Annotated in this window: 34 protein-coding genes (1 of these 34 only partly in view); 6 read left to right on the top strand and 28 right to left on the bottom strand. The window is 33.2% G+C overall.

The window, feature by feature from the left end; all coding sequences use genetic code 11:
- Positions 1–323 precede the first annotated feature (323 nt).
- Entirely contained in the window at positions 324–1,340 is a 1,017-nt protein-coding gene (locus tag N456_RS00295) for a zinc-binding dehydrogenase (RefSeq protein WP_062052684.1), read from the top strand.
- 692 nt (positions 1,341–2,032) lie between these two features.
- Here the strand turns inward: N456_RS00295 and N456_RS00290 are convergent.
- From N456_RS00290 to N456_RS00225, 13 genes are all read right to left on the bottom strand, one after another.
- On the bottom strand, positions 2,033–2,476 hold the full coding sequence (locus N456_RS00290) for a hypothetical protein (RefSeq protein ID WP_062052682.1): 444 nt from the start codon (positions 2,474–2,476) through the stop codon (positions 2,033–2,035).
- A 568-nt stretch (positions 2,477–3,044) separates the two neighbouring features.
- Positions 3,045–3,458: a DUF1842 domain-containing protein gene (locus tag N456_RS00285; protein WP_062052680.1), complete on the bottom strand. Its 414-nt coding sequence runs from the start codon at positions 3,456–3,458 to the stop codon at positions 3,045–3,047.
- 252 nt (positions 3,459–3,710) lie between these two features.
- Positions 3,711–4,535 (bottom strand): lectin OAA family protein, encoded by an 825-nt coding sequence (locus N456_RS00280; protein ID WP_062052678.1) that lies wholly within the window; start codon positions 4,533–4,535, stop codon positions 3,711–3,713.
- A gap of 191 nt (positions 4,536–4,726) precedes the next feature.
- A complete protein-coding gene (locus N456_RS00275) occupies positions 4,727–6,034 on the bottom strand; it encodes a KamA family radical SAM protein (protein WP_062052676.1) in 1,308 nt (435 codons plus the stop codon).
- A gap of 18 nt (positions 6,035–6,052) precedes the next feature.
- Entirely contained in the window at positions 6,053–8,320 is a 2,268-nt protein-coding gene (locus tag N456_RS00270; RefSeq protein WP_062052674.1) for a TOMM precursor leader peptide-binding protein, read from the bottom strand.
- A gap of 135 nt (positions 8,321–8,455) precedes the next feature.
- Positions 8,456–9,373, bottom strand: a complete 918-nt coding sequence (locus tag N456_RS00265; protein WP_062052672.1) for a hypothetical protein — start codon at positions 9,371–9,373, stop codon at positions 8,456–8,458.
- A 116-nt stretch (positions 9,374–9,489) separates the two neighbouring features.
- Complete coding sequence (locus tag N456_RS00260) at positions 9,490–10,077, bottom strand: hypothetical protein (protein ID WP_062052670.1); 588 nt, start codon at positions 10,075–10,077, stop codon at positions 9,490–9,492.
- Between the two features lie 159 nt (positions 10,078–10,236).
- Positions 10,237–10,824, bottom strand: coding sequence for a hypothetical protein (locus tag N456_RS00255; RefSeq protein WP_062052668.1), 588 nt, complete (start codon positions 10,822–10,824; stop codon positions 10,237–10,239).
- A gap of 687 nt (positions 10,825–11,511) precedes the next feature.
- Entirely contained in the window at positions 11,512–12,087 is a 576-nt protein-coding gene (locus N456_RS00250) for a hypothetical protein (protein WP_062052666.1), read from the bottom strand.
- 24 nt (positions 12,088–12,111) lie between these two features.
- Positions 12,112–16,155 (bottom strand): TOMM system kinase/cyclase fusion protein, encoded by a 4,044-nt coding sequence (locus tag N456_RS00245; protein WP_082422380.1) that lies wholly within the window; start codon positions 16,153–16,155, stop codon positions 12,112–12,114.
- A gap of 40 nt (positions 16,156–16,195) precedes the next feature.
- The gene (locus N456_RS00240) at positions 16,196–17,155 is read right to left on the bottom strand and encodes an FHA domain-containing protein (RefSeq protein WP_062052663.1); all 960 of its coding nucleotides are present in this window, start codon (positions 17,153–17,155) and stop codon (positions 16,196–16,198) included.
- 1,789 nt (positions 17,156–18,944) lie between these two features.
- Positions 18,945–20,048 carry a tetratricopeptide repeat protein gene (locus N456_RS00230; protein ID WP_148639122.1) on the bottom strand — a complete coding sequence of 368 codons (1,104 nt, stop codon included), beginning with the start codon at positions 20,046–20,048 and terminating at the stop codon, positions 18,945–18,947.
- Positions 20,048–21,628, bottom strand: coding sequence for a polymorphic toxin-type HINT domain-containing protein (locus N456_RS00225; RefSeq protein WP_062052660.1), 1,581 nt, complete (start codon positions 21,626–21,628; stop codon positions 20,048–20,050). Before N456_RS00225 ends, N456_RS00230 begins: the two co-directional genes overlap by 1 nt.
- Positions 21,629–21,968: 340 nt before the next feature.
- On the opposite strand from N456_RS00225, the gene N456_RS00220 reads away from it, so the two are divergent.
- Positions 21,969–22,199, top strand: a complete 231-nt coding sequence (locus N456_RS00220) for a helix-turn-helix domain-containing protein (RefSeq protein ID WP_062052659.1) — start codon at positions 21,969–21,971, stop codon at positions 22,197–22,199.
- Between the two features lie 301 nt (positions 22,200–22,500).
- Here the strand turns inward: N456_RS00220 and N456_RS00215 are convergent, their stop codons facing one another.
- The 6 genes from N456_RS00215 to N456_RS00190 form a co-directional block, all read right to left on the bottom strand.
- The gene (locus tag N456_RS00215; protein WP_062052658.1) at positions 22,501–23,448 is read right to left on the bottom strand and encodes a PorP/SprF family type IX secretion system membrane protein; all 948 of its coding nucleotides are present in this window, start codon (positions 23,446–23,448) and stop codon (positions 22,501–22,503) included.
- A gap of 58 nt (positions 23,449–23,506) precedes the next feature.
- The gene (locus tag N456_RS00210) at positions 23,507–36,922 is read right to left on the bottom strand and encodes a PKD-like domain-containing protein (RefSeq protein WP_062052657.1); all 13,416 of its coding nucleotides are present in this window, start codon (positions 36,920–36,922) and stop codon (positions 23,507–23,509) included.
- A gap of 468 nt (positions 36,923–37,390) precedes the next feature.
- Entirely contained in the window at positions 37,391–38,425 is a 1,035-nt protein-coding gene (locus tag N456_RS00205; RefSeq protein ID WP_240315456.1) for an alkaline phosphatase family protein, read from the bottom strand.
- Between the two features lie 74 nt (positions 38,426–38,499).
- On the bottom strand, positions 38,500–39,954 hold the full coding sequence (locus N456_RS00200; protein ID WP_062052655.1) for a SusD/RagB family nutrient-binding outer membrane lipoprotein: 1,455 nt from the start codon (positions 39,952–39,954) through the stop codon (positions 38,500–38,502).
- A 10-nt stretch (positions 39,955–39,964) separates the two neighbouring features.
- Positions 39,965–43,174: a SusC/RagA family TonB-linked outer membrane protein gene (locus N456_RS00195; RefSeq protein WP_062052654.1), complete on the bottom strand. Its 3,210-nt coding sequence runs from the start codon at positions 43,172–43,174 to the stop codon at positions 39,965–39,967.
- Positions 43,175–43,990: 816 nt separating this feature from the next.
- Positions 43,991–44,212, bottom strand: coding sequence for a hypothetical protein (locus N456_RS00190; protein WP_062052653.1), 222 nt, complete (start codon positions 44,210–44,212; stop codon positions 43,991–43,993).
- A 570-nt stretch (positions 44,213–44,782) separates the two neighbouring features.
- On the opposite strand from N456_RS00190, the gene N456_RS00185 reads away from it, so the two are divergent.
- Both N456_RS00185 and N456_RS00180 read left to right on the top strand, forming a co-directional pair.
- Positions 44,783–45,340, top strand: coding sequence for a YeeE/YedE family protein (locus tag N456_RS00185; RefSeq protein ID WP_062052652.1), 558 nt, complete (start codon positions 44,783–44,785; stop codon positions 45,338–45,340).
- Position 45,341: 1 nt separating this feature from the next.
- Complete coding sequence (locus N456_RS00180) at positions 45,342–45,755, top strand: DUF6691 family protein (RefSeq protein WP_062052651.1); 414 nt, start codon at positions 45,342–45,344, stop codon at positions 45,753–45,755.
- Positions 45,756–45,782: 27 nt separating this feature from the next.
- On the opposite strand, the gene N456_RS00175 is transcribed toward N456_RS00180, so the two are convergent.
- From N456_RS00175 to N456_RS00165, 3 genes are all read right to left on the bottom strand, one after another.
- On the bottom strand, positions 45,783–46,439 hold the full coding sequence (locus N456_RS00175) for a class I SAM-dependent methyltransferase (protein ID WP_082422379.1): 657 nt from the start codon (positions 46,437–46,439) through the stop codon (positions 45,783–45,785).
- Positions 46,440–46,778: 339 nt separating this feature from the next.
- Positions 46,779–48,125: a DUF4374 domain-containing protein gene (locus tag N456_RS00170; RefSeq protein WP_062052649.1), complete on the bottom strand. Its 1,347-nt coding sequence runs from the start codon at positions 48,123–48,125 to the stop codon at positions 46,779–46,781.
- A 31-nt stretch (positions 48,126–48,156) separates the two neighbouring features.
- Positions 48,157–50,538 carry a TonB-dependent receptor gene (locus N456_RS00165; RefSeq protein WP_082422378.1) on the bottom strand — a complete coding sequence of 794 codons (2,382 nt, stop codon included), beginning with the start codon at positions 50,536–50,538 and terminating at the stop codon, positions 48,157–48,159.
- A 108-nt stretch (positions 50,539–50,646) separates the two neighbouring features.
- Between N456_RS00165 and N456_RS00160 the strand changes: the two genes are divergently transcribed.
- Positions 50,647–51,660, top strand: a complete 1,014-nt coding sequence (locus tag N456_RS00160) for a helix-turn-helix domain-containing protein (RefSeq protein ID WP_148639121.1) — start codon at positions 50,647–50,649, stop codon at positions 51,658–51,660.
- 37 nt (positions 51,661–51,697) lie between these two features.
- On the opposite strand, the gene N456_RS00155 is transcribed toward N456_RS00160, so the two are convergent.
- The gene (locus tag N456_RS00155; RefSeq protein WP_062052646.1) at positions 51,698–52,057 is read right to left on the bottom strand and encodes a hypothetical protein; all 360 of its coding nucleotides are present in this window, start codon (positions 52,055–52,057) and stop codon (positions 51,698–51,700) included.
- 96 nt (positions 52,058–52,153) lie between these two features.
- On the opposite strand from N456_RS00155, the gene N456_RS00150 reads away from it, so the two are divergent.
- Positions 52,154–52,699, top strand: a complete 546-nt coding sequence (locus N456_RS00150; protein ID WP_062052645.1) for a flavodoxin — start codon at positions 52,154–52,156, stop codon at positions 52,697–52,699.
- A 124-nt stretch (positions 52,700–52,823) separates the two neighbouring features.
- Here the strand turns inward: N456_RS00150 and N456_RS00145 are convergent, their stop codons facing one another.
- The 5 genes in view from N456_RS00145 to N456_RS00125 are tightly spaced (at most 11 nt apart) and all read right to left on the bottom strand, a layout consistent with a single transcriptional unit that may run on beyond the window.
- Complete coding sequence (locus N456_RS00145; protein WP_062052644.1) at positions 52,824–53,651, bottom strand: crotonase/enoyl-CoA hydratase family protein; 828 nt, start codon at positions 53,649–53,651, stop codon at positions 52,824–52,826.
- 4 nt (positions 53,652–53,655) lie between these two features.
- Complete coding sequence (locus N456_RS00140) at positions 53,656–54,765, bottom strand: heparan-alpha-glucosaminide N-acetyltransferase domain-containing protein (RefSeq protein WP_062052643.1); 1,110 nt, start codon at positions 54,763–54,765, stop codon at positions 53,656–53,658.
- A gap of 11 nt (positions 54,766–54,776) precedes the next feature.
- On the bottom strand, positions 54,777–55,712 hold the full coding sequence (locus tag N456_RS00135) for a sterol desaturase family protein (protein WP_062052642.1): 936 nt from the start codon (positions 55,710–55,712) through the stop codon (positions 54,777–54,779).
- A gap of 5 nt (positions 55,713–55,717) precedes the next feature.
- Positions 55,718–56,371, bottom strand: coding sequence for a nitroreductase family protein (locus tag N456_RS00130; protein WP_062052641.1), 654 nt, complete (start codon positions 56,369–56,371; stop codon positions 55,718–55,720).
- A 1-nt stretch (position 56,372) separates the two neighbouring features.
- A protein-coding gene (locus N456_RS00125; RefSeq protein ID WP_062052640.1) for an IucA/IucC family protein crosses the window boundary here: on the bottom strand, positions 56,373–57,671 show its 3' portion. It continues 543 nt past the right edge of the window; the window shows 1,299 of its 1,842 coding nt (coding positions 544–1,842); its start codon lies beyond the right edge, outside the window — the gene reads right to left on this strand; the stop codon is at positions 56,373–56,375.

The raw sequence follows: 57,671 nt of genomic DNA, 5'->3' as shown, positions 1-57,671 counted from the left end.
TTACATACTTACTGAAATCGGCCGAAAACAGAATATCATTTACAATATTTCAAAACAGGTATACCCCAACACCTATTTATCTATATCACTTTTGACAGTGCTAAAGTACAGAAGTAATCCATAAAAAAATATTTCACAATATTTCATTTCCTTAAAAATAACCTAAAACACACTAAAAAATTTCTTAAAATAACTAAATTTAGCCTTAAAGTTTCTCAACTTTAAATACTTATTTTTTAATCTTATGATTTATGATTTCTATTACATTATAGTAAACTTATATCACAACCATTATTATGTCCATTCTTAGATAAAAAAATCAGATGAAAGCAATTGTATTGAATCAAAAAACGTATAAGCTCGAAACAAAGCATGTTGACAAACCCACTTTATCTCATTCTGATGTTTTAATTAAACTAAAAGCTTCGGCTCTTAATCATCACGAACTTTGGTCCCTCAAAGAAAAAGACTTAAAGAGTGATTCTGGTATCATATTGGGATCAGATGGAGCAGGAATAATAATGGAAGTAGGTGTAGGCGTAAACTACTTAAAAAAAGGAGATGAAGTTATCATAAACCCATCTATAAATTGGGGTACAAACAGGAAGGTACATGGATCTAATTATGAGATTTTAGGATTTCCCAGACAAGGAACTTTTTCTGAATATATTAGTATAGATCAACAGTATGTATATCATAAACCTAAACACCTTTCATTTCAGGAATCGGCAGCACTTCCTTTATCAGGGTTAACCGCATATCGCGCATTGTTCACCAGAGGGGAATTTCAAAACAATAACAAGGTTTTAATTACTGGAATCGGTGGTGGAGTTGCTTTATTTGTATTAAGTTTTGCTATTGCATCAGGAGCAGAAGTATACGTAACATCGGGAAGCGAACATAAAATATCAAGAGCTATAGAATTAGGGGCTAAAGGAGGGGTTAATTATAAAGACAATGATTGGAGTAATCAATTATTAAATAAGGTTAATGGATTTGATGTAATTATAGATAGTGCTGCAGGAAAAGGGTTTGCAGAATTGACCAAATTAGCTAATCCAGGAGGTAGAATTGCATTATTTGGTAGAACTACTGGTTATATTCAAAATCTAGATCCTAAGCTAATCTTTTGGAAACAATTATCTATCCATGGTACAAGTATGGGAAACAATGAAGAGTTTAAAAAAATGATAGATTTAATCTCTTCTCAGAAGATACACCCAGTCATTGATTCTGTCTACTCTACTCAAGAGATTAACTTAGCTTTTAAAAAGATAGATAATAGTGAACAATTTGGTAAAATCATTATCGATATGGATACGTTTATTAACGATGCCTAACCTACTGTAAACACCTAACGTTAACATGTATATTGATTCTTTATATGGTTAAGACAGAATGATTTCCGTTTTCACTATTTAATGCACTTTTTTTTAGGATTCTGTCTGAATTAAAAATAGAGTGTGATCTTTATACAAATGCAATAACTAAGATTAATCCTTATTTACCCTAAAAGATGTTTCGATAAGTCAAAAAGACGTTACATTTAATTCTAAGAGTACAATTTTTAATCATGTTTCCTAAAACTTTAACCTCGGGAGTTAAAGTTTTAAGGTAAAGGGTTGAAATTTTAACTTCCTGTCTTAAAAATTGAACAGTCTCAGCTAAACACTTCGTCTAAAAGACCCGTCAGAAGATCTCTAATACACATCGTAAGATCAGTGTAGTTAAAATTTGCATCATAATACTTAAACGTTTAATTATAGAAGGCTACAATTAGAGGTTACTCCCATAAATTGTGTGTGTGTGTGTGTGAATTGAAATAAGAATTAAATCTTTGCCAAAAAATATTGGATCTTTTTCTTAGAATAGTACCAATTTTTATTCAAAAAAGACAATTGATATGATCAACCTAGTATAAACATAAAAAAAGGTTGGCTAATGATTAGCCAACCCTTATCATGGTAAGAAAATTAAATTTTATAAATAGCCCCCTATTTTTATAAACTTACCATTTATTATTTATTTCATATCAAAAAGCATTGGTAGTTTGCCTTTTTAAATTTTTTTCCTTTAAATAATTTTTCAAAATATGTGTAAGAGAGAACTCTTGGTTTTTTGATGGCATTCGATGATCCATTAAAGTTTGATTATAAATAGTTTGATTACCTAGTCCTGGAACTTCTACATTTATTTTTATATGTATAGCAACATAATTACGTAATGGACTACAATTAGATATCTCTACTTCTATTTCTGGATTACCGTTAATTCTTTTGGTAATACTACCTTTTTCTGGAATCTCTACGTTATCAATCTTTCCGATTTTAATTCCAATAAATTGACTTGAATAATGAATATCAAAGTTTCCATTTCCTAGACGTACTAATGTAAGCGTCGTCTTTATCCGATCTTGGAATGGCCAATAACCAAATCTGGCCGTTTGTGCTTTTTTATCGATTAAGGAATGTTTCATATGCTTATATTCTATCTATGGACTTAAATCAACTTTTTTTAAAAATCAATCAGTTATCTTTTAACGACAGTGTAAAATTAAGTAGAAACTGAGCGTCAAAATATTTCATCATATTTCACAATGTACCTATCACACATAAAAAATAAAATAAAACACTAACAAACAATAACTTAACAATGATTTGTTGTTTTTTTTAAAACATAAAAAAATAAAACATATAAAAAACCTTATCCTAATTATATCATCTACACTATGAATTTATTATAATGAAATTCACAATATAACTAAGATGAATTATAGGCTATCATTTTATTTTGAAGATACGAAATACTAAAAATGTAATTTGAGATCCTTATTTCATTTAAGAATTGAAACATTTTAAGTACTACTTACATCAATTTTAAAACCCTGATCTTGTATTGTATTCTATATCATAAAAAAAACCTTTCAGATTAATGAAAGGTTTCCGTATTTCTTTTTTAGTTGAATACTTATTTTTTGGTTTAGAGTTCAACCTACATATAAATTGTAATCTATACCATTTTATATTATTTATTATTGTATTCGTTTAGTTCTCTGGTTTTACAGGTACATCTTCTATAGATGTATTACCATATGTAAATCCTCCTCTACCTTTCCACTCATCATCTAGTACTAGGTGTGCTGTAAATTTTTCTTGAATTACTCCAATAGCTGGAGGGGTTAAATAATGATTATACTCTCCTTCTAAACTTACTACTTTTGTAACTGAACCATATCCTGTTGCATAGATTTTTCCGTGAACATTTTTTACGATAATATTACTATTAGGACCTAATATTGCTTGCGTTATCTCAACTGTTCCTGACACACTATTACTTCCTGGAGCAACAACTAATTTAAAATGTGCTATAGGAGCTCCTGGAAGACCTACGTTCCCTATTGTTCCTGAAGCAAGATATGCTCCTACCAAAGCTTGCTTTTCTTCTACTTGAGTACTCATTTTACTTTTTATTTTTATTCAATTCTTACTCTGTTTAAGGTTTTTCAGATTCCACCATTATAAACAAACAGAATTTCATGATTCTATTATATTTTAAAGTTAAATAGTAAACTACTAAAAAAATATTTCATCATATTTCATCAAAAAAATAACAAACCTGATATACCTCTTTATCGTAAAAAAAGCTGCCAAAATAGTATTGGCAGCTTAGTTTTGCAAAATATAGTAAATAATCTTAATTCCTTATTTTAATTATGCTTTAGCTAATACATTATCCGACAATACTCCTTTAAATCCGATAGGTCCTTCTCCTTGATAGGTCATTTCTCCTGTAAATGTTTTTCCTTCATCAGTAGAATTGATTTTTAAGTTCACCACATTTTGATTGGTTCTAGAACCAATGATTAGATTTCCACCTGGATGCCAAGGGGCAGAATCACCTCCCCATTGATTTTCGGCAGCGTAGTTATTTGCTCCTATTTTAGTAGCTCTAAATCCAATAGGTCCTTCTCCTTGATAGGTCATTGTTCCTGTAAATGTTTTTCCTCCATCAGTAGAGTTGATATCATACGCTACAGGGTTTTGATCTTTTCTCGCTCCGAGTACAAAAGTACCTCCATCATGCCAAGGTGCTGTATGACCGCCCCATTGGTTTTCTACAGAATAACTACTCCCATCTGTTTCTAATCCTCTAAACCCTATTGGACCTTCTCCTGCATATATCATGGTTCCTTCTAAATTGGCACTATCATCAACACTATTAACTTTTAGTGCTATTACATTCTGTCCTTCTCGTCCACCGATGATCCAATTCCCTGCTGGATGCCAAGGCGCAGAATCACCACCCCATTGGTTCTCTACAGTATAATTATTACCACTGATTTGTTTTGCTTTAAAGCCTATTGGCCCCTCTCCGGCATACGTCATTGTTCCTGTAAAAGTTCTACCTCCATCACCTGATTTGATGTCGATTTCTACTACATTCTGATTGTCTCTGGATCCTAGAACCCAAGTTCCTCCAGCATGCCAAGGTGCACTATTACCACCCCATTGATTTTGTACATTGAAAATTGCCATTTTTATATATTTAAGTTAATAATTTTTTGATTTCCAAAAGCGCTTTTATTTCGATCAAATATTATGATAATAAATATATAACCAGTTACTTACGAATACTATTTCATCTTATTTCACCTTTAAAACCGTAAAAAAAAAAGCGATAATCATAGATCATCGCTTTTAAAAACGTAATTTTTGTATTACGAATATTACGCTGTTTCATTTAGGTTTAGAACGGGAAGTGTTTCCTCTTTAGATTCTTTACTAAATAAGGCTATTAAGTCTCCTGCATCTTTAGTTGTTTCGCTATATGGAATTAGTTTTATAGTACCTTCACCAGCCATATTAGGAGGTGCTTGTAAGGATTTTAGAACAAAATACTGTTGTCCATCAATGGTAATAATACCATCTAATAGTGTTCTATGAAGGTCATTCATAAAAACAGGGCCTCTTACAGTTCTTGCCAGACCTGTGGTTTGCTTCTGAGCGGTTTGAAAAATCTGTAATGCTTTTGCTAATGGTATCCTAAAACAAGATTCGGAGTTATGATCTGCTTCTATAAACATATAATACGGAACCATCCCATGTGCAATCTGAGCGTTCCATAATGCACTCCAATCTTCTGGGGTGTCATTAATCCCTTCTACAATCGGTCCTTGGCATCGTATTACAGTACCCGTTTCTCGGATTCGTTTTATAGCTTCTTTTACTACGGAATTTTCTAACTCTCTAACGTGTGTAAAATGTGCACAGAGATTTAGATGTTTTCCTTTAGACTGAATGTATCTAAACAGCTCTAATAATTCATCTGCATCTTGATCAGTAGTAAATCGATAAGGCCACCATCCTAATGATTTAGAGCTGATGCGTATTACTTTTACAGAATCTATATCTAGTACAGGATCTATATACTTTTGCAATGTTTTGGCTTTTAATACTAATGGGTCTGCCCCTGTAAATAATACATCCGAAATTTCGGGATGTGCCTTTAGAAATGCTACAGGTTCATTAGGATCTTTATAGGAAGAATTTTGCTGTGCTTCTTTATTGTTAAACATAATCCATCTAAAACAGTAAGAGCAATAGGAATGACAAGTTTTAGCCATAGGATCAGGGAATAGGCTAACAATGGTTTCGAAATTACTATACATTCCTTTTACACGTACTCCATTTATCTTAGGAATACTAGTCTCACAATGTTTAACTTCAGGATACATTTTTTTCTTCACTTTTTGTATAAATGGCATCAGTGTTTTATCATCTAGGCCACTTTGATATAAAAGACGTAATGCTTTATAATCTACAGGTTGCAGCATTTCTTTTCTCGGAAAAATGAGTTTGTAGATTGGATCATTAGGGATGGCATCCCAATTGATTAAATACTCTAATACATAGGCATTTACTTTAAAATGAAAAACACTAGATAGAATATCAAACACTTCTCGTTCCTGATCGGGTAGTTTTAAGTAGTATTTTGTTTTTTTAAACGACGTATTATTATAAGATATAAATTTCATGGCTTGTCTTACTTTTTTTTAAATAAAAATACTCAATGGGTTTAACTGAGATTCGGCATGGGGTTGTCGTAGTTTACCCATTTTTACAGGTACATCATATAGTCTCCCAGGTGCAGTACGCCTCCAGAAATGTCGTAATCCAGGAACAATTACTTTAGCGACGGACAATCCTACATCTGGCTGTGTTAGATCTACCACTAGTGTTTCTAACCCATGTTTTTTTACACTATCAATACAGTAATATACACTATCATATACTGTTGCCTCACATAGTTTAGGATAATCAATCTGCATATTTTTTTGTATCCCTTCTAGAGGTACTACATATCCATTATTATCTAAGGTAGCTGTATTTAACCAGTCTATAAATATAGTATCTGTGGTTAGGTAAGATCCTTTAGTATTGATTACTACAGGAAGTAATTGATTGAGTTCTACAATGGCTCTTTCTAAAGCAATATGTGCGTCTATATGAGCTCCAAAAGCATAGAGTATTTGATCTTTACCATTTGTATCTAGATTATGGCTAATGGCTACAAAGACAGGGATATTTAAATCTGTAGTAATATCCAAAACATATAAGCTTCTGTCGATACTCTTATAATAAGTAACCATCTCATCAATATAAGGGTTAGCTGCTGTGGATAGGTCTATGGCTTGATATTGTATGCGATTATACCACCATATTGCAGCAGCATCTCTTTCTATAAGTTCTAAAAAACCTTGTAATATGGCTTCCTCTAGTGTATTACCTGCCGCACAACCGTTAGAATCTGGATATGCATAGAGTCTCTTTTCATCAGTTGCAGGGTATTGTGCATAGCAATAACAGGACGGGAGGTACTTAAATTCTTGTTCGGTTAAGCTATATACAGGAGTCCAGTCCATTATTGTATCGGTATCAAAAGGTATTGGAATCAATGAATAAAACTTGGTGCTTTCTTCATTGATACGTTCTCGATCTAGATACTGAGCATCACTATATAACATACAATCATTAGGATGAATTGCGTTTTCTAGTGTTGCATATGTAGCAGAAATCGTATAGGTTTTTCCTTGATACATTAAACTGTATCGTTCTATCGCTTCACATAATGCTCCTGTTTTGGCTTGTATAGCTGTTCTACCTTTACCTCCATTAGCGCTTCTAAGATGTAGGTTTAGCCAAAATAGAGAAGAGCTCTGTAGTGCTAAGTTTTTTCCTGACCCAAAATTATAGATGGGTACATTCGCTACGGGGTGATATTCTCTTAGATATGGAACAACACCTGTGATAGCGCTAACATGATGCTGGTATCGTTTTAGAGTTTCTTCTGGTTGTACTGTACGATACCCCCCAGGGTTATCAGCTACTGTTGTCTGTGGATGTAGTGTAATGGGGGATGGATGTTGTTCTACGAGTATAGAATCTCCACAGGCGGTACACTGTGGTCGTTTTACAACTGTATGTAGGGTACGTTCGCTTTTTTTTGTATCTAGCGCTATTACTGTATTCTTCAATGTCTCATTTTGCCCGTGATATAGCCAAGAGACTAGTTCTGATACTGCTACGCTTGTTGCCCATTGTTGGGCTAGAGGGTGACTCACCAGAGGGCGAGCAATTGATTCATTTGTTTTGGCGAGTGCCTGATATAATTTATTTTCTTGATCGTGTAATACTAATCTATGCTGTAGGCATTTCCAACAAGCAGCATCTGATACACTAGGAGTCATTAGTGGACCTATGTATGGTGTAGTACCTTGTAGTTTTAATACTAACCAAGAGGTATTATTTTTAATTGCGCTTTGATTGATTTTGGATAATTCTGGATGTAGGTAATCCGAGGTCAATACAATTATTAGAGATGGAGTATCTGACCATCGTAAACCTGTATCGGTACATGCTTTTTTAAAAGTAGTAAGAGCCTCTGTTCCTATAGTTCCTACGGTTTGTACTCCAATAGTTTTAGTCGCAAAAACCTTTGCCAGTTTTTGAGTAGTATAGCCTAGTTCTTCCCAATACGCACTTTGCTCTGTAGTAAACAATGGTTTGTTTTCTGTAATATATCCTTCAGTTTCTAATTGATGTAGGGTAATGAGGATATCACTAAGTGTGCTATTATAATCTTGATGGTTGGCAACAAGTATTTCTTTAGTGACTTGGGTATTGCTAATGGTATCTAATAACTGAATCGCTAATGGAGATTGTAATACGACACTATCTCGCTCTGATGACATAATCGTATACTGAGCATCTATTTTTACTTTAGCATAGTTTTCTTTAATTCTATAAAATGTGTCTGACATTATTGTAGTGTCCTTTTTTTATGGAGTTTGTATTGGGTATCGCGCTATAAAAATAATCAATGCCGTTTATTTTCTTAGAAAAAAGTTTAATTCCTTAATTATTTTGATCAAACGGCATTGATTGTATATTCTAAATTATGTACATGTTGCTATAAATTCTTCTACAGTCTCATCACTGTTATAAATTTTTAGATGTGTTTGTATATCAAATCTAGGACTACTGTAGGGTACATACAAGGTATATTCATATGTTTCTCCTTTTTGTAATGTTAACCCAACCTCCTTAAAATCGTTCTTAGCATTGATCCCATTAAATGATGGCTCAGAGGTATTGATGGTAAAAAAACCTGGATCTAGTTTTTGATAATTTCCTGATTGTTTTTTATCGTATAAAAAATCATTCTCGCCTAGAAGAGATACTTCTAGTTGGTATGGTTTTTCTTCTAAAATGATTTGAGATAGTTCAGTATTGTTTGATCGCTGAACTTTTTTAGTAATTACAAATTTAGATTTTGATACCGAGGTATCTAAAAGAATAGTTGTTTTTAGTGGAATTTTCATCTCACATCCTGGCCAGAAGTACCATTCTTCTTCTGAACAATTAGTCTCATCAACACCTAATTGAGTTTTTAATTCCTCTAAAATATGCTGATATAATTGTGGTTTTTTTTGTGCTAATACAGCAAGTTCATCCATAGTATATCCTATGCTAACTGCAGATTTAGCTTTGTTAGTTTTAAACAAAGCTCCATTGGTTAATAATCCTCGTCTTAGATGATGATGATTTAGATAGGCATCTCGTATAGTATCATTAATCGATTCAAAAAAATATAGGGTATTAAAAAACTCTGATATCCGTAATGTGGTAACCCTTGTCGTATTAATTTGATGTTCTGATGTAAGTATATCCGAAGATATATTTTTATCAATATTACTATACGCCTGATATACAGGGTCATTAGAACCATCATCAAACAATGCTTTGATTTGATTTCTAATGAGTTCTTCTGTAGGTTTTACAAGGACTTCTTTTTCGACTTCTGTTGCTGTCATGGTTTTAGTTTTAAAAGTTGTATAAAAATTTAATTAGGTTTGTGTAAGATACTTTAAACAACTATGCCGACAAATAAACCTTGCTATTTTTTTATACGCTGCTAACCTATACCTCCTTAGGTAGTTGTTAAAATAATTTCCGCTGCTTCTTTTTTATCATTACAGTATACTTTTGTTAGCATATCTTTATCCGGGATAAAACAAGGCATGATAAGTATTGCTTCATAATTTGTCAGATCACCAACGTTAAATGGAAGAATAACTTTTGATTCATCGCTTTCTGGTAAAAGCTCTCTTTTGATTGTCTTTATTCCGGATGAGCCACTACTAAAAACCTGAACAAATAGAGGGGATTCTTTTATCGTAATTGTTTCTTGATCATTTCCTTTTTTAGTAAAATATAAGGTTGGCCAAGAGGTATCATAATCTAAAATTACTTTTGTATGTTCTGGTAATTTCATACCACAGCCTTTCCAATATTCATTTTCAGTATCTTTCCACACATATCCATCTTTATTTTTACCATCTGTTAAGAAAGCAACTGTTTTAGATGGATCCTGAAAAGCTTTTAATAATTCTGGATTTTTAGCACATCTAAGACTAAGCTTAAAGTATTGCTCACAGATATAGTATATGTCCTTTTGGTTTGCATTCCAATTAAGAGGTAATGATTGGAATTCTGGTTGTAAGAGTTCTGTTTCCATGGTTTTGGTTTTTAAGAGTTACAAATAACCTTTAACTAATTCGCTATAAGATACTTGAAACTATTATAGCTACAAAAAAATAAGGTTCATTTATGAGATTTTTAATACTATTATTTCATAAACAAACCTTGTTTTTCTATACTCTGTTGATCTATAATTTTAGCAAGTGGTTAATATAATTTCTGCTGCTTCTTTTTTATCATTACAATATACTTTTGTTAGCATATCTTTATCTGGGATAAAACAAGGCATGATAAGTATTGCTTCATAACTTGTCAGATCGCCAACGTTAAATGGAAGAATAACTTTTGATTCATCGCTTTCTGGTAAAAGCTCTCTTTTGATTGTCTTTATTCCGGATGAGCCACTACTAAAAACCTGAACAAATAGAGGGGATTCTTTTATCGTAATTGTTTCTTGCTCATTTCCTTTTTTAGTAAAATATAAGGTTGGCCAAGAGGTATCATAATCTAAAATTACTTTTGTGTGTTCTGGTAATTTCATACCACAGCCTTTCCAATATTCATTTTCAGTATCTTTCCACACATATCCATCTTTATTTTTGCCATCTGTTAAGAAAGCAACTGTTTTAGATGGATCCTGAAAAGCTTTTAATAATTCTGGATTTTTAGCACATCTAAGACTAAGCTTAAAGTATTGCTCACAGATATAGTATATGTCCTTTTGGTTTGCATTCCAATTAAGAGGTAATGATTGGAATTCTGGTTGTAAGAGTTCTGTTTCCATGGTTTTGATTCTAAGAGTTATACAGAAGATTTAACTAATTTGCTATAAGATACTTGAAACTACTGTACCCACAAAAAGATAAGGTTCATTTATGAAATTTTTAATACTATTATTTCATAAACAAACCTTGCTGTTTTTTATACGCTGCTAACCTATTATTTTATGAAGTGGTTAATATGATTCCCGCTGCTTCTTTTTTATCATTACAGTATACTTTTGTTAGCATATCTTTATCCGGGATAAAACAAGGCATGATAAGATTGCATCGTAATTTGTCAGATCACCAACGTTAAATGGAAGAATAACTTTTGATTCATCGATTTCTAGTAAAAGTTCTCTTTTGATTGTCTTTATTCCGGCTGAGCCATTACTAAAAACCTGAACGGATAGAAGGGATTCTTTTATCGTAATTATTTCTTGATCATATCAAAATTTGAAACTATTTCTCACAAAGTCAATTGATTTTTGATCGCTTCCAAAGCTACTTTGGCTTTGAAGAATGAACGAAATTTTCTTCTTAATTTTTTCATATGTACAACATTAAATTTACAATTTAAATTGCTGTCTTAAAAATGGGGGAGTATTACAGTTCTTGGCTATATTTGAAAACGGGTCAAACTATAAATAGCCTAACCCGCTGAAGTTTTATTTACACAAAATTTTGGATACTGTCCAAAAAAATAATGATTAACAACTTGTTAATATTATTTCTGGTTGATCTGTTTCAACATTCTCATTATTAAAATATACTTTAGTTAACATATCTTTATTTGGTATAAAACATGGCATGACGAGTATTGCATCGTAATATTTCAAATCATCTGTATTGAATGGTAAAACCACTTTTACTTCTTGACCTTCTTTTAAAAACTCTCTTCGATTAAATTTTTTTTGTTCAATTAAGCTAGGATTGTTAGTAAATGCCTGTATCATTAAAGGAGATTCTTTTATAGTGATTGTCTCTTTCTCTCCCTCTTTTTTTTCAAAATATAATGTTGGCCAAGACACTTCGTAATCTAAAATTACCCTTGTGTTTTTAGGTAATCTCATTCCACACCCTTTCCATTTCTCTCCATTTTCATTAGTCCAAACATACTGCCCGTTTTTAATTCCATCTGTTAAAAAAGCAACTGTATTTTCAGGATTTTGAAATGCTTTCAACAAATCTTTATTTTTATCACAGTTGAGACTAAGTTCAAAATATTTTTTACAAATATTATAAATATCTTTTTCTGTTTTAGAGCTTAATTCATGATTTTCCATTTTTTTCTATAAAATTTATTTTAGTTAAACAATAGTTTTGTCAGCTAATATTTGAGTTATTGCTGTAATACTTTTTTTATCGCTTATTTGAGATTTTAAAAGATGTAAATCTTTAACACATTCTTGCTTTAATTCTAAATTACTAGTAGTCCGATAGCAATCTATCAAAGTTCTTAGAGAGTATAATATCGCTTTAGTATCTTTGGCTATACTAAGTGCTTTCTTAAAATTAGTATCAATCTCTGTTTCAGTTGTTTTTTTTAATTTTGCTAAACACATTGCTTTTAATCTATATAAATCTGCAAGTTGAAATTTTTCTCCATTATTTTCTCCTTCAATAATACAGTTTTCTATAATTTTGAGAGATCTTTCAAATTTATTAGTGTTATATGCTGTTTGCGCTATTACTAGAGAGTAGTAGGTTCCTGCAGCCCTTACACCAGTACTATAAATAAGATCTCTATTTTCTGCAGCCATTTGAATATCTCCATTTAATAACCCATTAAGAACATTAAACAAGTATAAAAATGTTGTAAAATCATAGTGAATTAAAAAATCTAGATGTTCTTTATAAATTTCTCTAATACTGTCATAATCATTTCGATAGAAATAAAGAGAGATATACAATGCTAAAGCATAAGCTTTTGTATGTGCATCATTCAGTTCTTCCATTATTTTAATACCGATACTACTAAATTTATTACTTTTATTAAAATCTCCTTTAAAAGCATATACATTTGACAATACTAAACAGCTATAAACTTTATAATCTATCCCAAAAGACTCTATAATTCCTTCTCCTTTTATATGATCATAAATAGTAATAGATTTTAACAATTCAATTTCAGCTTTTTCATACTCTCCAAATAGCCAATTTTTATAACCATTTATACCGTAAAGAGCAATAAGCAATTTTTGTTGATCTAATTCTAAAGCATCCTTTTCCGCTTTTTCCCATAAAACTTCATACTTAGAATAATTCGAAGCCATTAGATTAAATTGAATTCTAGTCCATAAAATATTCAACAACCAATCAGAACTATTCTCCAATAAAAGGCTCAATTTTTCAGACTTATCATTGATTAGTTTGACTTCTTCATTAGCAAACCCTTTAACAGCTATTAATGCTTGAACTAAGTATTGATTGGTTCGTAATTCATATTCTATTTTTTGTGTTCTTATCTCAATTTTTCTAGCCCATTCTATAACTATATTAGATTGATTAATTGATTCCAAGTACAATGATTTTTTCAGAATATCAGCTATAGATTCTAACCCATAAAAAGATGCTTTCTCATATTGTGCTGCTTCTGCAAGATGTCTAGCTAATTCAAAAGGGTTTTCTCTTACAATATCATGAAAATCATGCTCTATAGTTTCTGCAACTCTACCATGTACCTCTTGTTTTAGTATCGTTACCATACTATCATATGCAGCATCACGGATCAATGCATGACGAAAAACATATGTTTCTTTTTGCACATTACGATGACAATAGATCAGGTTAGCTTGTAAAAGGATATTAAGATTAGATTGCACCATATCTTCGTCATTAAGAGAGGATTTAACCAAAAGATCATAGGTAAATTCTCTACCGATAGCGGATGCTAATTGTGCGGTTTCTTTAGCAAACCCTAAGCTATCTAATCGAGCATTTAATAATCCTTTTAGGGTTACCGGAACTGATGTTTCGTCAAAAGATTCTTTTAGTTGATAGGTATTATTTCGTAATACTAAATACTGCTGCTCTAACAGCATATGTGTTAGATCCTCTATAAATAATGGTATTCCATCTGTTCTGTCTACAATATAATCTAATGCTTTTTCTGTAACCTCTTGCTGTACGATATCTCTTATAAGTGTCTGAGTATACGATTTGGTAAGTGTGCTTAATTCTATAGTTGTCAAGTTCTCTTTATTCCAATTGTATTGAAATTCTGGGCGCGCGGTACATAGTAACAAGTAGTTTTCTTGAGCAATTGTATCGATTAAGGTCGTTAAAAAATCAAGACTTGTAGGATCTATCCAGTGTAGATCTTCTATAATAAATACGAATTTTTTTTGCGCATCTATACTAAGGATGCACTTCTTTAAAGTATCGAATAAAATTTCTTTTTGTTCTGATGGCGGCAATACAGAAATCTGATACGCTTCTCCCAGAGGAATCGAAAACCAAGAACATAATACAGGGATTACTGTAGGTAAGTCGCAGTGTGCTTTTTTTAGAATTACTTCTAATTGAGGGATCAATGTTTCATCATCGTGCAATGCCATATCCTTTTTAAGCATTTCAAAAATTGGATGTAAAGCATTATTCTGATATTCTGGCAAACAGCGACATTCTCTAACAATTACCTCATCATGGATCAGTTGTTTTTTAGTTTCATAAATGAGCTTAGATTTTCCTATTCCTGCTTGCCCCTGAATGAGTATTGCACTACCATTTTTATTTTCTATAGTGTTCCAGATTTCCTGTATTTGATCTTGTTCTATCTGTCTACCAATCATTTTTTGATCTGCACTACGAGGGCTTAGGTTTGATAAAGCTTCTGCCATACGTTCTCCTGTAAGTAGATAGGTTGCCACAGGTTTTCCTCCTATACTAGAAACACTTTGTGTAGCAAATGCTTCAAACTCTAAGTAGGGATCCAGTAATTTTTTGGATGCTTTACCCACTAGAATATGACCTGGTTGAGTAGTATATACCAAATTAAATGCAATATTGGCTATCAACCCATCAGGCGGAGTTTTATGTTGTATAAGTACTGTACCAGAGTTCATTGCCACTCTGATATCAATTTCTATTTTGTGCTGTGCATATAGTAGTGTACTTCTTTTCTGAAATTGGCTTATGAGTTCTAACGCGGTTCTTCCTGCTCGTCTCGCATCATTATCACTACCTTGTGGATATCCAAAATACATGATAATGGTATCCGCCATTATTCCTGAGATATATCCTCCATATCGAGTTCCAATATCCTTACAATGCTGTAATTGATCTTTTTGTATGGTTTCTAAGGTTTCTATATCCAATGTAGAATCTTCTGTCATTGACAGTCCCAGTTTGGCACATAATACAGTAATTTCTCGTTTTTCACTGTGTGTACTACGCCATACAAATTGATTGACTGCGGTGGCATCATCTAAGGATGTTGCTGTGTTTAATGGTTTGATTTGCCCTACTATCGTATTAAAATTAATTTTAGAATAGGCCTCAAAAACACTGGTCGCCTGATGTGCTCGTTGTAGTGGATCTTTTCTTAATACTGTTTTTAATACATTAGCTAATGGATGTTCTGCTATAGATAGTGGGATTACAATATCTACAGTATTTAATTGCTGTTGGAATATCTCTGCTATAGTATTACCTTGTATTACAGGTTGTCCTGTAAGGCATTCTAAAACAATCAGTCCCCATGCATAGAGATCTGATTTTATTGTAGTTGGCTCCCCTCTTAATTGCTCAGGCGCACAGTATGCAGGGGTTCCTAAAAGCTCTTGAGGAAGTGTTATGCTAGCATAATCGCTTATTTTAAAATCATTGGTAAAAGCTCCTATACCAAAATCAAGAATCTTAGCATAGGTACTCGTTCCTGTTTTGGTTACCATAATATTATATGGTTTTAGATCTCGGTGTACAATTCCTCTGGAGTGTGCGTATACCAAAGCTTCTAGAACTTGTCCCATTAGTACTCCTGTTTCTTCTGCAGATAAGCTGTTTTGAGAATTGATCAGCTCTTTTAGGGTTGTTCCGCTGATATATTCAAAAACTGCAAAAGGTTCGTTGTTTACCGTATATCCTTTGTCTAACAGTTTTACAATATTAGGATGACTAATCTGTGCACATAATTGTGTTTCTCTCTCAAAACGAACAATTTGTTGCCTTTTAGATTGCCCATCTAAAGCATCCTTAAATTTTAGCATTTTGATCGCTACGGTTTGACCTGTGCTAACTTGTTCTGCCATATAAACTAGCCCATATCCTCCTTCTCCTATTTTTTTTAGTATGGTGTAATTCTCTAGATGAACGGTAGTTTTGGGGTCTTTATTCATCGAAAATTGTTTCATAGTAACATCGTGTTATTGATTATCTATACTTGTCGTTCTTTTAATCTGTTGTTGCCAATATTTCGCCAACACATTCTTCTTCTTTTAATATTTGAAAATAACGATGTGAAAAACGCATTTCTCCATGTCTTCGTTCTATAATATTAGAAAATAAATATCCGTACGGTTTTGTATCCATTAAGAGTTTTCTGATACGGTAAATTTTTAGATTTAGATAATACGTATCTAATTCTTTACCAAACTCTTTGCTCATATCCTCGAGTAACTCATCAATGGTTATCCAACCTTGATCATTAAAAACACATCCCATACGTACATCTGCTAATCGTTTTCTTGCCAAAGCAAGCAGAATATAATTATGTACTCGTTCTCCTAAGTCTAGTTCTTGATTTTCGATAATGATTTTGACACGAATATGCTCTTCATCAGAACTTAATAAAAACTGGAAATAAGCATTGTTTACGACATATCCATTATCCATAGTATCTTCTAAAATCCTATTTTCTATATACGTATATTCTTCTCCATTGATTTTATATGTCGTATCATGTACTAAATCTAAAACATTTTCTTTTGTTTCCAACTTCCATACTCCTTCTGCTGGATATATAAACACATCAGGTGATTTTTCATTCGGAAAAGCATGATATGAAGCGAGCTCTATCACTAGGCCCTTGCTCTCTAAAGGTTTTAGATAACTCTTAGGAGGAGATAGATTTATCACTTCCCACTGTGTAGATTTTTGCTCTCCAAATTGTATTTTGTGATTTTCTAAAAGCTTTACTGTAGTATGATTAATATATTTTCCATTAATCAAAGTCCCATTTCTACTGTAATCCTGCACATACCAATCGTTTCCTTTCCAAAATATCAATGCATGCGATTGAGAGATATCTTGTTCTGAAAGATAAGTATTAGCTGTATGTCGATTTCTACCAAAGGTATGTTGCGTATTAAGGTATATTACCTCTTCTGTTTGACTATTTTTTATAATTGCCATCCCGTACTTTTATAAATATAGTATTCTGTGTTTTAAATTTCCTTGTCTTTTTTTATCATTTTACCATATATAATATATCTTAAAATGAAACTGAAATCCTTCTTAAATAGTAACTAAATTTATTCTTTAGTTTTAATTAAAAAAAAGCTACAATAACAATTAGATATAATATAGTTCTTGAATAAAAAATATAATTATATTTTATCCAATACGGCATATACAATTTTGATAAAAGTTAAGAATCTAAATAGGGATTATTTAATTTTTGAGAGAGATTGAACAGGGTTTTTAGTGGAGTAAGAATCATGTGTTTAGGCTTTAGTTAGTTCGTTATTTAATTAATGTTTTTAGGTTTATATATGATTTAACGCCTTTCTTTAAAGACGCTATAATACTTAATATCAATCTACTAGTTTATGATCATAAAAACTAATACCAAAATACGTGATAACCATTATTAAATTACGGTTATACCTTTGTTTTTCAGTCAATTACTTCATAACTTGCTACCCAAGTTAGTTTAAATTTTATTATCCACCAAAAAAACATGATGGGATTGATAACGTTTGTATACTCGTCATTAATCATAATTTTTTGATATGTATATTATGTATGAAATTATAGTTATAAATACACGCCTGTTATACATATTCTTTTTGCTATTCCCTTTTAGATTATTTATAAAACTAATTAAGCATCAATACACTTATCTTTATTCAGACCTATAAATCTAGGTTTAATCGTATTGTATTAAAACCCCATCGATCTACAGCAAATTACCTCTCATTGATACTAAAATACTTTAACCCAAAGATATCCTATACTTACCTTTAAAAAGAGCACCTTTGGTAGTGTTATAAACATTTTCTAACTTAAATTCTAAAAATACAATGGGCTTTAATTTTTTATTAATAGACGATGACTAAATAGGGTAATTAATAACTACTACCGATAATATCATCTTATGTATAAATAATGTAACAAGTATGTATCTAAGGGAATTTAAAGCAATTAAAGTTAGGAAGTTATATCCCTCGGCAGATCAAACAATATCTTTTGGTGAGCCAACACTATAATTGTATAAGACTGCTCATATAAATTATGCTCCCAGTACTAATTTTATAGTTCCTAGCTACATTTATAGGTGTCTTTGTTCTTTTTATCACTCTCCCAGTATCAATTGTATGCTTCCCAGTCGCCGGGAGAGAATATAGCAACGCCGGGAATAGTTATAATAGTGCCGGGAAGGTATATAACAATACTGGGAGAGGGTAATATAGTGCCGGGAGAGCGTATAGCAACGCCGGGAGCAGTGATAATAGTGCCGGGAAGGTATATAACAGTACTGGGAGAGGGTAATATAGTGCCGGGAGAGCGTATAGCAACGCCGGGAAGAGTTATAATAGCACTTCAATGCGATCTGGAATGTCTACCTTTATTTAGACGAGACAGTATCCAGAACTTCTTAATATATTTGAATTATATGATAATAGTCGTTATGACAAATATTTTTAAATATCTGTAAAATACCCATTAAGCAAAAAATCAAAATTCCGAACCTACCCTATTTTATTATTTCTTTTAGCAAGTAATCATTTTTACATTTTGCCAATCGAGTACTTACCGTATCGAAAATAGAAAACTGCGATTTTTATTGACAAAACAGTAAAGAATAGGGCATATACTAAAAATCGAAGCCTCCCAAAACCTCAAAATATTGGACAACCTATAAGTTTAGATAATTTTAATACGGAATGTGATGATCACTTTTCGTATTTTTATTCTAAGGCTATATTAATTTCTGAAAAACCTTGTAATAGTCGGGGTAATCACTACCCATTTCTTTAACACTTCTACGTTCTATGTATTTTTGAAATTCGTTATAAGATTCCTTCTTCTGTCCCGCATTATATAAAACCTTTCCTTTATATAATGGTAGTGCATCGTAATTATCTGCGTTTAAATATTTATCGAGTTTACTAATAATGCGTAGGGCTTCTTCATCGTTGTTATTCTCGGTATGATACTCTACGATTTTTATGATAAAGTCGCTTGCTGCTTTGTAGTTTTCTTTAGGTTCTGGTAGCGCATGAAAAGCATTTTCTAAAATTTCGATAGCCTTATCCATTTTGCCTTGTCTATATTGCTGTTGCGCTTGTGTAAAAGCATCATCTACGATGTTTTGTTGATCTTCGGTGAGTCTATAATACGGGGTGTTTTTCTTTAGAATAGAATCGCCATCATAGGTATTAACTAATATCGCTTTATTTTCTCCTGTAAAGGGCATCGCTAGTTCGCCGTCACCCCAACGATCTATATTACAAATTTTATCGTACTCTCCCAATTGCGGATATGTTTCCCAATTACTTTCTATATTTACGGGGTCGCTCGCTTCTTTGGCTTCTTCATATTCTTTACCGTCCTTCTCATCTATATAGCGTTCCCATACGGTTAATTTACCTTCGGGCGTAAAGATATATTGAACATCCTTGATGACATCGAGCATCGTATAAAAATTGTCATTATCGGGATAAATAAAATAATGTAAACTCGTTAAGAACAATTTTTCAGGATGATGACCGTTACTAAAAACATAATCCATATGAATGCGGTTACACTCGTCTATAAACTCAACAATTATATTACCTTCATTAAAAGTAAGACTTATCAAAGGTTGATCGTTATCATCTAAAAAAGCGGTTACATTAAAAAACAATTTATTTTCATAGGCATATTGTGCCCACGCATCAAGTGATATTAAATGTTTTTCAAGTTCTTCTGTTGAGATTTCGTTCTGATACAAAGTCCTATAATAATCTAATGTATCTTCTTCGTTTTGAATTTCGCCGTATGATCCATTCCAACCACACAACGTATATTTTAATTTTTCCATTACCACCATTTTAATATATCATCGGTTACGGTTTTAACTTCATCAAAAATAACTCTCTTTTTCCTAGCATAATCTTTCACCTCTTTAGGAATAGGCTTATTTTGTTTAGGAATTTGTAAAATTGATTTCCCTTTTAATTCTTCTGCTCCCGCACGTTTAGGGTTTTGTATTTTTTTACCGCTCTTATATTTTTCTGCAAGCTCATCAATATATTTTTTCGCTGTATCAAAAGTGGCATCTGCAAGTTGCGTTGCTTTCCGTGAAATAATATATTTCCCTGCTACAATAGCATCAACTCTGGCTTTCATTCCTTTTAACCAAACTTCGTGTACAGCGTCGGTCATTTGCTTTTTCATCAATTGGTCAAAGCGAATACCTTTTAAAAGATTTTGCGCCCATTTCTGCCCAGCTTTTGCCATTGTTTTAAGGCACGTATAATTATGAACGAGCCATTGATACACCCCCACAAAATAGGTGTGCCAATCTGCAACCTCAAAATTATAAACTTTTTGCTGTTGATGTATAAAATTAGCGGCTTTTATTTGATGCCATTTGCCCGATTTGTTTTTAACATGTTCATCTATATTCAGGTCTGCGGCTTTTTTCCAACCTTGCCGTGTATAAAAGGGATGTTCTGCGGTGGTTTCAATTAGTTCATTTTCTAAGGTCAATTGCAGTGTGGCATCCACTACATTGCTAAAGGTGTTTACTACTTTTTTAAGTGCTTGCTTGCCTGTATTTTCATCATACGACCAAACCAAATCATCTATTTGTATTTGCTCTATGGGTTTAAGCCCCTCACTTGTGGCAATGGGTGTACCTTTTACAAAACAAGCGGTAACGCAAAACTTACCTTTTCCTAATCGCGCGGTAGCTTTGGCAACTCCTTTTGCAAAAGCTTTCGCGCTGCCTTTTGCCAATCCTTTTATGCCACTTTTAGCAAGCATTTTACTAGTGGATTTAGCAACATTTTTTACCGTTGCTTTTGCGGCTGCTTTAATCCCTCCTTTTACCGCACCTTTAATAGCTGTCGTTCCTATCGAAGCAGTACCCAATGTTAAGACATCAACCACCAAAAAACCGACATTCAGGGCAAACATACCCCAATTGCCCTTTTTAGCTTCACGTACCATACCAATTATATTACCCACTACAGGAATGAGTTCGGCGGTGTCCCACCAACCCCAACCGCTACCATCTTCCGGTTCCCCATGTTCTTTTAAAAGTGCATCCAGTTCTTCGGGGGGCAACGGTACTTGTCCGCTATTAAGAAATGATATTTTACCTCCTACGCTACAGTTTATGCAACTTTTAAAGAGTAAGGTTTTACCATGATTAATCTTTACATCATAGGTATCTTGCCATTCCAAAGGAACAGGCATACAAGGATTGCCATTTTGCATCGAACACGCCCCAAAAGGCATAATATGTTTGTTGGGTATTTTATCGAGTGTATTTGAAGTTGTGACACCTCCAAAGGTAACGCCTTCGCCGTGTGTTGGTTGAAATTGAGAAGGTGCTGCGCCCTTGTCGCAAAGCATTAATGCCCCCTTCACAACATATTCTAATTTTTGTGACATTCGTTTAATTTATGCAGCTTAACGGGGGTTTTAGCTGTCAAAGGTTTTAAAAGTTTTGGTACTGCAATTTAATAAGATAATGAACTACAGTACATTAATTTTTATATTTTTTCATTCTTCATTTTTGCCATAAGCGCATAACAGGTTTTTGATGATTTGAGAAAAAACAAGATCATGGGGGTAATACTGGATTGAAGCAAAAAAAATTTACATATTCTATAATTTTCATTACATATTTTTAGTGTTTTTCGTAGTATTTGAAAACAAAGATAAATAAAATAATCAAAAGGGTGTCTTTAAAGACACCCTTTTTTATATGCGAAATGTAAAAATTTGCTAGATGGATAAAGTTGATTATACAAAACGACAAGAAGCGATTGCAAAACGCATTAAAGAATTACGTATCAATGCAGGATATACTAGCTATAAGAAATTTGCGATTGAACATAATTTTGAAAATAAAAGCGTATGGCGGTGGGAAGAAGGTGTTAATTATACAGTAGATACCCTTTTTAAAATTATGGATATTCACAATATTACGATTGAAGAATTTTTTAAAGGAATGAAATAAAACGTAAAATCCTCGTCAACATGATAGGGATTAGTGATTTATAGTGTCCCTACTACGATGTTAGTTTCCTAATCATAAATATCCATTTATAATAATCCTAAATAGATACCATTGGATCATACCACTGTACTGATGTAAAAACAGTACTAAATAAAAACGGAATGACTATATTCGTTTTAGTATCATTTTTCAAAACGATATTCTAAAATCAACAACCTCGGAGCAAGCCCACAAGGTATGTTTCTGAAAAAAATATTTTGATCCCTAGGCAAACCTTAAAGAATCAACCCTCAATGAGAGATTAAAAGAATCGTGGATAAATAATACGCTTATTTCTATTAAAGATTTCATATCGTAAAAAGAACTCATATGATCCCGAGTTAAATTCTGTATTTCCTAATGCTGTAGTTTCCCAATCATATGCAAATCCAAGCATCATTGCATCCGAAATCTGATACCCCGTAAGAATACTTATAGCAGCACTCCATCTATAGGCTGCTCCTATGGTAAACTTATCATATATTAAAAAATTTGCAGATATATCTGCCTGAAGTGGTGCTCCTACTACTCCTTTTATTAATACAGCAGGTTTACATTTTAAATAATAATTAAGATCAAAAATATATCCTCCTATGAAGTAATAATTGATTCGTTCTTTTGCCAAAAATGAAGAAGCCTTATTATCGTTTCTTGATTCATCAAAATGTTTTGTTTCTAAAAGATTAGGTGCAGAAACTCCCAGATATAATTTCTCATCATAATAGTATGTTCCTACACCGACATTAGGCGAGAACTTATTATCTATATTAGTATCTAAAAGAATATCTCTATTGGTATATTGATTAAGATGGTTAAAATTAATATCTAAAAGATGTCCTCCTGCTTTTACTCCGAATGCCAATTTCCCATCGTTAGATGTATTAATAGTGTATGAAACATCTATATCAAAATAGGTTTCTTGAGTAGGTCCTATCTTATCATTTATGATAGACACCCCTAACCCTACTTTATTGGCTCTTCCTACTGGTGTATGAATACTCAACGTTTGTGTTACTGGAGCTCCTCCAACTCCTACCCATTGATTACGATATAATCCCGTAATACTTATACTTTCTCTAGAACCTGCATAGGCAGGGTTAACACTAATGGTGTTGTACATATATTGAGTATATTGAGCATCCTGCTGAGCAGTTGTTTTTATAGCATTAAATAGTAATATAACAACTATTAAGAAATAAGTTTTATGCATTTTTAATAGGTTTGATTATTCTTATCAAGAAAAGTAAGTTTTATGTGTTTTGATAACATTATTTATTAATATATAAGTAGTCTGATCTCTTCTTCTGTTTACCATTTTCTAGCCTATATGTAAGAATATAAAAATATGTCCCTACAGGTAACTGTCGATCTTGATTAACAGTAACTCTTCCTTTAGATATTCCTCTAAAAAACTTATCATTCTGCCCATATCCACGTGCTTCATATACTAATACGCCCCACCTATTAAATATTTTTAAATCATTATCCGGAAACTTTTCAATATCTCTTATAATAAATGCATCATGATCCCCATCACCATTAGGTGTAACAATATTAAATACCTCTATATCATCTTCTGCATTTGGATTACTATTATTAGGTTCTAAATAATCAGGAATTCCATCGTTATCTATATCAAAAGCATCTTCAGGAATCCCGTCTTGATTTGGATCAGGGTTTTCATCAGCTGTCAAAATAGCATCATCATCATCATCGTTATCCTGAAAATCATCAATACCGTCCCCATCTGTATCCTGAAGGGTATAATTAACTTCTCCTCCATTAACATCATCTTGGACGCTATCCGGAACTCCGTCATTTCCAAATGGTCCTTCTATTCTGCCATCACCATCTGTATCTACACTATTATGCCCCGATTCTATATAATCAAAAAGACCATCCCCATCAGAATCTAAGTCAATACTATCTATAATACCATCACCATCTGTATCTAGTAAAGGATCTCCTTTCTGCTCTTCTATATCAGTAATTCCATCATTATCATCATCTAAGTCATCTATATTAATAATACCATCACCATCAGAATCTAGATAACTTATGGTTGGATCTTCAAAATCGCCATCAGCATCATTATCTATATTTGTAGAAGTATTAGGGTCATCAGAATCCTCTGTAATTAGTGTTGATCTATTCGCTAGAAATGCTTTTACTATTGCAGTATTTGTAATAAATCCTCTTATGATATCATCTGTAGTTACAACATGCCCACCTGTAACAGTAAATGACTCCTTTGGCGCAAGCTTGTCTATCGTATTAATACTTGTAAAATCAATCATTGGGTCTTCTACTATTATATCAAACACTGCTACATTACCTGTATTTATTACCTCTATAGTATAGAGTAAAACATCTCCGATTTCTGTATAAGAATCTACATCAACTACTTTAGTAACATCTAATTTTATGGATTGTAAAGTACTAGTAATTGTCACATCATCTGGGTCTCCATCTCCATTAACATCTACATCATCTAGATTATTTGGATCATCTGATATATCCGAAATTATAGTATCATTCGGATCTCTTGCTTCTACCATAGCCGAATTGCTAATGCTTCCATGATCTAAATCTGTCTGAGTGATTGTATGACTAGCAGTAATCGAAATTTGTTGTCCTGGATTAAGAATAGGGATATTAGAAGGCATAACACTTCCTGTATCTGCATTAGGATCTGTAACTAGTACATTAGTTAAGGTTACATTCCCTGTATTCTTAAGTATTAAAGAATAGTTTATCACCTCATTGACTTCATCCCAAGAACCATCCGGAGCGATATCTGCCAATTTAATTAGACTCATCTTAGGATTTTGATCCAGTAGTACAACTGTAGGGTCATTTGATGCCCCTGTATTTGGATCATCCGATATATCTAATACTACTCTACCACAAGCATCTACCCCTTTTGCTGTTAAAGTATTAGTAACTCTTCCATTATCTAAATCTTCTTGTGTGATACTATGTGTTGCCGTAAAAGTAACAGAAGAATTTTCTGCCAAACTTGGAATATTAGTGATACTTATAAAATCTGCGTTAGGATCGGTAATATTAATCGTATTAATAGAAATTTCTTTTGGGTTTTGAATAGTGATCGTATAAGTAATCACTTCTCCAACAGTATCATAATTCCCATCTGATGGTAGAAGTGCTTCTTTAGTAACTACTAATTCTGGTTGAGGCAAAACAACAACAGTATATCTAAATGGATCGGCAGTACAACCACTTGGGCTTGTTGGAGTAATTGTATAGACAACCGTTTGGATACTATCACTAATATTGGTCAATACATCTGTGATACTAGTAGCAGTAGTTGCAATAGTCGTTTCTCCTGTTACATCTGGATTATCAACTGCTAACCAACTAAAAGTCGAACCCGATATGTTTACATCACTGCTTAAATCATGGTTTAATGCAATTGCACTACAAATAGTAGTAGTAGGAGCAGTTGCCACAAAAGGTTCGGGATTGATCGTAACGGTATAGGTGTATGGAGTTCCAAAACAACCGTCTGGACTCTTTGGAGTAATCGTATACATCACTGTTTGAATATTGCCACTGGTATTGGTCAATACATCTGTAATAGTAGTGGTGGTAGTTGTCGTAATCGTCTCTCCTGTTACATTTGGATTATCAACTGCTACCCAACTAAAAGTCGAACCCGATACATTGACATCACTGCTTAAATCATGGTTTAATGCACTAGCACTACAAACAGTATCGATTGGAGATTTAGCTACAAAAGGTTCGGGGTTAATCGTAACAGTATAGGTGTATGGATCTCCAAAACAACCGTCTGGACTCTTTGGAGTAATCGTATACATCACTGTTTGAATACTACCACTGGTATTGGTCAATACATCTGTAATAGTAGTGGTGGTAGTTGTCGTAGTCGTCTCCCCAATTACATTTGGATTATCCCCTGCTAACCAACTAAAGGTCGAACCCAATATGTTTACATCACTGCTTAAATCATGGTTTAATGCACTAGAACTACAAATAGTAGTGGTAGGAGCAGTTGCCACAAAAGGTTCGGGATTGATCGTAACGGTATAGGTGTATGGAGTTCCAAAACAACCGTCTGGACTCTTTGGAGTAATCGTATACATCACTGTTTGAATACTACCACTGGTATTGGTCAATACATCTGTAATAGTAGTGGTGGTAGTTGTCGTAGTCGTCTCCCCAATTACATTTGGATTATCCCCTGCTAACCAACTAAAAGTTGTACCCGATACATTGACATCACTGCTTAAATCATGGTTTAGTGCAATAGCACTACACACCGTATCGGTTGGAATAGTTGCTACAAAAGGTTCGGGGTTAATCGTAACAGTATAGGTGTATGGATCTCCAAAACAACCGTCTGGACTCTTTGGAGTAATCGTATAGATCACTGTTTGAATACTACCACTGGTATTGGTCAATACATCTGTAATAGTAATGGTGGTAGTTGTCGTAGTCGTCTCCCCAATTACATTTGGATTATCACCTGCTAACCAACTAAAGGTCGAACCCGATACATTGACATCACCGCTTAAATCATGGTTTAATGCAATAGCGCTACAGACGGTATCGGTTGGAATAGTTGCTACAAAAGGTTCGGGATTGATCGTAACAGTATAGGTGTATGGAGTTCCAAAACAACCGTCTGGACTCTTTGGAGTAATCGTATAGATCACTGTTTGAATACTACCACTGGTATTGGTCAATACATCTGTAATAGTAGTGGTGGTAGTTGTCGTAGTCGTTTCTCCTGTTACATCTGGATTATCACTTGCTAACCAACTAAAAGTCGTACCCGATACATTGACATCACTGCTTAAATCATGGTTTAATGCAATAGCGCTACACACCGTATCGATTGGAGATTTAGCTACAAAAGGTTCGGGATTGATCGTAACGGTATAGGTGTATGGAGTTCCAAAACAACCGTCTGGACTCTTTGGAGTAATCGTATACATCACTGTTTGAATACTACCACTGGTATTGGTCAATACATCTGTAATAGTAGTGGTGGTAGTTGTCGTAGTCGTTTCTCCTGTTACATTTGGATTATCAATTGCTACCCAACTAAAAGTCGAACCCGATATGTTTACATCACTGCTTAAATCATGGTTTAATGCAATAGAACTACAAATAGTAGTGGTAGGAGCAGTTGCCACAAAAGGTTCGGGATTGATCGTAACGGTATAGGTGTATGGATCTCCAGAACAACCGTCTGGACTCTTTGGAGTAATCGTATACATCACTGTTTGAATACTACCACTGGTGTTGGTCAATACATCTGTAATAGTAGTGGTGGTAGTTGTCGTAGTCGTCTCCCCAATTACATTTGGATTATCAACTGTTAACCAACTAAAAGTCGTACCCGATATGTTTACATCACTGCTTAAATCATGGTTTAATGCAATAGCACTACACACCGTATCGGTTGGAGATTTAGCTACAAAAGGTTCGGGATTGATCGTAACAGTATATTTATATGGATCTCCAAAACAACCGTCTGGACTCTTTGGAGTAATCGTATAGATCACTGTTTGAATACTACCACTGGTATTGGTCAATACATCTGTAATAGTAGTGGTGGTAGTTGTCGTAGTCGTTTCTCCTGTTACATTTGGATTATCACTTGCTACCCAACTAAAAGTCGTACCCAATATGTTTATATCACTGCTTAAATCATGGTTTAATGCAATAGCGCTACACACCGTATCGATTGGAGATTTAGCTACAAAAGGTTCGGGATTGATCGTAACAGTATAGGTGTATGGAGTTCCAGAACAACCGTCTGGACTCTTTGGAGTAATCGTATAGATCACTGTTTGAATACTACCACTGGTGTTGGTCAATACATCTGTAATAGTAGTGGTGGTAGTTGTCGTAGTCGTTTCTCCTATTACATTTGGATTATCACTTGCTACCCAACTAAAAGTCGTACCCAATATGTTTATATCACTGCTTAAATCATGGTTTAATGCAATAGCACTACACACCGTATCGGTTGGAGATTTAGCTACAAAAGGTTCGGGATTGATCGTAACAGTATATTTATATGGAGTTCCAAAACAACCGTCTGGACTCTTTGGAGTAATCGTATAGATCACTGTTTGAATACTGCCACTGGTGTTGGTCAATACATCTGTAATAGTAGTGGTGGTAGTTGTCGTAGTCGTTTCTCCTATTACATTTGGATTATCACCTGCTAACCAACTAAAAGTCGAACCCGATATGTTTACATCACTGCTTAAATCATGGTTTAATGCAATAGAACTACAAATAGTAGTGGTAGGAGCAGTTGCCACAAAAGGTTCGGGATTGATCGTAACGGTATAGGTGTATGGATCTCCAGAACAACCGTCTGGACTCTCTGGAGTAATCGTATAGATCACTGTTTGAATACTACCACTGGTATTGGTCAATACATCTGTAATAGTAGTGGTGGTAGTTGTCGTAGTCGTCTCCCCAATTACATTTGGATTATCCCCTGCTAACCAACTAAAAGTCGAACCCGATACATTGACATCACTGCTTAAATCATGGTTTAATGCAATAGCGCTACACACCGTATCGATTGGAGATTTAGCTACAAAAGGTTCGGGGTTAATCGTAACGGTATATTTATATGGAGTTCCAAAACAACCGTCTGGACTCTTTGGAGTAATCGTATACATCACTGTTTGAATACTACCACTGGTATTGGTCAATACATCTGTAATAGTAGTGGTGGTAGTTGTCGTAGTCGTTTCTCCTGTTACATTTGGATTATCACTTGCTACCCAACTAAAAGTCGTACCCAATATGTTTACATCACTGCTTAAATCATGGTTTAATGCAATAGCGCTACACACCGTATCGGTTGGAGATTTAGCTACAAAAGGTTCGGGATTGATCGTAACAGTATAGGTGTATGGAGTTCCAGAACAACCGTCTGGACTCTTTGGAGTAATCGTATACATCACTGTTTGAATACTACCACTGGTATTGGTCAATACATCTGTAATAGTAGTGGTGGTAGTTGTCGTAGTCGTTTCTCCTATTACATTTGGATTATCACCTGCTAACCAACTAAAAGTCGAACCCGATATGTTTACATCACTGCTTAAATCATGGTTTAATGCAATAGAACTACAAATAGTAGTGGTAGGAGCAGTTGCCACAAAAGGTTCGGGATTGATCGTAACGGTATAGGTGTATGGATCTCCAGAACAACCGTCTGAACTCTTTGGAGTAATCGTATAGATCACTGTTTGAATACTACCACTGGTGTTGGTCAATACATCTGTAATAGTAGTGGTGGTAGTTGTCGTAGTCGTCTCCCCAATTACATTTGGATTATCCCCTGCTAACCAACTAAAGGTCGAACCCGATACATTGACATCACTGCTTAAATCATGGTTTAATGCAATAGCGCTACACACCGTATCGATTGGAGATTTAACTACAAAAGGTTCGGGATTGATCGTAACAGTATAGGTGTATGGATCTCCAGAACAACCGTCTGGACTCTTTGGAGTAATTGTATAGATCACTGTTTGAATATTGCCACTGGTATTGGTCAATACATCTGTAATAGTAGTGGTGGTAGTTGTCGTAGTCGTCTCTCCTGTTACATTTGGATTATCACCTGCTAACCAACTAAAAGTCGTACCCGATATGTTTACATCACTGCTTAAATCATGGTTTAATGCACTAGTGCTACACACCGTATCGGTTGGAGATTTAGCTACAAAAGGTTCGGGACGTATCGTAACGGTATAGGTGTATGGAGTTCCAAAACAACCGTCTGGACTCTTTGGAGTAATCGTATACATCACTGTTTGAATATTGCCACTGGTGTTAGTCAATACATCTGTAATAGTAGTGGTGGTAGTTGTCGTAGTCGTTTCTCCTATTACATTTGGATTATCACCTGCTAACCAACTAAAAGTCGAACCCGATATGTTTACATCACTGCTTAAATCATGGTTTAATGCACTAGAACTACAAATAGTAGTGGTAGGAGCAGTTGCCACAAAAGGTTCGGGATTGATCGTAACAGTATAGGTGTATGGATCTCCAGAACAACCGTCTGGACTCTTTGGAGTAATCGTATAGATCACTGTTTGAATACTATCACTGGTATTGGTTAATACATCTGTAATAGTAGTGGTGGTAGTTGTCGTAGTCGTCTCCCCACTTACATTTGGATTATCGACTGCTACCCAACTAAAAGTCGAACCCACTACATTTATATCATCGATCAAATCATGATTCAACGGAACATTATTACAAACGATATCGGTTGGAGTAGTTGCCACAAAAGGTTCGGGATTTACAGTAACTACATAAGAGTACACAAAAGAAGTTCCTAAACAACCATTCATGCTAGTTGGTGATATCGCATAAGTAACCTCTTGAGGAATTCCAGATATATTTTTAAGTACATCTGTAATAGTAGTAGTCGTACTAGACATCAACGTTTCTCCTATTACATCAGGATTATCAAGTGCTACCCATATAAAAGATGTTCCTGCTAAATTAACATCTCCTGTTAGATCATGGTTTAATGCACTAGCACTACAAACGGTATCGGTTGGAGTAGTTGCTACAAAAGGTTCGGGATTGATCGTAACAGTATAGGTGTATGGAGTTCCAAAACAGCCATCAGGACTCTTTGGAGTAATCGTATAGATCACTGTTTGAATACTACCACTGGTATTGGTCAATACATCCGTAATAGTAGTGGTGGTAGTTGTCGTAGTCGTTTCTCCTGTTACATCTGGATTATCACCTGCTAACCAACTAAAAGTCGAACCCGATACATTGACATCACCGCTTAAATCATGGTTTAATGCAATAGCGCTACAGACGGTATCGGTTGGAGGTTTAGCTACAAAAGGTTCGGGACGTATCGTAACAGTATAGGTGTATGGATCTCCAAAACAACCGTCTGGACTCTTTGGAGTAATCGTATAGATCACTGTTTGAATACTACCACTGGTATTGGTCAATACATCTGTAATAGTAGTGGTGGTAGTTGTCGTAGTCGTCTCCCCAATTACATTTGGATTATCACCTGCTAACCAACTAAAAGTTGAACCGGATATGTTTACATCACTACTTAAATCATGGTTTAATGCATTAGCGCTACACACCGTATCGGTTGGAGATTTAGCTACAAAAGGTTCGGGATTGATCGTAACAGTATATTTATATGGATTCCCAAAACAACCGTCTGGACTCTTTGGAGTAATCGTATAGATCACTGTTTGAATATTGCCACTGGTATTGGTCAATACATCTGTAATAATAGTGGTGGTAGTTGTCGTAGTTGTCTCCCCAATTACATTTGGATTATCGCCTGCTAACCAACTAAAAGTCGAACCCGATACATTGACATCACTGCTTAAATCATGGTTTAGTGCAATAGCACTACACACGGTATCAATCGGAGATTTAGCTACAAAAGGTTCGGGATTGATCGTAACAGTATATTTATATGGATCTCCAAAACAACCGTCTGGACTCTTTGGAGTAATCGTATAGATCACTGTTTGAATACTACCACTGGTATTGGTCAATACATCTGTAATAGTAGTGGTGGTAGTTGTCGTAGTCGTCTCCCCACTTACATTTGGATTATCCCCTGCTAACCAACTAAAAGTTGAACCGGATATGTTTATATCACTGCTTAAATCATGGTTTAATGCACTAGCGCTACACACGGTATCGGTTGGAGATTTAGCTACAAAAGGTTCGGGATTGATCGTAACAGTATATTTATATGGATCTCCAAAACAACCGTCTGGACTCTTTGGAGTAATCGTATAGATCACTGTTTGAATACTACCACTGGTATTGGTCAATACATCTGTAATAGTAGTGGTGGTAGTTGTCGTAGTCGTCTCCCCACTTACATTTGGATTATCCCCTGCTAACCAACTAAAAGTCGAACCCGATACATTGACATCACTGCTTAAATCATGGTTTAGTGCAATAGCACTACACACGGTATCAATCGGAGATTTAGCTACAAAAGGTTCGGGATTGATCGTAACAGTATATTTATATGGATCTCCAAAACAACCGTCTGGACTCTTTGGAGTAATCGTATAAATCACTGTTTGAATACTACCACTGGTATTGGTTAATACATCTGTAATAGTAGTGGTGGTAGTTGTCGTAGTCGTCTCCCCACTTACATTTGGATTATCACCTGCTAACCAACTAAAAGTTGAACCGGATATGTTTACATCACTGCTTAAATCATGGTTTAATGCACTAGCGCTACACACGGTATCGGTTGGAGATTTAGCTACAAAAGGTTCGGGGTTAATCGTAACAGTATATTTATATGGATCTCCAAAACAACCGTCTGGACTCTTTGGAGTAATCGTATAGATCACTGTTTGAATACTACCACTGGTATTGGTCAATACATCTGTAATAGTAGTGGTGGTAGTTGTCGTAGTCGTCTCCCCACTTACATTTGGATTATCGCCTGCTAACCAACTAAAAGTTGAACCGGATATGTTTACATCACTGCTTAAATCATGATTTAGTGCAATAGCACTACAAACGGTATCGGTTGGAGTAGTTGCTACTGGCTTAGGATTTACTGTTACTGTATATGTATAAATCGTACCTTGACATCCTGTTTTTGATGTTGGTGTAATTGTATACACTACATCCTGAGGAGAAGCACTCATATTTACTAATGTATTTTCTATTTTTGAATCTGTCGAAATGGTTGTAGTCTCTCCTGTTATATTTGGGTTATCTGTTGCGAACCACGAAAAACCAACACTACTATTAAAATTGTCAATATCATTAATAAGGTTTCTAGTTACCGTTTCTTCACTACAAATAGTCTTTTTTGGAAAACTTAATACTGTGGGAGATGGTTTTACAGTTACTGTATAAGTGTACACATCCTGAGCTACTCCACCTGCATCAAAAGCTGTAATTGTATACACAATATCTTGATTTGTGGTCAAATCGTTAATTAGTGTATCTGTAATACTCGAACTTGTTGAAGTTGTAATTGTTTCTCCTTTGATTAACGGATTATTCGCTGCAGACCAACTAAAAGAAGTTATTGATGGATCTACTACATTAGCAGTCAAATCATATGAAAGTGTCACTCCTCCACAAATTGTTTCTACAGGGGTAACTGTTATGGTTTCATTAGTAGTAGGATTAGTAATGCTACCTGTTCTCGGAGTTCCTGTTGCAGTAACCGTATTAGATATATCTGTTTGATTTGTAATATCTTCGGTGGTAATGGTATATTCAGATGTCCAAGTAGCTGTTTGACCCGGTCCTAACTCATCTACATCATTATCATTACTATCATCAATCCCTGTTGTACTCTGTAAAGTAAGAACTCCTAGAACTCCTGTTCCGGAATGTATATCACTTATACTTACTTCATCAAAAGTTACATTTCCTGTATTCGTAACCACATAGGTATATGTAATCAATTGCCCTTCGACAACATTACTATCGTCATCAGCTATTTTAGACACTATCAATGATGGTGTAGACATCAAAGAAATAACAGTAGGATCATCTTCATTATTATTGGGATCGTTTGGGTCATCTGAAATATCTGTTACACTTCCTCCTCCTGGATCCTGACTTCCGACTGTAGCTGTATTTACTACCTTAGCTGTATCTAGATCATCCTGTGTTAAAATATGAGTAGCAATAAAAGTAGCAGTTTCTGTCGGCAGCATACTATCTACAATATGATCACCTCCGCTATCTGTACCTGTAGTACTCTGCAAAACAATGGTATCTGCATTTGGGTCTACTACATTTATATTTGTTAAGGAAACGTTTCCTACACTAGTTGCTACGATAGTATATGTTATTACCTCTCCAACAGTATCAAAAGCTCCATCTGCTGGAGGGCTACTAACTTTGGTTACATCTAATTGTCCATACTGTGGTATACTCACTACTGTTGCATCATTTGGAGTTATTGTTGTTGGATCATCAGATGTATCTGTTATTAAAGTTCCTTCGACTACTTCTGTACCAGTAACGGTTGCTGTATTTGTTGCATTTCCATTATCAAAATCAGCTTGTATAATTGTGTGCTTTGCTGTAAATACTGCTGATGTTCCGGCAGGTAAGTTTGCAATCGATACAGGGTTTATACTTCCTACATCGGCATTAGAATCTGTAATAGTAACATTATTTATACTTACATTTCCTGTATTCTTAACTGTTAGTTCGTAAGTAATAACCTCTCCTAATGCATCGTATAATCCATCTGGTGCTGGTTGTGCAATTTTTTCTAATACCAGTGCTCCTTTTTGATCCATCATTGTTATTGTAGGATCATCTGTAGTACTATTGGGGTTATCAGGGTCATCAGATATATCTGAAATTACAAATCCATTAGATAATGTTCCTTCTGCTATAGCTGTATTCACTACCTGATCTGCTTCTATATCTGCCTGTGTAATCGTATGGGTTGCCGTAAAGTTTGCTGAGGCACCTACAGCAAGATTAGTTACCGAAATAGGTGATAGGCTACCTATATCAATATTCGGATCTTTAAGTGTAACTGTGGGTATCACTTGACTTCCTGTGTTTTTAATTACAAAATCATAAGTAATTACCTCTCCTACTGTATCATAACTACCATCAGGTGCTGGTCGATCTACTTTGTTGATTTCTAATTCATTATTGATGATCGTTACATCTTCGGTTTCATCATCTGGTAATGTATCTCCTTCAATTTCTGTTTGAGAATTACTAATCGTATTCGTGACCGTGCTTCCTATTGAAACCTCATTAACAGTGGCCTGAACAGTTAATGTATGAACTTCTCCTCTATACATATCTCCAATAATCCAATCAGGGGCGACCCATGTACCAAAACTAGGAGTGACTGCTCCAAATGTAAGTTCTGTAGGGAGTGCATCGTTAATTATCAGATTGGTAGCAGGATTTATTCCTAACTGTTCTACTGTTATCGTAAACGTAACTGTTTCTCCTTCAATTACTGAGCTTTTATCTACTGTTTTTGTCAATACTATTTCTGGGTCACAATTATATACGGACAGGATTGAAGAATCATATGTACAAGCTCCTCTAGTCACTCTTACATAAAAATTTCCTGGTTCAGATGGACTATATGCGTTTGTTGTAGCTCCTGCTACTTGATTTCCATTTTGAAACCATTGATAGGCATCAAACCCATCTGTAACTTCAAAAATATCTGCCCCAGGAAGACAGCCTCCACCCGTAGTATCTAGCTCTACAACGGGTACTGTATCAAATCCAGAAAAATACCCTGCTACTCCTGCATTACCACTTACCCCAAAAAAACCTACTGCAACAGGTCCTGTAGATTCTACTTTTACATCTCCTGTAAGCCCCGAAACTGTTATTGTTTTCCAATCCGAAGTCCCTGTAACAGGAACAGAAGGTGGTAAAGTAACACTCCCATTACCATCAGTTACTTTTATATTGGTATCTAAAGTGCTTGAAGAAGCTGTAATTATAACTTCTCCTGCAAAATTTAAGCCTGCTATATTTCTTATATTATGGATATTATCCATAAAATAGGGTAGTAAACAATTTACTGGAGCTATAAAGTTTAAACCTCCTGTCTGGATTCCGCTAGAGCCTGCTATATTCTGGTATGCATATATTTCTTTAGATGCTGTAACGTACATATTCCCTCCAACAGATGCTGAAGAATAATTAGCTCCAGGAATCACAAAATAATCTCCCTTATTAATTGTCGTTATCGGTGTACTAGAGCCATTAACAAATATATCAGTTCCATTCTGAGTTCCTATGATTATAGGGGTTTCATTAACATCTGATCCATTTGCTCTAACAAACACATATTCTCTTCCTAATACATTTTCGGGAACAGGTTGATCAATCCCTGCATCTCTACTATTACTAGTCGGCAAAGGTGCTCCGTTTAAATTACCATTAGATATCGCTATCTGCTTATTTGATTGTATAGAAGCCCCCAACCAGCAATCAATATTAGCCACACCATTATTTCTAGGTGCCTCTAATACATATGATTGACCTGCATTTAATACTATTGTAAGATTATCTGCTGTTATTCCGTTAGCAGTATTACCACTTCTAAATGTGCAATCAGAACCGTAATCAAAAATAGTAACTGTAGTATTATCTTGGGTGGCCATAATCCCTAACACAGCATTCAAAGTATTATGTCCGTTTCCATAATTTGGTCTTCCTCCCCATTTAAATGAAGTACCAAGAGCTTTTTTTCCTTTTGATGTTAATGATGCTGCTTGAGAATTAGATCTTCCTCTGTAATTTACATAAAACTTCTGCCCTCCTAAGGTTTCAAACCTCAGTCCTGCAGTATTTAATACAGTTCCTGTACTAGCAGTATTTACCAGAGTAATACCATTATTCCCATTTGCTAAATTATAGGTTTTCGAACTTGTATTAGATAGGTTAGTAATAGTAGCAATAGGAGTAGCATTGGTACCTCGATAAATCTTTACATCAAATGGTGTTGCTTCTGGTGTTGATAAATAGACTCGTTGCTGATTTATTGAACCTACACCTGTACTACCTTGTTTTAATGGAGGTAAATAATGTAAATCACTTAATTGAGAATATACCCCAATACTATTAAAAACTATTATACTAAGTAAAATGTAATATTTTTTCATGCAGATAGCGGATAATTAATAATAATGTAATTCAAAAAACTTGTAACGTTTTTCAAGGGGTAACATCGTTACTATTTATACCACACCTCATAAAAATTAAAGTGTAATAAGTTGTGTAGTTCTCAATCGTCAAATACAAAACTTTATTTATCGTTTTATACTTTCCTTCTATAATTAATACCACACAAAAGACATTGTGTTTTTATAAAATCTACCTTCTTTATAAAGTAGTTTTTGAAAATTCATTTAGTATAGTTCAAATGTAATTCAAAAATACAATTACTCGTATGTGGCTAAACCACAAACATATAAGATTAAAACTGCACTAAAACAACAAAAGACCTCTCAAATTAATGAAAAGGTCTTTTTTAAACTGTTTTTTTTAGAATATAGCTCTTATAATTCGCATCATGTTTTATTAAAAAAACAAGGATAAAAAGAAACTAATTATATGTCTTATTTTACAATTTATTTGATTATACTTCGAATAGGTTTACCTGCTTTTTTGACAGTATATTTCACCTTCATTATGGCAGCAACGGTAGCTGCAATTTGATTACTATACAACTGCGTTGTATCATTTACTTCTCCTAAGGTTGTTATTCCTTTTCCAAATGTAGCAATCCATACTTGCCCAGCATCTTTTATCTTTGCTCCATGACTTTTCCAAGTGTCTAGAGGATCAGTACCTCTACCGTGGTCTGTAGTAATTATAAACACTGTATTATCTTTATAAAAAGTGTCTTGCTGTGTTAACTCCCACAATTCTTTGATTAGACTATCAGTATTATGTGCTGCTTTAAGATATGCCGCATAATCACCATCATGAGCAAAATCATCTGTTTCTCCATAGGCAATATATACTAACTCTGGATGGTTTTTTTTCATATATTCTACTGCATAGTGATGTGTAAACGCGTCTAACCGTACAGAACTCCACGGACTTGGAATCTGTTCTTGCAACTGGTTTAAAAATAATTCTCTCTGACTTAAGTTATCACCTTTTGCTTCTTCAAAACCTGCATTAACAGGAACTCTAGAGCGTTCTTCATTAACGATATAAGGAAACACATCCCAACTCCCAAAAGCTGCTACTTTTCCTTTATATTTTGATGTATTATTTACGATTTCTAGTACTGTTTTATTTGGATTATTTATCTTATCATTACTATTGATATTTTTATCATCAGCAACTCCTGTTAAAATCTCGTTATAACCAGGATATGAAAACCACATCTCATTTGTAAGGTCTACCTTATTACCTATGCTTCTATTACCGTATAATTGACCTTTTGCAGCAATGGTTTTCCAGAAAAAAGGCATCAAAACTTCTCTTCTATCTTTTGGTGTTGATCTCCAGAAATCTGATTTTAATTTTGTGGTATCTTTTACGTAATCTTTATTAGTGATTAGCAATGGATCGGCTCCACTGTATAGTTCTTGCCAACGTAATCCATCTATCGTGATGAGAACAATTTTTGGAGTATTCTTCTCTTGTGCCATTATTTTAGAACTAAATTGACACAAGGTTAAAATACATAATATGATATACTTTTTCATAATTCGTATCCTATGGATTAGTTTTCCCACCAACCTTTTATATTGATTGTATTTCCTCCTATTTCAGAAACAGTTTGCTTATAGTTATCACTATTTAGTGTCTGTTCACTGTCTGGGTATAAGAACCGCACAGGTACTTGATTACTATTGACATTATCAGGTCCTGGAACAATTATAGTAGGCAACCCCGTTCTTCTAAAATCATACCATGCTTCAAAACCTACTAAAAATGATGCGAGCCATTTTTGGGTTATAATCGTTTCTAATGTATCGTCATATGCTACCCCTGGCTGTGTAGTATAAGCACTAATATCCTGATCTACTTCCCAGTGCTCAAAAGAGTGCTGTATCCCTGTTTCATATAATGTTTTTGCATCAGCTGCAATCCATCCACGTTGAGCAGCTTCTGCAAGAATAAAATGTACTTCTGCTGATTGTATCATTGCTGCTTTTACACTATTAGGAGAATCATAAAAATAGGCTTTATTAACTCTGGAAACATTTTTTGCCCCTCCTTTAAAATTTGAGGCATTATCCTCACTTAATCCATTCGTAAGACCTGTATAAAGATTTGGGTCATCATCTGGATTATCTGTAGGTTGAAACCATTTGAATAAACGTTTGTCATTAAACTTTTTTAGAATCGTCTCACTAGTTTGACTCAGACGATGCTCATCAAAACTACCTACTCGAGATGTACTTATAGGCCAAGAATCGGTCTGCGCTGTTGCTGGATATGGTACCATAGCATTATCTGCATTAGTTGTTATATAAGATCCACTATCTACGATCTCTTTTATTGCTGTAGCAACATCTATCTTGTTAGAGATTCTTAATAAATAACGTAGTTGTAATGAATTAGCAAATTTTATCCATTTATCAGTATCTCCCTGGTATAAGATATCTCCTCCATTTATTGTCCCTGAAATTACAATTGATTGTCCTAAGGATAACTGAGCTACAGCTTTCTTTAAATCTTTAAGGATTGTTGTATAAATTTCTTGTTGACTATCATACTTAGGGGTAAAATTTCCATCCAGTCCTTTTATTGCTTCAGAAAAGGGAATATTACCCCAGTTGTCTGTTAGTATAGAGAATACATAGGATCTTAGTATTAAAGCGATTCCTTCATAAGTTGTATTTCTAGTTTCTGCTTTTAAAGAATTTCTTAAGATAATATCTATTTCAGGAAGAATACCGTAGTACTCATCCCATAAAGCAGATTCTGAGTTCCACTCATAACGATCAAAACCTGTAAAATTAATTTTTGCTGTTAATTGTGCTACTGTATTTCCTCTATCCCATCCTGATTGTGTTGCTCTGTTAGCAACGGTAAAAATCGCTTTAGACAACAGTAAATCTGAACCTACTTTTTCTGGCTGATTAGGGTTTGTATTCGTTTCCTCAAAATCGTTGGTACATGATACTATTAGTAATAGTAACAAAATGCCTAATGTTATATATTTTTTCATTTTTTTTACTTTAGAATGTTACATTTAGATTTAGTCCATAGCTTCTGGAGCTTGGTAATGCCATATCCTCTACTCCTGGTACAATTACTCCTCCGTTAAAGGAAACTGTTTCTGGATCAAAATGAGGATTCTCTGTCCAAAGTGCTAGGTTCCTTCCTACTAGTGATACAGATAGACTCTGTATTGCTGTTTTTCTAAGGATTTTCTTAGGAAAATTATACCCTATACGTACTTCTCGTAATTTTAAGAAAGAAGCGTCAAATATTCCTACTTCTTCATTATTACGGTTGTAACGCCACCAGTAATAATCTCTTCCAGAAAGAGTTACATCATTTCTACGATAACTACCATCTGTATTTTTAATAACTCCCTGTGATACAATACCTGTTTCTCTTCCTACTGCCGTAAAATCCATCATCCCCGAGGTACCTCCGATTAAGGTTGTCCTAGACATAATCTCTCCTCCTTGTCTCCAATCAAACAAAAATCCAAAATTGAATCCTTTGTAACTAAATGTATTTTGCCAACCTACTGTAAAATCTGGATTGTAATTTCCTAATTTTTTTAAGGTTGGATCACGCTCTGCGAATCCTTTTTCGTTATGTACTACCTGACCAAAAAACTCGCTATTAGGATCATCTACTGTAACAAATCCAGTACCATAAATATCTCCCATTCTACCTCCTACTCTGGCTTGTACATTAACATAATTAGAAGAAATATCATAGCTCTTTAAATTGTCTATCAATGATTTTACTTTACCTCGTGAGCTTGCAAAATTAATATTGGTATCCCACGTAAATCCACTTGATGTCTTTATAGGTGTTCCATTTACAACAACTTCAATACCTGTATTCTCTATCTCACCTGCATTGATAATTCTAGAAGTAAAACCTGATGTAATAGGTACGGGTAGTTTTAGAATTTGATTTTTTACTGTAGACTTATAATACGTAACATCAAAACCTAATCTATTATTAAAGAAACGTATATCTGTTCCTAATTCTATAGAAGTAGCTTCTTCCGGTTTTAGGTTTTCATCTTTAAACACTTTTGGAGCATTTACTGCTGGATAGCTACCTACGGGAGTACTAAACTCTAATGTGTTCTTTAAAGAAAAAGGCTCTGTATCATTACCTACAACTGCCCAACCTCCTCGTAATTTTACAAAAGAAAATACCTCTGGTAATTCTACCATATCAGATACAATAGCACTAAGTCCTACGGATGGATAAAAATAAGAGTTGTTTCCTTTTTTTAGAGTACTAGCCCAATCATTTCTACCTGTAATATCTAAAAATAATAGATTCTTATATGAAAAATTAGCAAAGGCATATAATGAGTTGATTTTACGCTTGCTATTAAATTGTTTTTTTGCTAATGGCTCTGCTGAATTTTCAAAGTTATAAATTCCTGGTACTGATAATGAATTTGCACTAATCCTCTTATAGCGTCTTTCTTCTTCTCTTATATTACCTCCTAGAGATAATCCCATTGTAAAATCCTCATGTAGGTTTTTAGTATACTGCAAAAGAAAATCGGTATTCTGTTCTTTAAAGAAAATATCATCCTCTCTATACTGCCCTTTTGCAAATCGTTGTGTACTGTATGCACGTTTACTAGCTCTTAATTCTCCAAAATAATCAACTCCTGAACGTAGCATTAGTGATACATCTTTCGTTATATTGATGTCTACTCTGGCATTTCCAAATATTCTATTTTTATCAAATGCATTAGTGTTTTCATGTAATGTAAAGTATGGGTTATCATGCCAGTTGTAATTGTAGTTAAACTGCTGTCTACCTTCTAATCCTGGTTGCCAATAATTACGCAATGAATTCATATTAATCTGGCGACCAAACCAAACCCATAAATACATTATATTTTCTGTACCATACGAGTTGTTAGGTCGATTGCTACTTTTACTATTAACATAGTTAACAGATGAAGAAATTTTTAACCACTTTGCTAAATTATAAGAACCATTTAATGCATAGGTTCTTCTATCATAATCGGTATTAGGTAAGATACCCTCACTCTCTAAATTCGTTATAGAAAGCCTAACATTACCTAATTCATTTCCGCCTGTTAGCGCTAAATTTGTAGTTACGGTTGATCCTGTTCTAAAAAAATCTTCGATATTACCAGAATTAGCAATCCAAGGTGTCGCTATAACCTGATCTGCAAAACTACCATCTGCATTTCTTGGTCGTACTGCAAAATCTCCTGCTCTAAAACCACTAGTTGTAGGGCTATCATGTTGGGGTATTAATTGCCCATTTAATCTTGGTCCCCAACTTTCATCTATATTATCATTAGTACCCCCTCCTGATCCATCTAGAAATGAAAATTCTCCTCCTGCACCTTGTCCATATTGATTTTGATACTTAGGTATTCTTAATGCTTCTTCAAACGTTATGTTTTGTGTAAAACTAATCCCTAATCCTTTTGTTTTTTCTCCAGATCTGGTCGTTACCAAAATTACTCCATTGAGTCCACGAGATCCATAAAGTGCTGTAGCACTAGGTCCTTTAAGAACTGTAATAGATTTTACATCATCAGGGTTAATATCTTGGGCTCCATTACCGTAATCTGTTTCTAAGTTCCCTTCTGATCGATCACTAATGGTTTCATTATTTATAGGAATACCATCTACTACAAATAATGGAGAGTTTTTTCCTGGTGTTAGAGACCCTTCTCCTCTTATTGTAATTAATGATGTAGAACCAACTCCTGAGCCTCCGCCTGTAATCTGAACTCCTGCAACTCTACCTGATAGTGAATTGACTACATTTGTTTCTCGTGCTGTGGTGAGGTCATCTCCTTGTACTTCTTGTACTGCATATCCTAATCGTTTTTTTTCTTTCTTTATACCTAAAGCTGTAACTACAACTTCATCTAAAGATTCTGCCGAAGCAGTAAGTGCTATACTTCCTAAATCTTTAGTTTCATTAGGATTAGTAGTAACTGTAATAACCTTGTTTTCAAAACCTATGTAAGAAACAATAACCGTATATTGTCCTTCTTTAATAGCTGTTATTTCAAAATTACCATCGAAATCTGTTACTACTCCATTTTGAGTCTCTTGGAGTATAATACTTGCTCCCATAAGTGGGCTTTGACCGTCTGTAATTATTCCTTTAATACTAGATTCCTGACTGCTGACTACCGTAGAAAAAAAGTAAAATAGTACTAAAAAAAGTGTTAGTGAACTTTTCATTTTTGAGTTTAAATTTTACTAATAGTGAATATATAACCCAAAAATGCTTATAATATTTATTATTTGTAAACAATCAATATTATATAATCATTAACATACTACGCCCAAATCGTAAATCTAACGTTAAAAAGATTAACTAAATCTTAGCTACAATATCAGTAAAGAAGAAACGAGATGTTTTATAACTAATTGAGGATAAAAAGAGATCCTAAGTCTTTATCCGAGAAAAAATATATGTAGCTTATGGTTGTCTATTTTTATAGAATATATATGTGTGTGTGTAAAAAATAGTTAATATAATAAATTAGTGTACACAAAAATGCTCGGAATACTATAATAAATGCATATCAACTTCTTCTATTCATATATAAAGGAGCTTTTATTATTAATCTGGAAAAGATATAAATGTGGATTAACCAGTGTTCTTTTATTGTAGACAATTTAAAGTATAAAATCCAAATCAATTCTTATAACAAATTGATTTGGATTCATGTTTTTAAGACACAAGTGGTATCCCCTGTTTAATTTTTGAAATTACTATAAAGAAAGTTGAGTTATTTCATCTAAGAAATAGTCATAGATAACAGAACTAAATTAAATCTTTCATCTATTCAATATCCTTATTAGTATAAATAAATGTGTTATACTTTTATGTAGTAGAGATTATATCTAAATGATTTAAGAGTATAGATCAATACGTTTTAAAAGTAATCACAAAAAATAATTTTACAATATGTTATTTGTATCTATCTTATTGTTCTGTAATTACTCTTTCTTTTCAGTAAATAGCCATAGCTTATACTGATACACATTGTATTATGTAACAGGTCCTCCTTTTAATCTTTTCTCTATTTTACGTTTTTTAGCTGTAAGAAGTTTCATCAGATCCATAATTTCTGAATCTTTGGTTTCTTTATAAATTTCATTCAAACTTAGGATAAGTGTTCTAGCTTCTCTAGAAGCTTCTACTCTATCACTTGTCGTCATATTACTCATAGTTCTTCCTTCGAACTCTAAAGCTTTTTCTATCAATTCCATATATACTTTTTATTAAAACTACAAATTGCGTAATCAATATTAAAAAAATAAATATTGTTAATTACTTGTCTAGCTCTTTTTTTTAATTAACTATACCTATTTAATCGTTCTTATTTTAAGAAAGATAACAGCAAAAATAGTTTCTTTTATTATTTTTGAGTGCATCTAAAAGGTAATATAACAGAAATAGATGAAATTCACTCTATATTTTCCGAAAAATTATCAATTTTAATGCCATAAAAAAGAATATTGCAAAAATACATTTTTTACTGACTTTCTGTCTTATTTCAATTACTATTTAAAAAATAAGGGGTAGCATTTCGTCATTTTTCTTATTTGCAAACTATATAGTGATATAATATAAGTTAACTATAGCTAATGTTTGTAATAGATAGAGATCATTTTATAGTTTCTAAAACTTCTCATTTATTTTCGCTTCCAAATATTTAGATAAACTGACACTAGGTATTTCTTACAACAAAATATATTTTTAGAAAAACAAAACCATTGGTAACAAATGTTACTGACTGTTTTCTTTTATTCCTATTCCTTTGTAAAAAATGAAAACAAATGAATTGGATTTATGAACCTTGGCCTTGGTATATATCGGGACCAATGATTGCATTAATACTTTTTTTACTTCTTATGGTGGGTAAGAATTTTGGTATGTCATCGAATCTTAGAACTCTGTGTACTATCTGTGGTGCTGATAAAAAAGTAGATTTTTTTAAATTTGATTGGCAAACCCAAAAATGGAACTTAATTGTAGTAATAGGCACAATCATTGGTGGTTTTATTGCCTCAAACTTCTTATCTACGGATACAACCGTAGCTATTAGTCAAGAAACCATATCTGATCTTAAAAATTTAGGTTTTAATGATGCTGGAAATGCATATCTCCCATCCAATTTATTTGATCTAAATGCATTAACTAATGTAAAAAGCCTTATCATATTAATCGTATCAGGTTTACTTGTTGGGTTCGGGACAAGATATGCTGGTGGCTGTACTTCTGGTCATGCTATATCTGGTTTAAGCAATTTACAAGTCCCTTCTCTAATTGCTGTTATAGGCTTTTTTATTGGTGGTATTATAATGATTCATTTTTTATTTCCTTTATTATTTTAATATGAGAACACTTATATATCTTATTATCGGCATTCTTTTTGGTATTACAATGTTTAAATCAGAAGCTGCTTCTTGGTTTCGTATTTATGAAATGTTTAAATTTCAATCATTTCATATGTATGGTATAATTGGTTCTGCACTTAGTATAGGAATCATTATGGTTCAACTTATAAAACGATTTAACGTTAAATCGTTTTATGGCGAAAAAATTAATTTCCCTCCAAAGAATAGAAGTTTTTATCGTTATATGATTGGTGGTATTATCTTTGGGTTAGGTTGGGCTTTAGCAGGTGCTTGCCCTGGACCTATGTTTACTTTAATCGGAGTTGGTTTTTTACCTATGGTTATCGTTATCATAGCAGCAATACTAGGTACTTATATATATGGCTTACTACAAAAAAAATTACCTCATTAAAAGCTCTAAAGAAGAAATAATCTTAAATTACTTAGTTAATTTAGCTATGATATACTCTCTATTTACATATTCTCCTGCTTTACTCTCTACAAGTTCATTTTTATCTATCAATTCGATAGACGTAAATGGCACTTTACTTGCTAAAGTTTTAATTTTATGTGCATCATATAGTTCAAAATGAGAATCTACAAAAGGCAATGTTTTCATAAAACTCATACTGGCAAAGGTTATAGAACATGTACCTCCTACTTTTAAAACCCTATACATCTCTTTTAGTAAAGAGGTTGGTTTTTTCCAAAAATAAAGTGTATTAACAGTCATTATTTTATCAAAAAAAGCATCTACAAAAGGAAGTGTATTCCCATCATAAAGTGTAAATTCTGATTGATTTTTTTTGATAAATTCTGTATTATTCTTCTCTGACTCAGCTTTCATTGATTCTGAAATTTCTAACCCAAAATAAGATATTTTTGTTGCTTGTTTTAGAATTTCAGAGATATGATTACCATTACCATGCCCTAATTCTAATACTTGATCATTCTTCTGAAGATCTAAATTATAAATTGTACTAAGAATCATTCCCGAATTTGTATGATTCATTTTTTCTGCAACCTCTAGCCCAAAATCTCCTTTTGGACAGCTTAATTGAGATGCTAGTGCTTTTAATTCTTTTTCGGTCATCATTCTATATTATTTACTAAAAATCAATTAATTACACGTACTGCACAATGCTACGTAAATTGATAGAGGACATTATCATATGTTTCTGGTTTTTTATATTCTCGTGTGCTGCTTTAATTACATATTAAGTTAAAAAAAAGGTTGCTTAAAAGTTATCATTCCTCCTTTATCTGTCTTCACTTTTTTTGACCAACCCTCCTTCTATAAAAACAATAACTTCTGTATCTTTTAAAAGTCTACTTATAAACAATACTTTTATTTTGATTGTTCTTTTCTTATTATTATAAAAACACTCTTCTAACAAAATTGTTAGGAGAGTGTTTTTTATTAAAAATAAATAGACTAGTTAGTTATTTTAAAAATCCCTTTAAGAGCCAATCCTTGTACTTTTGCACCTTTAGTTGCTTTAGCAGTCTCTGGATCTACAATATATACATGTGTTTCTCCTGTATCTGCATTTTCGCCATTCTTGCCTATAGCTTCTCCTACACGACTACTTAAATATGCTTTTCCTCCTTCTACAAACATAGGTGAAGTGTATCTGTTCGCATGAGCTGGTACTCCTTGTACATCAGTTATCGTTTTGTTAACCAAATCAAGAATTACTAATTTAAAGAAGCTTCCTTGTTCTTTAAATACTCCCCATGCTCCTAGAGTATCATCTAAAACAATTCTACCAACAGCCTTACCATTTCCTACATAATCCATCCAAAATAGTTTTCCTCCGTTTGCTGCTTTTTCTACATCAAAAAAATAGTCTTTATCAAATTCTGAGGATCCATTTTTAATTCTCAAAATCCCTGAAGGTTTTGTAGCACCAGTAACAGCAGCTGTATTAGATGATGAGGAGAAAGAATATATATCACCATTTTCAGTTTTTTCAATACCTGTACTATGCCCATTGATACCTATACTACTAGTTCTGTCATCTTCAATTAATTTTTCTAATTTAAATTCTGGATATTTAAGAACTGCTACATATGCTTTATTTACTCCAACAGGAACATATTTTCCATCAGGAAAAAGTTTGTGATAAGAAATAAAAAGTTTTCCATCTCTTAGTACCATTCCTGTTACCCAAGGGATGTAAGCAGGATTAGTTTTAGTTCCATCTCCCATACTACTATCTATAGGATGTGTCTCTATTTTTTTTACTGCTCCTGTTTCTGCATCTACAACATAAAAACTTCTATCTGGTACTGAAGTAGCTTTAGGGTCTGCTAATGCAGCACTTAATTCTACTGCAAGTAATGTTTTGTCATCAATCGCAGCATAATTATCTAAAGTGGATGCAAAGGAAAAGTTTGCTTTTTCTTTTAATTTCCCTTTCTCATCTAACTGATATGCTATGCATTTATCATCTTTAGAATATCCCGCAGTAAAAACGGTGTTTTTTACACTATGAAAAAATCTCCATCCTTTTAGAGGGATTCCTTGTCCTTTTACCGATATTTCACCAGTAGTAAGAGACTCTAGTGATGGTAATTCTAAAATATAATCTACCGCGGCTGCCTGACCTACAGGAGTTGCCTGAAAACCTACTACATATTTAGAAATAGATTTTGATTCTGGTTCTGGTTTTGGTTTTGAAGGAGTTATTGCTTCATTATCGTCGCTACTACAGGAAATAGTACCTATAGTAATTATACTACAAAAGAGTAGGTATTTAATTGTATTTATGATTTTCATTATGACTGTGATTTTATAATTAGTGTTCTTGTTAATTTGTTAAATAGTATCTTAATTTTACATAGAAAGCTCTACCTGGTTGTTGTATATCAAAATTATCATACACTTTAGCATCCAATATATTTCTAGCTTGTAAGGATATATTATAGGTTCCTTTCTTAAAAGAATATCCTAACTGAGCATTATGTGAAAATTGCTCTAATATTTTAAATCTATCCTCTGGATTTCCCTCTACATAGGAGTCTAAAGGGTATTCATGTACATAATAAGAACTCCAAGATATTGATAGCTGATCTTCTATAGAAAATAAATCTTTTAAATTATATCCAATACTAGCATTACCAAATAAATATGGGATGTTTGCAATTCTTTGATTTTGTAAAGAGTTTGATCCTGTACTTTTTCCAACACCGCGGTCTATAATATTTTGATACGTTGCATTTAGGCTTACAAACAAGGCATCATTATATATAGCTTTGATTTCTCCTTCTGCTCCAGTACTTCTGGCATCTGCAGTATTAAAAAACCTAGAAAAAATCCCTTGTGACTTAATAGCTATAAAGTTTTCTGATTCTCTAAGAAAAATATTCGAATCAAAACTCAGTTTAAATTTATGAATAGTGGCTTTTAGGAGAAATCCAAGATTAGCATTATAGCTCTTCTCTGGTGATAGTTCTGGATTTGATTTTAATAACAGTCCATCCCCAAATACTTCATATCCTTCAGGGATTCTAAATGTCCTCTCAAACGATCCTTTTATCTGAAAATAGTCAGAGAATTTATACGTTGATGCAAATCCATATCCTAACTCTTCTAATGTGTTATTCGTTTTTGTAAAACGTTCTGTTTCTTCGTTAACAAACTCATCTTCGATAATCGCTTCTGAGTTTAGATAAAATCCCTTAACAAATAGTGTAGTATTCCACTTTGTATCTAATAAACTCATATCATATGATAACCCAAGTATGTTTTTATCTAAAATATGAGGATCCTGAAAAGCTACTCTAATTTTTTTTGCAGGATCTTTACCTGTTCTTTTAATATAATTTTTAGTGTAATTAAAATTAAGTGTACTATAATCGCTAAGTTTATAGTTCACAAAAGCATTAATGATATGTGTATCATCTTTAAATTCAAATAGGCTTTTATTAAATTCAAATTCTCCTAAACTTTGATCCACTCTCTCTTCAAAACCTCCAAACCAATCATATTTTCGTGCAGAAGTATCTACTACTTTATCATTATTCTGACCTATGGAAGCATAGAGTTTTACTTTTAATCGTTCTTTGAGCATATTTGCTTTTTCAAAAATGATTGATGCATTAATCACATCATTTTTAGTAAACACTTCTCCAAAAGGATTTTGTGGATCTATAGGATGCTGTATCTCATTTTTATTCGCAGAGGTAGTAATTCCTACCAATAATCGATCAGCAAAAGACTGATCTACTACTCCTGCTTTTACAGTAATCATCTGAGAATTATATGCATCATGAAATCGTCTTACATTATTAAGTCTAACCCCAGTATCGTTACCTAATGCATCTCGTACTTCGATATCATCAATTTCATAATCATTATCAGAATAATTATAAAATGATGATAGTTGTACTGTAAATCCTTTTTTGCTATAATATTGTCCATTTACTGTAGCCCGATGTGTATTAAAAGATCCTACATCATAGGATATATCTAAGAAATCATTTCTGCGCTGATTCGTTATAATATTTACAGCACCTCCTAGAGCATCGGCTCCTAGATAAATCGGCACAACACCTTTAAAAACTTCTACTCGATCTATTAAGGTGGCAGGAAAGTTATTAAGAGACAACGAACTCCCAAAATTCTCTAAAGGAATACCATCCATAAAAAATTTTATCTGTTTCCCTGACAAACCATTCATAGAAAACTCAAAATCAGATCCCAATCCTCCTTTCTGTCGTATGTTTACTCCAGGAATTGTTGTTAATATAGCATTGATATCAGCGCTTACATTTTTAAGCTCTTTAGTTTCTATAACCTCTACTTCAAAGGCTTTTTCTCTTGTTTTTTGGGCTTTAGATTTTCCTTTTACAATAACATCACTTAATTGTTTAATATCTTCTTGTAATACAATAGTTATAAATGTAGTTTTTGAATCATCTACTTCTATTTTTTTTATATGATCCTTAAAACCTATAAAGCTAGTTTTTAAAGTATAAACTCCAGAAGGGGTTTCTATTTTGAATTTCCCATCAAAATCACTTACTGTCCCTTTGTTTTTTAATTCTAGCACCTGTATAGAAGCTTCTGTAATTGGATTAGAGTTTTGATCTAAAACTACTCCTGTTATGCTATACTGAGCATTACAAACTAACATTCCAATAAACAGAAAAAACAAAAAACTATTTTTTCTAAAAATATACACTGACATTACAATTTTTGTTAAACAATTTAGTTAGACATATATTATTATTTATATTTGATCTAAATAAATTTAATTGCAAAATTACTATCTAAGGAAAGAGAAAAATGACGCATTATGGATAAAAAAAGACGCAATAAAAAATTCTCAAAAACAATAAAAGTAGATTTACAAAACAAACCTACCTTACATACTATTACTGCGCCAATTACTACACAGGAACACTGTGGAATACTTACTAAAAAATTTCAATTTCTACCAGAACATGGTAATGGATATTTTGAATATACTAGTTTTGATGGACTACAGGTAGGTTTTTTTGATGTTTCGCTAAAAAAGGATCTTAGCATTTATGGTAGTTATACTATCAATGTTCTGGAACTCTCTTTCTTAATTGATGGAGAACAAATCATTAAAATTGATGGAAAATCTAATGACCTCATTTATGAAAGTCAGGAAAGCTATCTTGTATACATATCCAAAATTTCTGGAACTATACAGTATCATAAAAATAAACACTTAAAAGAAATTAAAATTAGGATGGATCCTGATTTTATCAAAAAACACAGGCTTGATATAGAATCCGGTATTCAAGAAAAATATGCTTTAGAAAATCTTGAAAAAAATTTTACTAAACCTTTATGCAACAAAACTCAGGAAATATTGGCAGAATTACTAACTGATACTCGCCAAGGATTGTTAAAACGTCTATTCTTAGAATCAAAAGTATTAGAATTATTATCACTACAATTGGATATAAAAAATAATTCTAAAACAGATACCTCTACTCCTGATAATCTTATCAAAAAATTATATGAAGTTCAATTTATTATCAGTTCAGATCTAACCATACAATACTCTCTTAATGAATTAGCGCGTATGGTAGGGCTTAATGATTTTATGCTTAAAAAAGAATTTAAACGAGTTTTTAACACTACAATCTTTGAATATGCACTCAATCTAAGAATGACTAAAGCAAAAAAATTGCTAAAACATAGTAAAAAACCTATTTATGAGATTTCAGAATTAGTTGGATATAAAAATTCTACTCATTTTACAGCTGCTTTTAAGAAAATAGAAGGTATTACTCCTAAAAACTATAGACAAAAAGATTTAGAATCGATAAAATAGCATGCTCTGCTTGATCCAACTGATGCAATACATAAACTTAATGTATCTGATTATCTTCTAGAATAGTATTATACTCTTCCTGAAATAAAACTCCTAATACTAATTCTTCTAATCCATCTAAAATCTCTGGAGTTAACTTAAAATTAATTTCTGCTTGAGGAGTATTACACTTTATTGTTTTGTAAGTCCCTTGTTTATTACATTGATCGCATTGGCACCCTTTTCTAGCTGACCGAATAACAAGCAAGAGCGATTGTAATTCTTTAGTATCCATCAAAATAGCTATATCTCCTATCTGTAATTGTATTTTGGGTTCTGGTTTATCTTGTTTTTGAGAATTCTTTATAGTGTAAGCTGCTCCTGTGCTATTATAATATAATGGGTCTAAAATATACATGTCTTTAAATTTTAAGTATTCAAATTTATTACATTATTTTTATTTAGAATAATTAAAAATAATATATTTTTGTACTATTATTAAATTATGATTATTATGAAAAAAATTGGTTTATTCTACGGGTCAGATACAGGATGTACTGATGACATCACTAAAGATTTTGTATCTCTTTGGGGTGCTGATAAATTAGATGTGAGAGAAATAGGAGATGTATCTAAAGAAGATTTTGAAGAATTTAATATTTTCATTTTTGGACTATCAACATGGTATGATGGAGATTTACAAAGTGACTGGGAGGCTTTCTATGATGACTTTACAGAAATTGATTTTACAGGAAAAGTGGTTGCTATTTATGGATTAGGAGACCAAATAGGTTATGGAGAATATTTTGTAGATGGTATTGGCATACTGGCTAAAATTGTTATAGAAAATGGAGGTAAAATTATTGGTCATTGGCCTATAGAAGGGTATCGATTTACCGATTCTGTAGCCTTAATAGAAGAAAAAGATGATCATTTTTATGGACTTGCCATAGATCATGATAATGAATCTCAATTAAGTGATGAACGTTTAGAAAAATGGATTGATCAGATACGGGTAGAGTTAAAACCCTTTATAACAGAAGAATATATTACTGCATAATATTTTATATAGTTTCTAAAAGTTGGGTAGTATCATCAATATACGTAATGTATAATACTATACTACCCAAGTCAATAAAATTATTTTAAAGAATTAATTGTAGGATTAAAAAAACATTTTCTCACTATAATTCTAGTTTTGCTTTTCTGGTTTGAGCATTTACAAGAATTTCCATTTTTCGAAGATCAAATACATCTGTTTTCATACATGCTTCTACCCATAAATCTGTAACTTCCAGAAGTTCTTTTTTAGCTAATGGAAAAACAATTTTTTTGCATTGTATATGGTGATATTCAAAATTAAATTGCTCTATAATTTTTGAAACAAAATCATATAACGATATAACCTCCATGTATTTTTTTGATAATTTTTCTACTAACCCTAATGATTCTAAATATCTTGCTGTATATGTCTTTCCTCTTTTTAGGATTATATCAGCATCTGCAGTATTTAATTTTCTATACAGCAAGCTATATGCTCCCATCCCAGGGAATAAATTAAATTTATTTTCGGGTAAACAGAATTTAACTTTCTCCTCTGCTATAATAAAATCATGGGCTAATGCGCATTCAAACCCTCCACCATATGCGTTTCCTTCTACTAATGCTATAGTAATGGCTGGAAGCCCAAAAGAGGTATAAATACTATAAATTGCATCAATACATAAATGAGCATAGGTTGATAAATTGTCTTTATTCCCTGATTTAATACTCTCTAAGAAAAAACCAAGATCTCCTCCCATATTATAAATCCCATCGTGTTCTGATCCAGAAACAATGAACTTAAGAGGACGATCTGGATGTGAAAAATATTCCTTTACCCAAACTGCAAACTCTCTAAATTCTTGAAGGCCTTTTAAACAAAAATTTGGTACCCCTGTATCTCTGATTTTCCAAAACAATAACTCATGATCTCTAAAATATTCTACAGTAATACTATCAAATTGTCTCATAATACTATAATTTTTGGATTGTCATTGTATTCTTTTCTATAGTCTGAGTCTTCGCTTTATTTGGCGAAAACAACCTATCTAATATTAATCTTTGAATCATTAATGTTAAAATGACATATAATAAGATTAAAATTAGCACTCCTGTAATACCAAATTGTTGATAGCCTAATATTCCCATACCCCAACAAATAATTATCCACTGAGTCATATATATCGTAGTCACTCGCTTACTACAGTAATATAAAAACTGAAAAAAATTATTTGGTTTTATCTTAGAGACCAACATATTAGCAATCCACATTATTACTAAGTTAAATCCTGCTAGATAAATAGTTCCTCCTGGACCAAGGTGAAAATAATCCCCAAAGTGATACTCATAATCATAAAAACATAATCCTCCTCCTATTATCATTAAAGCAATACCTGCAAAAAGCATTCTTTTAAATATATAAGCATTACTTTTATTTTTCTCTTTATACCACATCCCAAAAAACATCCCTATAAGTATAAAAGAAAACCAAGGAAATACAGCAAAATATACATTCCACTCTGCTCCCCAAATTAAGTCTAGAATATAATCCACACCTACTATCCCTAATCGGAGACCATGCACCTCCTTGGTTACTACAGCTATCATTAATGCTATTAATAATGGTATATACTTATTTTTAGAAAACGTATTGATAATACCCATAAAGAGTAAGGATACTCCTGCTAATTGAAGTATATCTCCTGTCCCTAACATATAGATCATATTATCTATGGTAGCAGGAGCTGTCCAACCATAGGCTTCTATAAAATTATCGGGCATAGTACCTATTAAAACAGGGAGGACAAATTTTAAGAAATTCATAAGATATCCTGCTGCCAAAATATATAAAGCCCGTTTTATAGATAAAATAATGCTTTGATTTCTGGATAATGTAAAGGATACCCCCATAGCAATTAAAAACATTGGGGTTCCTTTACCTATAAAATGTACACTTTCTCCTAACCATGTACTAGTCTGTGTGGGGATATCTCCATATATCCAAAGTGTGTGTACAATAATTACCATTAATACGCTAAAACCTCTTGCAAGATCAATAGCCAAAACTCTTTCTTGATTTTTCATTAGTTCTACTGTTATACTATCTTTTTGTGTGTTTGTTTTATTATTTCATCTTCTATCCAAGCTTCGGACCTGTAATCACTTGCTTTTTTACCTCCATCGATATGATTCCAACCTGGGTACATAAACAAATATTTTATTTTATCAGACAGTTTAGATGCTGTTTTCATATCGTTCCAGAGTTCTTTCCATAGCACTATCTGAATCTGCCATAAACTTTCGCTATCGATACTGTCTCCCATTAATCCATATACTGGTTTTTCATCATCTAATTCTACTTGTAGCGTTCCAAAAATTTTATCCCAAATAGAAAAAGTCTCTCCATAATTAGTATCTAAATATTTATGATTTTTAGCATGATGTACTCTATGTAATGAAGGACTAATAAATATTTTTTCTAGCCAAGAATGTTTTCCTACCAATTTTTCACTAGCATGCTCATATAACCCATATAAGTTAGCAACTAATTCAATTATAAAAATCATGAAGGGATCAAACCCTAATAAAGGAAGCCATAATATAGTATGCGGCATATGTAAAAAAATAAGAAATGATCCTCGTACTGCTACTGTTAGTTTCATTTCTTCTGCGGTATGATGCACCCCGTGTATACACCAAAAAAATCGAACCTTGTGCCCTATGTAATGCAACAGATAAAACATAAAATCATATAAGAGGTATGCTAACACCCATATATACCATTCATATCCTAAAGTAAATAAGCGATATTCATAACACCACATCATCACTCCTAGAATCACCACTTTTCCTAAAAAAATATATGGAATGGATTCTAATATATAGGAGACTATATTGATAACACCTTCTTTATGACTCTCTATTTTTTTTGTTATAAATAAAATAGTCCATTCTATAACTACAAGAACGATAATAAGAATTCCCGAAATACTCTGAAATTTATCTAACCATATTTGAATTGTCTCCTTCATATCTTTTAAAAAAACAGGTTACAGATTTTTTTATAATTATGATTTAATTTTTTGGATAATAGTTTTCGTTTTCTACTCCGCTCTTTTAATTCTTCTTTTGGATATCCCATATAAAGAATCCCTAAGCTTTTTTCATTTGGTGCCAGTTCTAATGATTCATTACAATATTGTATTGTCGCCTCTGCAGTATCCCAATAACAGCCGATCCCCCTAGCAGTACTTGTAAGCCACATGTTTTGCACTGCACAGGAGATTGCTGCAATTTCTTCCCATTCTGGTATGTCAACGTTCTTACTACGCTGAAAAACTATAGCCAACATCGTTGCATTTTTTGGATATTCTAACGTATCTTGATATCTAGACTCAGGGAACTGTTTTTTTGATAGATGCTTTTTATAAAAATCAAGCATGTATTGCCCTAGATCTTTATGATGAGCCCCCATAAGAATTTCAAATCGCCAAGGTTGTGTCATTTTATGTGTTGGAGCCCAAAGTCCATTAGTTACGATCTCTTCTATAATCGAAAGTGGTATCTCTTTATCTATAAAAGAAAAAGCATATGTTGATTTTCTTGATCTGATCCATCGACTTATAGGATGTAATTTTTCTTTAGTTACTCCATTACTACGATCTTCTATATATCCTAATTTTGTATTCATTTTATATCGTGCTTACAACAGGTGCTGGTATTCTATTATTACGATATACTGCTATAGGATTAGTAAGAGTTCCGATGAGTTGTAAACTTTCTATCGGAGATGCCAGATTTAACATTTGCTTGGTATTATTTAATTGTAATCGATTAAGGCAGCATCTCTCGAATTCTGGTTTAAAAAGATCATATTTTACAAATTTTGCTTCTAATTCAGGATGATTTCTCTGATACATATGTATACAGTCTGCTACTAATTTCCAGAATGATTCCTCAGGGTATTCTCCATGTTCTGCAAGTATATCTGCCATAAACCTAAAAAAGCAGTCAAATACATCTGTAAAAATTGATAGGACTTTCATCTCATCAGAAGTTTCTGTATATAACCGTTCTACATGCTCTGGTAATTCTAATTCTGAGTTAAAAACAATAACTTCTTCTGTAATATCTTTCATTATCGCTTTTACAGGAGCGTGATCCTCCATAACCATTATTAGATTCTCCCCATGTGGCATAAATACTAACTCATATGCATAAAAGCAATGTAATATCGGGCTTAAGTAGCATTGTAAATAGTTCTCTAACCAGATAGTTGTATCAAAAGAAGATGCTTTTATCAGCTCTGTTAGTAATGGAGTACCAGTACTATCTACATGTAAAAATGCAGCCATTGTCATCAACTTTTGCTTTCTTTTTATTTTAGCGATAGGTGATTCTCGCCATAATGCCGAAAGCATTTTATTATGAGCATTCGTTTTACCTAAAACTTCGTACGTAAGATTTCGATATCCAACTGTAGCAACTTCACCTAACATTGTAAAACCGACCTCATTAAGATAGTTATCATCTGCAAATAAATCAGTAATCCAAGCAGTAATACTGGGTGTACTTTGCATATAATACGGAGACAGTCCTCTCATAAATCCCATATTTAAAATTGAAAGGGCTGTTTTTGTATATAGCTTATCAGGGGTAGTAGTATTATATAATGTTCTAATAGATTGCTGTGCTGAGTAATGATCTTCACTGTTTCCTAAAAAAACCAAATCCAAGTTTGCTATATCAGCTGCAAAAATATGCAGTATCTTATTATTCCACTGCCAAGGATGTACAGGTATAAAAATATAAGACTCTATATCTAATCCTAAATCTTCTAATATATTATTGAATTTAGCAATGGTGGCTACTCCTAATTCTTTATGCATTAAAGCATTATAATCAAATCCTTTTACAGCAGTATATGTTGCTTTACTTTGATGTCCTGCTAACCATATGATCTGAAATGGATGGTCTGCTTCGGGAGCATA

This window comes from Aquimarina longa SW024 (genome assembly GCF_001401755.1).
In the GTDB taxonomy this organism is placed as follows: domain Bacteria; phylum Bacteroidota; class Bacteroidia; order Flavobacteriales; family Flavobacteriaceae; genus Aquimarina; species Aquimarina longa.
Note: the sequence above shows the minus strand (reverse complement) of the source record. Positions and strands in the feature narration are given on the sequence as shown.

Coding starts and splice junctions, on each gene's coding strand:
- N456_RS00290 (WP_062052682.1), bottom strand. CDS start 2,476: ATGAAACATTCCTTAATCGATAAAAAAGCACAAACGGCCAGATTTGGT.
- N456_RS00160 (WP_148639121.1), top strand. CDS start 50,647: ATGGATAAAAAAAGACGCAATAAAAAATTCTCAAAAACAATAAAAGTA.
- N456_RS00205 (WP_240315456.1), bottom strand. CDS start 38,425: ATGGCACAAGAGAAGAATACTCCAAAAATTGTTCTCATCACGATAGAT.
- N456_RS00130 (WP_062052641.1), bottom strand. CDS start 56,371: ATGAATACAAAATTAGGATATATAGAAGATCGTAGTAATGGAGTAACT.
- N456_RS00260 (WP_062052670.1), bottom strand. CDS start 10,077: ATGGAAACAGAACTCTTACAACCAGAATTCCAATCATTACCTCTTAAT.
- N456_RS00250 (WP_062052666.1), bottom strand. CDS start 12,087: ATGGAAAATCATGAATTAAGCTCTAAAACAGAAAAAGATATTTATAAT.
- N456_RS00210 (WP_062052657.1), bottom strand. CDS start 36,922: ATGAAAAAATATTACATTTTACTTAGTATAATAGTTTTTAATAGTATT.
- N456_RS00140 (WP_062052643.1), bottom strand. CDS start 54,765: ATGAAAAATCAAGAAAGAGTTTTGGCTATTGATCTTGCAAGAGGTTTT.
- N456_RS00225 (WP_062052660.1), bottom strand. CDS start 21,628: ATGTCACAAAAATTAGAATATGTTGTGAAGGGGGCATTAATGCTTTGC.
- N456_RS00280 (WP_062052678.1), bottom strand. CDS start 4,535: ATGGCAATTTTCAATGTACAAAATCAATGGGGTGGTAATAGTGCACCT.
- N456_RS00295 (WP_062052684.1), top strand. CDS start 324: ATGAAAGCAATTGTATTGAATCAAAAAACGTATAAGCTCGAAACAAAG.
- N456_RS00285 (WP_062052680.1), bottom strand. CDS start 3,458: ATGAGTACTCAAGTAGAAGAAAAGCAAGCTTTGGTAGGAGCATATCTT.
- N456_RS00150 (WP_062052645.1), top strand. CDS start 52,154: ATGAAAAAAATTGGTTTATTCTACGGGTCAGATACAGGATGTACTGAT.
- N456_RS00190 (WP_062052653.1), bottom strand. CDS start 44,212: ATGGAATTGATAGAAAAAGCTTTAGAGTTCGAAGGAAGAACTATGAGT.
- N456_RS00265 (WP_062052672.1), bottom strand. CDS start 9,373: ATGACAGCAACAGAAGTCGAAAAAGAAGTCCTTGTAAAACCTACAGAA.
- N456_RS00135 (WP_062052642.1), bottom strand. CDS start 55,712: ATGAAGGAGACAATTCAAATATGGTTAGATAAATTTCAGAGTATTTCG.
- N456_RS00180 (WP_062052651.1), top strand. CDS start 45,342: ATGAGAACACTTATATATCTTATTATCGGCATTCTTTTTGGTATTACA.
- N456_RS00145 (WP_062052644.1), bottom strand. CDS start 53,651: ATGAGACAATTTGATAGTATTACTGTAGAATATTTTAGAGATCATGAG.
- N456_RS00240 (WP_062052663.1), bottom strand. CDS start 17,155: ATGGCAATTATAAAAAATAGTCAAACAGAAGAGGTAATATACCTTAAT.
- N456_RS00270 (WP_062052674.1), bottom strand. CDS start 8,320: ATGTCAGACACATTTTATAGAATTAAAGAAAACTATGCTAAAGTAAAA.
- N456_RS00165 (WP_082422378.1), bottom strand. CDS start 50,538: ATGTCAGTGTATATTTTTAGAAAAAATAGTTTTTTGTTTTTTCTGTTT.
- N456_RS00215 (WP_062052658.1), bottom strand. CDS start 23,448: ATGCATAAAACTTATTTCTTAATAGTTGTTATATTACTATTTAATGCT.
- N456_RS00200 (WP_062052655.1), bottom strand. CDS start 39,954: ATGAAAAAATATATAACATTAGGCATTTTGTTACTATTACTAATAGTA.
- N456_RS00230 (WP_148639122.1), bottom strand. CDS start 20,048: ATGGAAAAATTAAAATATACGTTGTGTGGTTGGAATGGATCATACGGC.
- N456_RS00170 (WP_062052649.1), bottom strand. CDS start 48,125: ATGAAAATCATAAATACAATTAAATACCTACTCTTTTGTAGTATAATT.
- N456_RS00255 (WP_062052668.1), bottom strand. CDS start 10,824: ATGGAAACAGAACTCTTACAACCAGAATTCCAATCATTACCTCTTAAT.
- N456_RS00175 (WP_082422379.1), bottom strand. CDS start 46,439: ATGATGACCGAAAAAGAATTAAAAGCACTAGCATCTCAATTAAGCTGT.
- N456_RS00155 (WP_062052646.1), bottom strand. CDS start 52,057: ATGTATATTTTAGACCCATTATATTATAATAGCACAGGAGCAGCTTAC.
- N456_RS00195 (WP_062052654.1), bottom strand. CDS start 43,174: ATGAAAAGTTCACTAACACTTTTTTTAGTACTATTTTACTTTTTTTCT.
- N456_RS00220 (WP_062052659.1), top strand. CDS start 21,969: ATGGATAAAGTTGATTATACAAAACGACAAGAAGCGATTGCAAAACGC.
- N456_RS00245 (WP_082422380.1), bottom strand. CDS start 16,155: ATGAAACAATTTTCGATGAATAAAGACCCCAAAACTACCGTTCATCTA.
- N456_RS00275 (WP_062052676.1), bottom strand. CDS start 6,034: ATGAAATTTATATCTTATAATAATACGTCGTTTAAAAAAACAAAATAC.
- N456_RS00185 (WP_062052652.1), top strand. CDS start 44,783: ATGAATTGGATTTATGAACCTTGGCCTTGGTATATATCGGGACCAATG.